Origin of the sequence: Streptomyces afghaniensis (assembly GCF_044327915.1) — a bacterium.
Taxonomy (GTDB): Bacteria; Actinomycetota; Actinomycetes; order Streptomycetales; family Streptomycetaceae; genus Streptomyces; species Streptomyces afghaniensis.
Map to the genome: position 1 here is coordinate 124751 of NZ_JBIRGJ010000013.1, position 57671 is coordinate 182421.

Below are 57671 nucleotides of genomic sequence, written 5' to 3' on the forward strand. Positions count from 1 at the left end.
CGGTCTCCAGCGCATCCCGCACGAGGTGTACGAGGCGGCCCGGATGGACGGCGCGAGCCGCGGCCAGATCTTCCGCTCGATCACCCTGCCGCTGCTGCGGCCCTCCCTCGCCCTGTGCCTGCTGCTGTGCGTGACCGGTTCGCTGCTCGCCTTCGACCAGTTCTTCATCCTCACCAAGGGCGGACCGGACAACAGCACCGTCACCGTCGTCCAGTTGATCTACCGGGAGGCCTTCCAGCGGCTGGACCTCGGTACCGCGGCCGCCCTGTCGATCGTCGTCCTGGCCGTGCTGCTCCTGCTGAACGCCCTGCAGTTCCGCGGCCTGCGCCACACCGACGACTCATGACCACCGCCGCACCCAGAAGGGACACCACGGTGCTCACCCGCGCCCTCGGCCGCACGCCCCACTACGTCGTCGCCACGAGCCTCGCCGTCATCTTCCTCTTCCCCCTGCTGTGGAACGCCTGGGCGTCGGTCAGCGGCCAGCCCGGCACCGGCCAGCAGTCCGGCTACGGCCTCGGCAACTACCGGACGCTGCTCGACTACGACGCGGGTCTGTGGCGGTACCTCCTCAACAGCACCATCGTCTCGGCACTGACCGTCGCCCTGACCCTCGGCGTGTCCCTGCTCGGCGGCTACGCCTTCGCCCGCTTCGACTTCCCCGGCAGGAACCTGCTGTTCCTGCTCACCCTGGCCATCCTCATGGTCCCGTACGCCACGCTCCTCATCCCCCTCTACGTCCTGCTGGGCAGGCTCCACCTGGAGAACTCGCTGATCGGGCTGAGCCTGGTCCTCGCCATGTTCCAACTGCCGTTCGCCACCTTCATGATGCGGATCTCCTTCGAGGCGGTGCCCCGCGAACTGGAGGAGTCGGCACTGGTCGACGGCTGCGGTACTGCGGGCGCGCTGCGCCGGGTCCTGCTCCCGGCGGTGCGGCCGGGGCTCATCACGGTGGGCCTCTTCGCTTTCCTCGCCGCCTGGAACGACTTCATCGCACCGCTGATCCTCATCTCCGACAGCGAGAAGGCACCGCTGCCCCTGGCCGTCGCCAACCTGCGGCAGCAGAGCATGGGCGCCGTCGACTACGGCGCGACCGAGGCGGGCGTGATGGTCCTCGCCATGCCCTGCCTGCTGCTGTTCCTGCTCCTGCAACGGCACTACATCAGGGGCTTCATGTCCGGCGCGCTCAAGGGCTGAAGCGCAGGGAATCCGACCATGACCGAAGGGACGTACCGAAGGCATGAACCGGTGAAGGGGAACACGGCACACTCGCCCGTCCTGCCCGTGGCACCGACCCGCGGCCGGCTGCGCCCGCTCGGCCTCGACGAGGTCAGAATCACCGGGGGTTTCTGGGCCCGGCGCCGCCACACCAACGCGACCGCGACGCTCGGGCACTGCCGGGACTGGATGGAACGCGAGGGCTGGACCGGCAACTTCCGCGCCGTCGCCGAGGGCCGGATCCAACGCGACCGGCGCGGGCGGGAGTTCGCCGACTCCGAGATCTACAAGCTGCTCGAAGCCATGGCGTGGGAGGGCGCCGCGTACGACGCGGATGTCACCGCCCTCACCGAGGTGATCGCCCCCGCCCAGGACCCGGACGGCTACCTGAACACCGCCTTCGGCCGCCCCGGACAGCAGCCCCGCTACAGCGACCTCGAATGGGGCCACGAACTTTACTGTCATGGGCACCTCATACAGGCGGGGGTCGCCCAGGCCCGTTCCCGGGGCGAGGGCGAGCTGACGAAGATCGCCCGCCGGGCCGCCGACCACGTCTGCGCCACCTTCGGCCCGGGCGGGAACCCGGGCATCTGCGGACACCCGGAGATCGAGACGTCCCTCGTGGAACTCGCCCGGCTGACAGGGGAGCAGCGCTACCTCGACCAGGCCGCACTCTTCATCGACCGGCGCGGCCACGGCACCCTCGCCGACATCGAGTTCGGCCGCGCCTACTACCAGGACGACATGCCCGTCCGCAGGGCCGGCGTCCTGCGCGGCCACGCCGTCCGCGCCCTCTACCTCGCGGCCGGCGCCGTCGACGTGGCCGTGGAGACGGGCGACGACGACCTGCTCGCCGCCGTCGTACGGCAGTGGGAGGCCACGGTCGCCCGGCGCACCCATCTGACCGGCGGAATGGGCTCGCACCACCGCGACGAGTCCTTCGGCGACGACTTCGTCCTGCCACCGGACCGCGCCTACTCCGAGACCTGCGCCGGCGTCGCCTCCGTGCTGCTCGCCTGGCGGCTGCTGCTCGCCACCGGCGAACCGCGCTTCGCGGACCTGGCCGAGCGGACCCTGTTCAACGTGGTCGCCACGTCCCCGTCCGAGGACGGCCGGGCCTTCTTCTACGCCAACACCCTGCACCGCCGCCACCGCGGCACCAGGCCCCCGACCGACCGCGTCAGCCCGCGCGCCGACTCCGGCCTGCGCGCCCCCTGGTTCGCCGTGTCGTGCTGCCCGACCAATGTGGCGCGCACCCTCGCCCAGCTGCCCGCGTACCTGGCGACCGCCGACGACGACGGTGTTCAGCTGCACCAGTACGCCGACGCGGAGCTCGCCACCACCCTGGCCCACGGGCAGGGCGTCGCGCTGCGGGTCCGTACTGACTACCCGTCCGGCGGGACCGTCGCCGTGCGGATCAGCCGCTCTCCGGCCCGCCCCTGGACCCTGTCCCTGCGCGTCCCCGCGTGGACGGCGGGCGCGACCGCCTGGCTGGTCGACCCGGACGGGCAACGCCGTACGGCCGCCCCGGGCACGGCGCGGCTCACCCGGATCTTCCGGCCCGGCGACGAGATACGCCTCGAACTGCCGGTCGCCCCGCGCTGGATCCGGTCCGACCCGCGTATCGACGCGATCCGCGGCACCCTGGCCGTCCAGCGCGGACCGCTCGTCTACTGCGCCGAGTCCACCGACCTGCCGGACGGACACGACGTGGACGCAGTCCGTGTGGACCCGTCCGCCGCACCGGAGGACGGGCCGGACGGCACGGTCCTCGCCCCCGGCGAACTCACCGCACCCGCCGACCCGCACGACACCGCATGGCCGTACCGCCCGCTCGGCCCATCCACCGCACCGACGGCCGACCGCACGGGGATCACGCTCGTCCCGTACCACTCCTGGGCGAACCGCGGCCCCTCGACCATGCGCGTGTGGCTGCCGACCACCCAGTCCCCGACCACGCCCCCGCCCCCGACGACGCCCACCCGGAGGTAGTCGTGCCCGCCCCGCGAAGACGGCACCACCGCGGCGCCCTGGCCGCAGCTCTGACCCTGGGCCTGCTGGCCCCGATCGCCGCGACCACCCCGGCAGCGGCGGACAATTCAGCGATCGGCTACCCGGTCTACTCGGGCACGGACGTCCCCGTGCCCGCCCTCCCGGCCGGCTTCACCGTCCACCGCACCCTGCGCGCCCAGTACGAGGCCGACCGGAAAGCCGGGGACGGCACCGACTTCTGGATGGACCGGATGCTGGCCCGCAAGGGCGAGGACCCGGCGGGCGACTGGCTGTTCACCCGGGGACGGGCCGTGTTCATGAAGGAACACGACCCCGCGAGGCTCGGTTTCGCGGGCAAGGTCGCCTACTGGGAGAGCATCGACAACCGCTCCGCGTACACGCTCACCCTGAACGCCGACGGCGAGAACCTCACTCTCCGGGAGGACACCGGCGCCCGCACCCAGACGCCCAGCTACTGGCGCAGCGAGTTCACGCACGAGGCCACCGGCCTGAAGGTGACGCAGACCAAGTTCATCACCGACGCCAACGTCGCCGTCACGAACGTGGCCCTCACCAACACGGGTCCGCAGCGCCGCGAGGTACGGCTGCGCGCCACGTCCCCGTACGCGACGACCGCCGAGGGCCGGGAGCTCACCGGCGCCGTGCCCGCGAAGAACAACCTCACGACCGTCTTCCCCCGCCTCAGTGGCGACGGCTTCACCCCCGCCGACGACGACTCCCTGACGCGCACCCTGACCCTGCCCGCGGGCCGGACCCTCACCACCAAGGTCCAACTCGGCTTCGTCACCGAGGAGATCACCGGCTCCCGGCCCGAGTACGACGCGGTGCGCACCGCCTCCCCGGCCACGGCCTTCCGCCGGCACGTGCAGACGTACAACCGCTGGTGGGCCGAGAACCTGCCCTACCTCGACCTCCCCGACGACAACATCGAGAAGACGCTGTACTACCGCTGGTGGCTGCTGCGCTACAACTACCTCGACGCCGACATCCCGGGCAACGACTACCAGTTCCCCACCTCCATGGAGGGCGTGCTCGGCTACAACAACGCGATCGCCCTGACGGTGGGCATGTTCGTCGACGACCTGAAGTACCTGCGCGACCCGGCCTACTCCTACGGACCGTGGGTGTCCGCCGGGGAGGTCTCGAAGAACGGCAAGTACACCGACAACCCCGGCGACCCGGAGAACTGGTCCAACAGCTACACCCAGTACATCTCCGAGGCGGCCTGGCGCTCCTACCAGATGCACGGCGGCCCGGACGGCATCGTGCGCAACCTCGCGCGCTACGCGGAGCAGGACGTCCGCGGCCAGTTGGAGAACTACGACGAGGACGGCAACGGCCTGATCGAGTACGACTGGGGCGCCATGACCGGCAACGACGCCGACGCGGTGTCGTTCGACTGGAAGCCCGGGAACCTGGACCGCGCCGAATCCGCGTACGTCCACAGCAACGCGACAGCGGCGGCCCGCGCGTACGAACTCCTCGGCGAGAAGGCGAAGGCCGACGAGATGCGCGCGACGGCGAACCGCGTGCGGAAGGCCGTCCTCGAACACCTCTGGGACCCGGAAGACAAGCTGCTCAAGCACCGGCACGTCGACAGCGACACCCTCGTGCCCTGGAAGGAGATCAACAACTACTACCCGTACAGCGTGGGCCTGATGCCCACCCCGGACGAAGACCCGCAGTACCTCGAAGCGCTGCGGCTGTGGGCGGACGCCGAGCAGTACCCGGTCTTCCCGTTCTTCACCGCCAACCAGGCCGACAAGGAGGAGGCGGCGGAGCAGGGGCACCCGGGGAGCAACAACTTCTCCGTCATCAACTCCACCGTGACCTTCCGGTTCCTCTCCTCGGTGCTGCGGAAGTACCCGAACAAGTACATCGACAGCACCTGGTACAAGAAACTGCTGTCCTGGAACGCCTGGGCCCACTACATCGACGGTGACAACCGGTGGCCCGACCAGAACGAGTTCTGGGCCGACGGCAGCGCCGACCCGCAGAAGATCGGCTACCGCTCCTGGATCCACCACACCATCCTCGGCACCACCAACTGGACGGTCATCGAGGACGCGATGGGCTTCCGGCCGCGCACCGACCGGCAGATCGAGCTGTGGCCGATCGACGTCGACTGGCCGCACTTCGCCGTCACCGACATCAACTACCGCGGCACCGACGTGGCCGTCCTGTGGGACGAACCGGGTGACGGGAAACGGCCGTACGGCCGCCAGGTCCCCGAGGGCTACTCCGTCTACCTCGACGGAAAGCTCGCCTTCACCGCCGACCGCCTCGCCCACCTCGTCTACGACCCCGCCACCCGCAAGGTCACCTTCCCCGACGGAGGAGGAGCCAAGGCGAAAACCACCGACCTGCGTACGACGGTCGCGAATCCACAGGACGTCACCTACAGCCCGAAGGACCGCGTCACCGACCTGTTCGCCAAGGCAGGCCGCGACCTCACCGGCAGAGCCGGGGACAACCTCGCCGCCGTCGCCACCGCCCGTGCCTCCCACAAGGCCGACGGCCACGGCGTGGCCGGTGCCGTCGACGGCTTCACCGTCAACGAGCCCTACTGGGGCGCCCGCGGCTCGGGCAACGCCGAGGACTGGTACGAGCTCGACTTCGGCCGCACACGCACGGTCGACGACGTCCGGCTCCACTTCTACAGCGACAAACGGCCCGGCGGATACGCCGAACCGGCCCTCTACACCGTGCAGTACCAGGACGGGAACGGCCACTGGCGCGACGTGACCGGCCCCGCCAAGTCACCGCCGTATCCGCGCGCCAACCTCAACGATGTGCGCTTCAAGCCGGTGACCACGGACAAGCTGCGGGTGCTGCTGCGCCACCGCGACGGCCACACCAGCGGCCTGAAGGAGATCCAGGCCTACGACACCGGCACGCGCCCGCCGGCGGCCCGCAACCGGCCTCCCTACGTCGAGGCCTGGCGGGACCCGACGTACACCCGCCCGGGTCAGGTGAGGCTCACCGGCATCGTCGAGGACGACGGACTGCCGCAGCGCACCCTCTCCGCCTCCTGGAAGGCGGCCGACGGCCCGGACGGCGCCGCCGTCATCTTCGACGACCCGCGCGCCCCCAGCACCGTCGCCCGGTTCACCGAGGCAGGCACGTACACCCTCGAACTCACCGCCGCCGACGGCGCGTCGACATCGACGAAGCGGGTCGTGGTGAAGGTCGAGAAACCCGGCGACGGCCAGGTGAACCTGGCACCGTCCGCGACCCCCACCGCGTCCTACACCTCCGGCTGGGAGTCGGTGAACGCGATCAACGACGGCCGTGAACCCGCCTCGTCATCCGACGCACCGCGCTGGGGCAGCTGGCCGCAGAAGGACACCCAGTGGGTGCAGTACACCTGGGACGACCCGGTCCGCGTGGCCGGCTCCGACCTGTACTTCTTCCGCGACGCGCAGCCCGGCGCGGCCGACGGCGTGGGCGTGCCCGCGTCCTGGGTCATCGAGTACCGCGACGGCGACACCTGGCGCGAGGTCCCCGGCCCCAGCGGCTACGGCACCGCCGAGGACCGCTACAACCGGACCACCTTCACGCCGGTCACCACGACCGCGCTGCGGGCGAAGCTCACCGGCCATCCGAACCTCGCCCTCGGCGTCCAGGAGTGGAAGGTCTACGCGGAGACACCGGAGTCGGTACGCGAGACCCACATCCCCACCCCGCGCGGCACCGTCCCCGACCTGCCCGGGCAGGTGACGCTGGTGTACGCCGACGGCTCCACGGCGCTCTCGCCCGTGGCCTGGCCGGCGCTGACCGAGGAACAGGTCGCCGAGGGCGGCACCAGCGTGACGATCACCGGCCTCGCCGACCGCACCGCGCAGCCGGTCACCGCCACCGTGTGGGTACGGCACACCGGCGCGGTGGAGATCACCAGCGTCGCCGAGGAACGCGTCACCACCCGCCCGGGCACGCCCCCCGCGCTTCCCGCCACGGTGGTCGCCACCTACAACGACGGCTCCAAGGACAGCCGGATCAAGGTGACCTGGGACCCGGTGGACCCGGACCAGTACGCCGGTCCCGGAACCTTCGGGGTCGGGGGAACCGTGCAGGACACCTCGCACCGCGCCACGGCCACGGTCACCGTGACCCCGCCCGCATGACCCGGAGGGCATCTCCCCGCCCGCTGACGACCGATGACGATCGGAGTGCGCCATGCCCCAGCCACCCACCCGGCGCCGCGTGCTGAGCCTGACCGCCGGCGCCGCGGCCACCCCGCTCATCGCCTCCGGGCCCCTGGCCCAGGCCGCCCACGCCGCCCCGGCCACCTCCACGGCCGAGGCCGCCGCAGGCGCCGAGGCCGCGGGGATCACCGGGGGAGCAGTGCCCGCCCGGCCTGCCTGGCCGGTGCGGCCCTTCGCCCTGCACGAGGTCAGCCTCGGCGCCGGGGTCTTCCGCGCCAAGCGCGACCTGATGCTCGACTACGCCCGGGCGTACCCGGCCGACCGCATCCTCGCGGTCTTCCGCGCCAACGCCGGGCTCGACACACGCGGCGCACGGCCACCGGGCGGCTGGGAGACGGCCGACGGCAACCTGCGCGGCCACTACGGCGGCCACTTCCTCACCCTCGTCTCCCAGGCGTACGCCGACACACGCGAGGCCGCGCTCAAAACCAAGCTCGACCACCTCGTCACGGCCCTCGGCGAATGCCAGCAGGCCCTCGCCGACCACGGCACCCCGAAGCCCAGCCACCCCGGCTACCTGGCGGCCTACCCGGAGACCCAGTTCATCCTCCTGGAGAGTTACACGACGTACCCCACCATCTGGGCGCCGTACTACACCTGCCACAAGATCATGCGCGGCCTCCTGGACGCCCACACCCTGGCCGGCAACGCACAGGCGCTGACCATCGCCGCGAAGATGGGCGACTGGGTGCACAGCCGGCTGGGCCACCTCCCCGAAGCCCAGCTGGAGCGCATGTGGTCGATCTACATCGCCGGTGAGTACGGCGGCATGAACGAGGTCATGACGGACCTGTACGCCCTCACCGGCCGGGAGGAACACCTCGCCGCCGCCCGCTGCTTCGACAACACCACGCTCCTGAAGGCCTGCGCCGAGGACCGCGACATCCTGGAGGGCAGACACGCCAACCAGCACATCCCGCAGTTCACCGGCTACCTCCGGCTGTTCGACCACACGGGGGAGGAGAGTTACGCCGCCGCGGCCCGCAACTTCTGGGGCATGGTCACGGGCCCCCGCACGTACGCCCTGGGCGGCACCGGACAGGGCGAGATGTTCCGCGCCCGCGGTGCCATCGCGGCCACCCTCGACGACAAGAACGCCGAGACCTGCGCGACGTACAACATGCTCAAGCTGAGCCGACAGCTCTTCTGCCACGACCCGGACCCCGCCTACATGGACTACTACGAGCGGGGCCTGACCAACCACATCCTCGCCTCCCGCCGGGACACCCCCAGTACCGACAGCCCCGAGGTCACCTACTTCGTGGGCATGGGCCCGGGCGTACACCGCCAGTTCGGCAACACCGGTACCTGCTGCGGCGGAACGGGCATGGAGAACCACACCAAGTACCAGGACTCCGTCTACTTCCGCTCCGCCGACGGCAACGCCCTCTACGTCAACCTGTACCTGGCTTCCACCCTGCGCTGGCCGGAACGCGGCCTGGTCATCGAGCAGACCAGCGACTACCCGGCCGAGGGCGTCCGCACCCTGACGTTCCGCGAGGGCGGCGGCCGGCTCGCCCTGAAACTCCGCATCCCGTCCTGGGCCACGGCAGGCGTCACCGTCACGGTCAACGGAGCCCCGCACCGGGCCGAAGCCGAACCCGGCACCTACCTCACCCTGAACAGGAACTGGCGCCGAGGCGACCGCGTCCGCATCTCGACGCCCTACCGCCTGCGCATCGAACGCGCCCTGGACGACCCGACCGTCCAGTCACTGTTCTACGGCCCGCTCCTGCTGACCGCCCAGAGCCCGGAACAGCAGTTCCGCACCTTCTCCTTCTACAAGGACTTCACCCTCCGCGGCGACCTGGCCGACGCGATCAAACCCACGGCCCGCCCCCTGCACTTCACCACGCACGACCTGACCCTCGCCCCCTTCCACATCGGCAACGACGCTCCCTACCACGCCTACTTCACCCGCTCCGAACCCGTGATCGTGTTCGGCACCTCGGACTCGGGCGTGCCCAACCGCGCCCGCCACGACGGCCGGACCTTCCTCGATGTCCTCTGGCAGCAAGCCCCCTTCCCCACCTCCGCGCATTTCGTACGCTCCGTACGTACCCTCGCGGGCCGCTGGCTGTCCGAGAACCTGTTCATCCGCTCCGAACACGACCGCGTCGTCGCGGCGGCGAACCAGGCGGACCTGCGACGCTGAGCGCCGGGCAACGGGTCAGGTCCGCTCCCGAGCGCTCCGAAATCGCCAAATCCGGACTGAAAGTCGTCTAGACCACTCTTGGAGTCTTGAACGCGCCAGTCCGGGTCTGCTTGGGTTGCGGACCAATGGCCGCCGGTGGGCGGCGTCTTGGGGGGCAAGGGGATACCGGTCGTACTCCAGTCACACCCTTCATGCAGACCAGGGGAAGGTGCATGAGGTACTTCCGTCTGCTCGTCCTGGGCAACGGCATCTCGGCGTACGGCAGTTACCTGAACATGGTGGCGCTGAACGTCTTCGTCTACGACGCCACCGGCAGCGCGCTGGCCGCCGGCCTCTTCATGGCCGTACGGCTGGCGACCAGTGTCGTGTCGGGCTGGGTGAGCGGGCGGCTCGTCTCGGTCCACGACCGCAAGCGGCTGATGGTCGGCGCCGACCTGTGCCAGGCCGTGGCCCTTCTGTCGCTGCTGCTCGCCCCCGAGGGCACGCGCCCCGGGCTGCTGTACGTCCTGGCCGTGGTCACGGGCGGCTGCTCGACACTGTCCCAGGTTGCCCTGCGCAGCAGCATCCCGGAGATCGTCGGCGCCGAGCACCGGGTCCGGGCCAACGGGCTGCTGGTGACGGGGCGTTCGCTCGCCATGATCGCCGGGTTCGCCTCCTCGGGCGTGGTCGTCGCGCAGCTCGGCTACTCCGCGGCGTTCGCGCTGGACGCCGCCACCTTCCTGGTCTCCGCGACCGTGCTGTCCCTGCTTCCCGTCCGCACCAGGGCGGCCACCGACGCGGCGGACGGTGCCTCCGGCTCCGGCTCCGGCTCGGCGAAGGGTTCCGGCGCCGCGTCCCGGACGGCCCGGATGCTGCTGGGCACCGCGCCGCTGCTGATGGCGATGATCGCCATCCGGGCGGTCGACGGGCTGGGTTCGTCCTCCCACAACGTCGCCCTCCCCATCTACTCCAGCGGCCTGGACCCGGAGCATCCGGCCACGTTCATCAGCCAGTTCTGGGCCACCTGGGCCATCGGAAACATCGTCGCCCAGCAGGTGATCGGCCGGATCACCAAGAAGACCGGGCGGACACCGGGAGAACGGGCGTTCGCGCTCGGCGCCTGTGTGATGTCGGCCGGGTTCATCGTCGTCTTCTGCGGCCTGCCGACCGTGCCCGCCGTCATCGCCGCGCTCGTCGCCGGAGCCGCCGACGGATTCACCGAGATCGTCTACGTGTCGAGGCTCCAGACCGCCCCCGACGACCAGCGCGGCCGCCTCTTCGGGCTCAGCGCCTCGGCCGAGAACACCGGCTTCGGACTGGGCATGCTCGTCAGCGGCGCCCTCCTGGAGACCTTCTCGCCGCTGAAGGTGGTGGCCGCCTTCCACGGACTCGCGATCGCCCTGTGCGCGGCCCTGCTCCTGTGGCTGGTCAGCCGGGGCGGGACACCATCCGCCCCGCCCGCGGAAGAACCCGCCCGCGATACACCGACCATGACGGAGGGACGCGGCTGATGAGCACCAGCGATCCGGACCCGCGGATGGCCGTCATCGGCATGGCCTTCCGGCTGCCGGGCGCCGACACGCCCGAGGACCTCTGGCGGATCGTCCGGGACGGGACCGACTGCATCACCCGCTTCACCGACGAGGAACTCGCCGCCGCCGGTGTCCCCGCCGAGGAGTACCAGGCGGAGGACTTCGTCGGCGCCTCCGGCCTGCTGGACGACATCGCCGGCTTCGACGCCCAGCACTTCGCGATGAGCCCCCGCGAGGCCCGGCTCACCGACCCCCAGCAACGCATGTTCCTGGAGTGCGCCCAGCACGCCCTGGAGAACGCCGGCTACCCGGACGAACGCGGCGGCACCCGCGTCGGCGTCTACGCCAGCTCCGGCTACCACCTGTACACCTTCCAGAACTACCTGCTCAACAACGTCCTGCCCAGCCATCCCACGTCCGACTGGGCACAGGGCATGCAGATGACCGTCGGCAACTACGCCGACTTCGCCGCCACCCGCGTCGCCTACCGGCTGGGCCTGACCGGCCCCGCCGTCAACCTCCAGACCGGCTGCTCCAGTTCCCTGGTCGGCGTGCTGACGGCAGCCCAGTCGCTGCTCATGGGCGACTGCGACATCGCCCTGGTCGGCGCCACCGCCGTCCACGTGCCGCAAGTCCTGGGCTACCGCTACGTCAAGGGCTCGATCCTGTCCAGGTCCGGCCGCCTGCGGGCCTTCGACGCCGGCGCCGACGGCACCGTGGGAGGCACCGGCGTCCTGGCCGTCGTACTGAAGCGGCTGGCCCGGGCGGTCGCCGACGGCGACACCATCCACGGCGTCATCCGCGGCTGGGGCATCAGCAACGACGGCGCGGACAAGTCGGCCTTCACCGCGCCCAGCGCACGGGGCCAGCACGCCGCCATACGCCAGGCGCTGCGGCGCGCAGACGTCGGCGCGGACACCATCGGCTACCTGGAGACGCACGGCACCGGAACGCTCAAGGGCGACCCGATCGAATTCGAAGGAGCGGCCGGCGCCTACCGTGAGGACACCGACCGCGACGGATACTGCGCCCTCGGCTCGGCCAAGGCCAACATCGGCCACCTCGACGCCGCCTCCGGGCTCGCCGGCCTCGTCAAGACCCTCCTGGTCCTGCGCCACGGCGTGATCCCGCCGATGGCGAACTTCAGCGAGCCCAACCCCCGCATCGACCTCGACCGCAGCCCCTTCTACATCCCCTGCACCGCCCGGCCCTGGCCGGAGAGCGACTTACCCCGCCGCGCGGGCCTGACCTCACTCGGCGTCGGCGGCACCAACGTCCACCTGATCCTGGAACAAGCCCCGGAATCCACGCCCAGGACCGGCTCGGCCGCGCCTGCCGACGTGCTGCTCGTCTCCGGAAGCAGCCCCCAGGCCCTCGCGGACAACGCCCGGGCCTTCCGCGACCGGTTACGGCAGCCACCGGCACCGCACCCGGCGGACCTCGTCACCACCGCCGCCCTCGGCCGCAGCCACGGCCGCCACCGCCTCGCGGCCCACGGCTCCACCCCGGCCGCCCTCGCCGACGCCCTCGACGCCTGGCTCGCCGGAACCACCGCAGCGGCGGTGACCACGGGGACTGCACCCGGGGAGGGAGCCCCGCGCGTGGCGTTCCAGTTCACCGGCCAGGGCAGCCACCACTCCGGCACGGCCACCGTCCTCTACGCGCGTTTCCCCGCGGTACGCGACGTGCTCGACGCCTGCGAACAGCACTACAGCGACCTCACCGGCGACTCCCTGCTCGCGGCACTGTGTACGGAGGACTCGGGGGAGGCACCACGCGGAGGCACGGACACCGGGCAACCCGCGCTGTTCGCCCTGCAGTGCGCCCTCGTGCGGCTGTGGCGCGACTGCGGTGTCGCACCGCACGCGGTGACCGGCCACAGCGCCGGAGAGTACGCCGCCCTGTACGCCGCCGGAGCCCTGTCACTGGAGGACGGTCTGCGCCTGACCACGGAACGCGGCCGGCTGATGCAGCAGCGCTGCGCGCCGGGCGCGATGGTGGCCGCACCGCTCGACCGGGCGACCGCGATCGCCCTGGCCGCCGAGGTCCCCGGACTGGAGCCGGCCGTGACCAACGGGGCCCGCGCCCAGGTGCTCGCCGGCCCCGTGGCGGCCGTCGAGCGGGCCTGCGCCCTGCTGGACGAGCGCGGCACACCGGGGCAGCGGATCCCGTTCGTCAGCGCCCTGGACGGTACGACCCGGCCGCCCGGCTGGATCCCCGGCACGGACCACTTCCTCCGGCACACCCGCGAGCCCGTCCGCTTCGACGAGGCGTTGCGCGCCATCGGCGCCGAGCAGCCCGACGTACTGCTGGAGATCGGGCCGCACACCATCCTCAGCGGCCTGGCGCGCCGTGCGCTGCCCGGCGTACGGGCGCTGCCGTCCCTGCGACGCGGCACCGGAATCGGCGCCCTCTGGGGTGCGGCAGCCGGGCTGCACTGCGCGGGAGCGGACGTCGCCTGGGAGACGCTCCTGGCCGGCAGCGGCGGCAGACGCATCCCGCTGCCCGGCTACCGATTCCAGCACCAGGACCACTGGACGGGGCCGGAGCCGACGGCCCTCAGCACGGGAACACCAGCGAGCAAGGGAGCCGAAGTGGTTCAGCAGGAAGCAGCGGTCGCACGGGTACTTCACAGCATCGTCGCGGCGACCGCCCGGCATCTCGGCGAGGATCCGTCGGTGATCGCCGGCGACGCGAACTTCTTCGACCTCGGCGCCGACTCGCTGCAGATGATCAGCGTGCTGCGGGAGCTGGAACAGGAGCACCAGGTCAAGGTGACGATGCGCCAGTTGCTGGAGGAGACGGGGACGCCGCGGCGGCTCGCGGAGTTCATCGTGGCCCGCATGCCGGAGGCCGTGGCGGGCTCCGCTGAAGGGGTAGTGGCTGCAGGGGCAGTGGGGGAGCGGCCCGCGGCGCCGGAGCCTGCCGCACCGCAACCACCCACCGCCACCGAGCCCGGCCCCGTGGTCGCCCCGGCCGCCGGAGCCCCGGCTCCCGAGTACGCGACCCGGCAGGAGCTGGAGGACCTGGCCGACAAGATCCAGCAGATGTCCCGGATACAGCTCCAGATGATGTCCCAGCTCTCCCAGCTGCTCGCGCTCCAGACCGCCTCGGTGACGGATCGGCTCAACGGCAAGGTGGCCAAGTGAGCGGGCTGAACGGCATATCCACCGCACTGGACCGTGACCTGGCGGCGATGGAGGAACTCTCCCAGCGGATCGCGGAGCAGATCGGCGCCGGCACCCCCGACCCGGAGCCGCGGTCCCCGGAACCGGCGCGCGTCCACGGCCCCCGGGTGTCGGTCGCGAGGAACTCCGGCATGGTGCGGGAGGCCTCCCCGTCCGCCCAGCAGGCGCACCTGGACGACCTCGTCCGGCGCTACACCGCCAGGACCCCCATCTCCAAGCAGCTTGCCCGGCGCTACCGCCGCGTCCTGGCCGACAGCCGTGCCGTGGTGGGCTTCCGCAGTGGCACCAAGGAGATGCTGTACCCGATCGCGGGCCGCCGGGCGAGCGGGGCGCGGCTGGAGGACGTCGACGGCAACGAGTACGTCGACATCACCATGGGCTTCGGAGTCCTTCTCTTCGGCCACGAGCCGGATTTCGTCACCGAGGCCGTGCGCGAGCACCTGTCCCGCGGCATCCAGCTCGGTCCCCGCACCGCCGAGACCGGCGAGGCGGCGGAACTCCTCGCCGAACTCACCGGGCTGGAACGGGTGGCCTTCGCCAACTCCGGCACCGAGGCGAACGCGGCGGCCATCCGCCTGGCCCGTGCCGCCACCGGCCGCGACAAGATCGTCACGTTCCTGGGCGCCTACCACGGCCATGCCGACAACGTCCTGGGCCGCGCCTCGGGCAGCGGCGCCGACCGGATCACCGTGCCCGTCTCCCGGGGCATCCCGCGGACCGCAGTCTCGGACCTGCTGGTCCTCGACTACGGCAGCGACACCGCCCTGGAGACGATCGCCCGGCACGCCGACGACATCGCCGCGGTCGTCGTGGAGCCCGTGCAGAGCAGACACCCCTCGCTGCGACCGGTCCAGTTCGTCCGCAGGTTGCGGGAGCTGACCCGCCGCCACGGCATCGTGCTGCTCTTCGACGAGATGCTGACCGGATTCCGACCCGCCCTGCGCGGCGCGCAGGACCTGTACGGCGTGACCCCGGACCTCGCCACGTACGGCAAGCTCCTCGGCGGCGGCTTCCCCGTCGGCGCCATCGCGGGCCGCGCCGACATCATGGACGGCGTCGACGGCGGCTACTGGTCCTACGGCGACGACAGTTACCCGCCCGCCGACACGACGTTCTTCGGTGGTACGTACATCCAGCACCCGGTGTCCATGGTCGCCGCCCGCGCCGTACTCACCCACCTCAAGGAGCACAGCCCACACCTCCAGGAGCGCCTCAACGCCCGCACCGCGGAACTGGCCGCGACGCTCAACGGCTTCTTCGAGGCCGAGGAGTACCCGCTGCGGATGACCCACTTCGGCTCCCAGTTCCGCTTCGAGCACCGCGCCGACATGGAGCTCCTCTACCACCACCTGATGCTGCGCGGCGTGCACGTCTGGGAGTGGCGCAACTTCTTCCTGTCGACGGCCCACTCGGACGGGGACATCGAGTTCGTGGCGGACGCCGTACGGGAATCGCTGCGCGAGCTGCGGTCGGCGGGATTCTTCCCGGGCGCGCGGCCGGCGCCGCCGAAGGCCGCGCCACCAAGACCGGCAGCCGCCGCGCCCGCACCCGTGCCCGCGCCACCGCAACGGGCCGCCGCGCTCTTGCCGCCGCAACCGGCAGCCGCCGCACCCTCGCCCGCGCTCGTGCCACCGCAACCGGTAGCCGCCGCGCCCGCGCCACCACCAACGGCGTCGCCCGCGCCCGCGTCACCGCGACCGCCACTGCCGGAACCGACGCCGACGCCGACGGCGACGCCCGCACCCGTGGCCTCGATGGCCTGGAACGCCGCAGCGGTCACCGCGCCCCGCACGACACCCGCCGCCAGGGAAGTCGCCCCGGCCACCACCGACTTCAGCGTCTACTTCTTCGGCGACTACCCGCAGGACCCCTCGGCATCCGGCCCCAGCCGGTACGAACTCCTCATGGAGATCACCCGGTTCGCCGACCGGCACGGTTTTCACGCGCTGTGGATGCCGGAACGCCACTTCCACTCCTTCGGCGGCCTGTTCCCCAACCCGGCGGTGCTCGCGGCCGCGCTGTCCCGTGAGACCGAACGCATCCGCCTCAACGCCGGTTCGGTCGTCCTGCCCCTCCACGACCCGATCCGGGTCGCCGAGGAGTGGTCGATGGTCGACAACCTCTCCGGCGGGCGCGTCGGCATCGGCGTCGCCAGTGGCTGGAGCTCCAAGGACTTCGCCTTCTTCCCCGACCGTTTCGGCCGGCACAAGGAGCTGATGTTCGAACAGCTGGAGGAGGTGCGGAGGTTCTGGCGCGGAGCCCCTGTCCGCCGCACCACCGGCGACGGCGAGGCCGACCTGAGACTCTTCCCGCGGCCGGTGCAGGACGCTCCACCCATGTATACGGCGGTGGTCGGCAACCCCGCCTCGTACGAACTGGCCGCCCGCCACGACCTGGGCATCGTCACCAACCTGATGACCCAGACCGTCGAACAGCTCCGGGAGAACATCGCCCGCTACCGGAGTGCACGGGCCCGGCACGGCCTGGACCCGGAGGCCGGCCGGGTCGCCGTCCTGTTGCACACCTACCTCGCGGAGGACCACGACACCGCGAGGACTCAGGCGTACGAGCCACTGTCCCGCTACATGCGCGCGTCCCTGTCCCTCTTCAGCGGCGTCACCAACAGCCTCGGGCACAGCGTCGATCTGGCCGCACTCAGCGAGGACGACCTGGAGACGGTGTTCCGCCGTGCCTACGGCCGTTACTGCGACCAGCGCGCCCTGATCGGCACGGTGGACACCGTCCGCCCGGTCGTGGACGCGGTGACCGAGGCCGGCGCCGACGAGATCGTCGCACTCGTCGACTTCGGTGTCGCCCCCGACGAGCTGCGCGCGGGCCTTCCCCGACTGGACGCCCTGCGCCGCCACTACCGCCGACCGGCGACCACCGACCCCACCTCCACCGACGCGCCCTTGCTGCCGGGGCAGGAGCGGATCTGGTTCCTGGAGCGTCTGCTGCCGGGGCGTACGGCCTACAACGAGGTCAAGGCCGTCCGTCTCGACGGCCCCCTCGACATACCCGCCCTGCGCGCGGCACTACGCGGCCTCGTCGCCCGGCACGAGGGGCTGCGCACCGTCTTCCGGGAGACCGGCGGTGAGCCGCGTCAGCTGGTGCGGGCATCCGCCGATCCCGACTTCGAGCTCGTGGACGCCACCGGCGGCAACGGAACCACGCTCCAGGACGTCCTGTCGGCCGAGAGCACACGCCGCTTCGACCTGGCGGAAGGCCCGCTGTTCGTCACCCGGCTGGTCAGGCTCGGTGAGGCGGAGCACGTTCTCGTCCTGTCCCTGCACCACATCGTGGTCGACGCGGCCTCCGCGACGGTCCTCGCCCGCGACCTGTCCGTCCTCTACCGGGCCGAGCGCGACGGCACCACCCCCGACCTCCCGGCCCTCACCTGGAGCTGCGCCGAGCACGCGCGGGAACAGGCGGCGTCCGCGCCCGGCCCCGCGGCCGACGAGGACCTGGCCTACTGGCGCCGCACCCTCGGCGGCGACCTGCCCGTCCTCGCCCTGCCCACCGACCGGCCGCGCCCCTCGCCGATGACGTCCAACGGCCGGGCGGTCTTCCACACACTCGACCCCGAACTCTCCCGCAGCCTGCGCGAGTTGAGCCGAACCCGCCGCAGCACCCTGTTCATGACGCTGCTCGCCGGGTACGCGGCGACGCTGCACAGAATCACGGGGCAGAGGGACATCATCGTCGGCACCCCGTTCTCGGACCGGCCCGAGCGGGCCGAGCACGTGCTCGGGTTCTTCGTGAACACACTTGCGCTGCGTTTCGACCTGTCCGGTGACCCGGCGTTCACCGCGCTGCTGGACCGGGTGCGCTCGGTGGCCCTCGATGCCTACGACCACGCCCGCGTGCCGTTCGAGAAGGTCGTGCGGGAGCTCGCCCCGGCCAGGGCGGTCGACCGGACGCCGGTGTTCCAGGCGTTCGCCGAGTTCCAGCGTGCCGAACCGTTCCGATTCGACCTGCCGGGCATCGAGGCCACACCGCTGGACGCGGGTCCCGACAAGTCGCTGACGGACCTCACCGTGTACTTCACCGACCAGCCGCAGGGCATCCGCTGCCATCTGGAGTACAACACCGACCTGTTCGACCCGGACACCGTCGAGGGGTTCTTCACCACCTTCCGGGACCTGCTCACCGCCGCGGTCGACGCTCCCGAGGCGCCCCTGTCACGGCTCGCCCAGGCCGCCGTCGAGACCGCCGTTGAAGGGGAGGCCGTACCGCGGTCCTGGGAGCAGGGCCCGACCCGCCCGCCCGCGGACACCACCGTCCACGCTCTGTTCGCCCGGCAGGCAGCCATCCGGCCGGACAGCACGGCGGTGATCAGCGGCACCGGTCGCCTCACCTACCGCGAACTGGACGAACGGTCCGAGCGGTTGGCCGCCCTCCTGCGCGAGCAGCACACCACTGCCGACGGCGTCGGCGACACGGTGGCCCTGTGGCTTCCGCGCTCCACGGACCTGGTCGTCGCGATGCTCGCAGCGCTCAAGGCAGGCTGCGCCTATGTGCCTCTCGACCCCGTGCTGGGCCGGGCACGCGCCGAGCAGGTCATCGCCGAGTGCGGGGCCCGGACGGTGGTGTCGACGCGGGAAGAGGCCGCCGCGCTGAACCTGCCCGCGCACGTGAGGGTCGTCCGGCCCGACACGACCGGCCGCACCACCCATCCGCCTGCCACCCTGTCCGCCCCCGATCCCCGGTCCGCCTGCTGCGTCCTGTACACCTCGGGCAGCACCGGCACCCCGAAGGGCGTGGAGCTGACGCACCGTGGCGTGGTCGACCTGTGCGAGTGGCAGCACCGGCGTTTTTCCTGCACCCCGGCCGACCGCAGCGCCGTCGTGTGCAGCCAGAGCTTCGACGCCTCGATCCTGGAGATCTGGCCGGCGCTGACCGCGGGAGCGTCGGTCACGATCGCCGGCGAGGACCTGCGCAGGGACCCGCTCGCCCTGGCCCGCTGGTACACCGAGCAGGGCGTCACCTTCTCCATCCTCCCCACCGCCCTCGGCGAACAGGTACTCCGCCTGCCCCCGGCGGACCAGCCGCCCCTGCGTCACCTGCTGCTCGGCGGCGACGTCCTGCGCACCCGCCCGCGGCCCGAGGCGCCGTACGAGACGGTGAACGTGTACGGGCCCACCGAGGTCACCGTCCTGTGCACCACGCAGACCGTGTCCCCGCAGGAAGCCGCAGCCGGGCAGGACCCCGCCCGTCCCATCGCGCTGGGTCGCCCGGTCGACAACGTGACGCTGAGCGTGCTCGACGCCGCCGGCAGCCCGGTGCCCGTGGGCGCGGTGGGGGAGTTGTACGTCGGCGGCCCCGGTGTCGCACTCGGCTATCTGCACCGCCCCGAACTCACCGAGGAACGTTTCCTGCCGGACTCCGGCGGCGGTCCGAACGCCCGCAGGTACCGCACCGGTGACCTGGTCCGCTGGAACGGCGGCGGGAGACTGGAGTTCTGCGGCCGGGCCGACGACCAGGTCAAGATCCGTGGCTTCCGTGTCGAGCCGGAGGAGGTCTCCCGCGTGCTCAACGCCCTGGACGGTGTGCGCGAGGCGGCTGTGCTGGCTCGCCGCAACGACCGGGGGGAGGCGTATCTGGCGGCCTTTGCCGTCCCCGCCGACCCGATCGGCGGCACGGCCGACGACCGGCAGGCGCTCGCCGACCTCCTGGCCGAGGAACTGGCCGCCCGGCTCCCGGAGTACCTGGTGCCGCGTGCCTGGCGGATCCCGGCCGCCCTGCCCCTGACGGCCAACGGCAAGCTGGACCGCGCCGCGCTGCCGGCGCCCGACCTCGTCACCACGGCACCGGGCCGCAGGCCCGGCGGCACCGGCGGGGACGAGCCGGCGTCCGGCCACCGCACTGACATCGGACAACGCCTGCGACGCCTGTGGGCCTCCGAGTTCGGCATCGACACCGACGCCGTCACGGCCGACACCTCGTTCTTCGACCTGGGCGGCCACTCGATCACCGCGATGCGGCTGGTCAACCGAGTCCGGGAGGAGTTCGGCACCGAGTACCCGATGCTGGGCTTCTACCAGGAGCCGACACTGCGGGCCATGACGACCCACCTGGCCGGAACGCTCGCGGCGGTGACGCCGAGCCCCGCGGCCGAGGGAGGCGACGGCCCCGGCACGGTGGAGCACAGGGCACCCGCCACAACGCAGCAGTCCCGCTTCGCCACGGTGCACGCCGAACACCCCCTCCCACAGGTCTTCAACGTCGCCCTGCGGATCACCCTCTCCGGAAACCTGGACATCGCGGCCCTGCGCTCCGCCCTGACCCGACTCGTCGAACGACACGAGGGGCTGCGGACCCGCCTGGCCCGCAGCGGCAACGGCTGGGAGCAGCAGGTACTGCGGCCCGGCCCGGTTCAGCTGCCCTTGGAGGACCTCACCGCACGCCCCGCGCACGAGCGGCAAGCAGCCCTGGACCAGGCGAGCACTCAGGCCGCCGAAACACCCATCGACCCTACACACGACACACCGATGTCCCTGCGCCTGCTGCGCACCGGCGAGCGCACCTGGGTGCTGCTCCTCGTCCTGCACCACTCCGCCTGCGACGGATGGTCCGTCAGCCTGCTGCTGAAGGAACTGGCCGCGCTCTACGGGCTCGCCCTGCGGGACGAACCCCACACTCTGCCGCCCGTGCGGTGCCAGCCCGCGCAGTACGCCGAATGGCAGCGGGAACAGGCCGACGAGGCCACCGACGAAGGGACGCTGGACTTCTGGCTGCGTGCCCTCGACGGGGTGCCGTTCACCGTCCGCCTGCCCCTGGACCGGCCCCGGCCCGAGCAGCCGAGCGGACGGGGCGGCGCCGTGATGTTCACCGTGCCCGCGGGGGTGCGCTCCGCCGTCGAGCGCCTGGCGCGGCAGCGGGGCACGACGCCGTTCGTGGTCACCGCGGCCGCCCTGGGCCGGCTCCTCGCAAGGAAGTCCGGGCAGGCCGACGTGGTGTTCAACATCTCCTACGCCAACCGTGAGCGCCGCGCGTTCGAATCCCTGCTGGCCTGTACGATCTCCGGTTTCGCGCTACCGGTGCGGGGCGGCGCGGCCGGTTCCTTCGCCGCCCTGACGGACCGCATCGCCCGTACGGCGGTGGAGTGCATGGACCGGGCCGTGCCGGTGCGCCGGATCGCCCCCGCGTTGCAGGAGCGCACGGGCGTCGAGGTGCCGGACCGCCTGGACGTCGGCTTCGCGTACCAGAGCTCCCTGGACGCCGAGGTGGAACTGCCCGGCGTGACCACGGCGGTGGAGGACCTGGCCCCCGCCGCGTCCCGCACGTCGCTCACCTTCGGCCTCGTCCCGGCCGGCGACGAACTGAAGGGCTTCGTCGAGTACTCGGCCGACCTGTGGGACCGCACCACGATCGAGGCCTGGGCCCGCGACTACGTCGAGCTCCTGCGCGAGGAGACCGGCCGGGCACTCGGGCACTGACGCTCCTGTCCGTGACGCCGCCCCGTGGCGGGGGGGCGTCACGGACAGGGAGGCCCGGCCCTCGGGACGCACAACTCGTCATCCGTACCGGCGCATTGACAGGTCCGGACCAACGCGGCACGCTCTGAGAGCGCTCTCACCCCTTCCCGGATCGGCCCCTCGTCGAACGGAGACAGAGCATGTTACGGACCCTCAGACGCAGCATCAGGACTGCCGGGCTGTCCCTCGCTACAGCCCTGACCGGCTCCCTCCTCGCCACCGGAGCGGGAACACCGGCCCACGCCGCCGTCCCGGCGACGATCCCCCTGAAGATCACCAACAACTCGGCCCGCGGCGAGCAGGTGTACATCTACAACCTCGGCACCGACCTGTCGACCGGACGGCAGGGCTGGGCCGACGCCAACGGCACGTTCCACCCCTGGCCGGCGGGCGGCAATCCACCGACTCCCGCCCCCGACGCATCGATCCCGGGCCCGACGGCGGGCCAGTCGACCACGATCCGCATGCCGAAGTTCTCCGGCCGCGTGTACTTCTCCTACGGCCAGAAACTGGTGTTCAGGCTCACGACCGGCGGCCTGGTCCAGCCCGCCGTACAGAACCCCTCCGACCCCAACCGGAACATCCTGTTCAACTGGTCGGAGTACACACTCAACGACGCGGGCCTGTGGATCAACAGCACACAGGTCGACATGTTCTCGGCACCGTACGCGGTAGGAGTGCAGCGAGCCGACGGAACCACCGCGAACACCGGACGCCTCAAGCCCGGCGGCTACAACGGCTTCTTCAACGCGCTCAGGGGACAGCCCGGAGGCTGGGCCAACCTGATCCAGACCCGTCCAGACGGCACCGTACTGCGCGCCCTGTCCCCGCTGTACGGCCTGGAGACCGGCGCCCTGCCGGCCACCGTCATGGACGACTACATCAACCGCGTCTGGCAGAAGTACTCCACCTCGACCCTGACGGTCACCCCCTTCGCCGACCAGCCGGGCACCAAGTACTACGGCCGGGTCTCCGGGGGCGTCATGAACTTCACCAACAGCGCCGGTGCCACCGTGACCAGCTTCCAGAAGCCGGACGCCTCCTCCGTCTTCGGCTGCCACAGAAGGCTCGACGCGCCGAACGACCAGGTCCGCGGCCCGATCTCACGCACCCTGTGCGCCGGCTTCAACCGCTCCACGCTGCTGGCCAACTCCCAGCAGCCCGACTCCGGTTCCGACGCCTTCTACAAGGACAACGTCACCAACCACTACGCCCGCAAGATCCACGCCCAGATGGCCGACGGCAAGGCGTACGCCTTCGCCTTCGACGACGTGGGCCACCACGAGTCCCTCGTTCACGACGGCAACCCGCGCCAGGCCTACCTCACCCTCGACCCCCTCAGCTGATCCACGCCCCACGCCCCAACTCCAGGCTGCAACCGCACTGTTGACCCTTCATCATTTCTGGAAATCAATTACAACTTTGCTTTTCCTTGGTGTAGATGAACTGCGGTTTACGTGAGCCTCATGGGCACCAGGCGGTGACTGAACACCCTCCTGTAACAGGGAGGGTGTGGTCGCTGTCCCCCCATGCAAGGGTGAGAGGCACCAACCATGACGAAGAACCGCACACTGCGCTACGGCAGCCGCACGCTGGCGCTGACGGCGACCGCGATCGGAGTGATAGCGACGGCCGTCCCCGCGGCAGCCGAGGAACAGCCCACCGCTGAGCAGATCATGGCCGACTGCGCATCCGGGGAGGGCAAGTGCACCTTCAACTCCCCGCAGATCGGCCGGGCTTACCTCGGTGAGCCACGGCAGGTCTCCGAACTCCTCTACAACTGCACCGACTCGCCCGCCTCCCAGTCGATGTCCTGGGCCGACACGGTGGGCTCCTCCCACTCGGTGGGCGGCTCGGTCACGGCGGGCGGAGGCATCGAGGGCATCATCACGGCCAGCGTGACCGTGACCTACAACTACACATGGCAGAGCTCGCACACCGAGACGAGTTCCTTCACCGTGAACGTGCAGCCCGGAGAAGTCGGCTGGATCTCCCGCGCCCAGGTGATGCAGCAGATCACCGGCACGTGGCAGACCCACTACGACGACCCCAAGTGGGGCCACTACTACTGGTTCGTCCCCGACGTGGTCACCGGCCCGGCCCCGAACGGCACGGACGGCAAGCACAGCGCGGTCGTGGTCAAGTCCCGCAAGATGACGCCCGAGGAAAAGAAGCTCTGCTCCACCGGCTCCACCAAGGACGAACTCTTCACCCGCAGCTGAACCTGAGCGCACGTCGGCCTCCGGCCGGTCCGGCCGGAGGTCACTGGGATTGACGGATTCACCTCGCCCCCCACCGGGCAGTGAGCCAGAGAATGTCATGAGCACGACTGCCTTCCCCCACAAGGAGGTCGATCATGTACGTCCGCACGCTGACCGGCGGCCTGGCCGCTGCCCTGGTGCTGTCCTTGTCCCTGACGGGTGGCCAGGCCGTGGCCGCTCCGCCCGAAGCGGAGGATGCCCCACTGGCCGCCCGCGTCCTCCTCTACGACGCCGGCGGCTCCGCGGAGTTCAGGAGCGCGGTCGACCGGGGCGCGGCGATCTGGAACGAGAGTGTCGAAGCCGTCGAGCTGCGGCCGGCCGCCGCGGGGCAACGCGCGAACATACGGGTCCTCGCGGACAACGGCTGGCCGCGCGCCCTGCCCACCACCCTGGGCAACGGAACCGTCTACATCGGGCGCCAGGCCGTCGACCAGGGCTACGACACGATCCGTATCTCCGCCCACGAACTCGGGCACATCCTGGGCCTGCCCGACCGCAAGCCCGGACCGTGCTCGAGCCTGATGTCCGGTTCCAGCGCGGGCACCGCGTGCGCGAACCCGTACCCGAACGCGGCCGAGAAGGCAGAGGTCGAGGAGAACTTCGGCGGCGTACTCGTCGGTCCGGCGCCGGCGGCGCGTTCAGACGTGATCGTGGACTGACACGGCAGACGCCGGCTCGTCGATCAGTACGAACACTGAGTCCTCTGCGGACGGCGCGGGCGCCAGGCTGAGGTCCTGACGCCCGCCCGGCCGGGTGTGCTCACCCGGCTGGACGGCGCTCCGGCAGGGCCGGTGCCGCGAGGGTTTCAGACTGGCCCGCGCGGCGCAGTGACGCGGCGACGAAGCCGTCGGTCTTGAGCTCCTCGACCAGCTCGCGCAGGAATCGTATGGTCTCGGGCCGCCGGGTGGTCGTTGTGCCGACGGCTTGGCGGATCTCCATGAACTCCTTCTCGATCAGCCGCACTTCGGAGTGTGCTTCGGCGTAGGCGGTCATCGGCTGCCGGATGCCCGCGCCCGCCTCCAGATGCTGCGCGGCGAAGGTCTCGATACCCTCGTCGCCGCGAACCAGGGTGGCGTGGCGCAGGGTTCGGGTGAGGTAGAGGTCGTAGGCGGATCCGGCCTTCACGCCGATGCGGATGCCCGGCGCGTCGACGTCCTCGGGCGTGTTCAGTTCGGAGCCGCGGGGAACGGCGTACACGCCCTCGATGAGCACGTACGGGGCGGTGAAGGCGACTTGCGTCTCCCGGGCGGGCTCGATCGCGAGGAAGCAGACGTCGGCCCGCCCGCCGGCCATCGCCTCGAACGAGGCGCGCGCGGCGTCGAAGCAGAGGAATTCCACGGGCACACCGAGCCGGTCAGCGATCTCCCGGGCGAGATCGACGGTGATGCCACTGGGCGCTTGCGGCGTGCCTTGGGCGAGGACGGGATTGCCGAGGTTGATGGAGGCACGCAGGACACCGGTGGGCGCGAGGTCGGCTGCGAGAGAGGGAGGGATCATGGCGCGAGTGTAGGTTCCGGGACCGTCTGAGCGCGCCGCATCGTCAGCTGTGCTGACCGGCCGGCTCAGCGGACCCGGTCGTAGACGAGGGCCAGCGTGCCGTGCTCGCCCGCGGCCTGGCTGACGAGCATCCACTGCCCCGCGGGCAGACCGTCGTCGAAGAGGCGGGGCCCGCCGCCGAGGAAGACCGGGAAGATCGTGAGCGCCAGCCGGTCGACCTCGTCGGCCGCCAGCAGCGCCTTGATGACGCTCGCGCTGGAGAGCACGAGAATGTCGCCGCCTTCGGTTGCTTTGAGGTCCCCGACCACCTCGGCTGCCGGCTTGTCGACGATCGTCGTCCGCTCCCACGGCGCCTTGTCGAGGGTCGAGGAGAGAACCACCTTGTCGGTGTCGACCAGCCACTTCGCGAAGCCCTCGTCGCGCGGGTCGGCGCCCTCCATGCCGATGACGGTGGGCCAGAAACCGAGGAACCCCTCGGCGTTGACCCGTCCGAGCAGGGCCGTCGTGGCCGGCTCCCAGAGGCTCGTCAAGTGGTCGCGGGCGACGTCCGAGACGGCATAGGGCATCACCCAGCTCATGTCCACGGGGTTGTCCGGCGCGGCGTAGCGGCCGTCGAGGGAGAGTGCCAGGTTGGTGACGACTCGGCGGCCGGCGCTCTGCTCTGTCATTTCATGCTCCTCGTGTCGGTGCTGCCGGTGTCGTGCGAGTCCGCGGCGAGGATCGCCGCGAGCTTGTCCAGGCTCTGCCCGAAGCCGATCTCGATGCCGGCGATGAAGTCAGCGGAGTCGATCGTGCTGTCGGTGATGCGCCAGTGGACGTCGAGATCCGTGCCCGTGTCGGTGGGCCCGAGGCCCATGTCGACGTGAGCGGTGAAGGCGGGGCGGCCGTCGGGAAGCAGCGAGGAGAGCCGGTAGGCGAGGCGCTCACCGGGGCGTACGTCGTCGACGACTCCCTCCGCGCGCCCGGCGATCGGGTGGGAACCGTCGGAGTCTTCCGCGTCGCGGTACTCCTGCACGATCCGCCCACCGGGTCGCGCCTCGAAGACGAGCTCGGAGACGCGGAGGTCCTCGGGAGTCCACCAGTGCGCGAGCAGGACGTCCTCGGTCAGGTGGCGCCAGACCCACTCGGGGCGTCCCGTCAGTGACCGGTGGAACGTGAACGAGCGGCCGTCGGCCCATCCCGACTCCTTCGCGGCGAACCGCTCCGCGTGGAGGCTGCGCTCGTAGCGGTCGTGCGTCGCGTGCGGGCCGCTGGCCCGTTCCGCGGTGTCGGCGATATGGCCGAGCGCGGTCGCCAAGTCCCGCAGAGGGCCGGGCCGGAGTGCGTAGATGCGGCGCTGACCGGCGCGCTGGGAGGTCACGACGCCGGCGCGTTCAAGGGTCTGCAGGTGCTTGGTCGTCTGCGGCTGGCGCGCCTCGGCGAGCTGGGCGAGGACGCCGACCGGGCGGGGCCGCTCGGCCAGCAGGTTTACGAGCCGCCACCGGGCCGGATCGGCCAGTGCGGCGAGGAGTGCGTCCATGGCTTCGAGTATTCCTGAAGACGAATATTCGCGTCAAGGAATATCCCCCCGCGTGCCGAGTTCGAAGCCGACGGTCGCGCTGAGGTAGTCCGCACGGGCGATGCCGCGCACCGCGCAGTGCACGCCGTCGCCGCGGAGCGATGAGTCCGGGCGGCGGATCGGGTCTGCACTCGTATGACTCGGATCATCGCTGACATCTCGATCTCCCTCGACGGCTTCGTCACCGGGCCCGACCCCGGCCCGGACAGCGGTCTCGGCACCGGCGGCGAGGCCCTGCACACCTGGGCGTTCTCCGACGACCCCGACGACCGCCGGGTCCTGCGCGAGGCGACCGCCCGCTCGGGCGCCGTCGTACTCGGCCGTCGGCTCTTCGACTTGGTCGACGGACCGAACGGCTGGGACGACACAACCGGCTACGGCGCCGGCGAGGTCGGCAAGCCCGCGTTCGTCGTCGTGACGAGCTCGCCGCCGGAGTCGGTGCGGCTCACGGACCTCGACTGGACGTTCGTCACCACCGGCCTGCCCGACGCCGTCACCGCCGCGCGCGAGCGAGCCGAGGCGGCGTCGTCGCACAGCGGCAAGGACCTCGACGTCGTCCTCATGGGCGGCGGCGCCACGATCGGCTCGGCGCTCGGCGCCGGGCTCGTCGACGTGCTGTCACTGCACCTCGCGCCCGTCGTGCTGGGCGCCGGGACGCCACTGTTCACCGGCGGAGCACCGCGCACGCTGGTGCAGCGGAGCGTGACCCCGACATCGACCGCGACGCACCTGACCTACGACGTCCTGTGACGACGTCGCTGCGGAGCGATCAAGAGACTGTTGCGGCCGGCGGGTTCCATCGGCGGGTGCGGGGCGCCGTGTTGGAGATGCCGTAGTCGTTCTTGAGCTGGTCGGGGATGGCGTAGTGCATGACGCGTCCGCGGGTCAGGGAGGACAGTTCGAGGATGGTGGTCAGGTGGCCGAGGCGGTCCAGGGCCCAGGCGCCGAGCGGCGAGCGGTCCTCGATGGTTTCGAGGATGCCGAGGAGGTGGGGTACGGCCTTGACGACGGTGTCCCACGGGGTCTGCGGCACGTGGAGCCAGTCGGCGCAGGTGTTGCCGACGAGGTGGCGGATGAGGGCGGAGACGATCGGGTCGAAGAAGGTGCCGGGCACGACCTCCTCGTAGAGGTCGATGAGCTGCCGGGTCAGGTGCCGGCCCTCCTCGGAGGGCCCCATGTGCCGGATCATGTACAGGTCGAGGAAGGCGCGGGCCTCCTCCAGGGTCTCGGGGACGGCGTCCTGGTCGACGCCGAGCATGGCGCCGACGACGCGCCAGGCGTAGTAGTAGGCTTCGGCGCCTTCCTGCGACATGTGGATGCCGAGGCGGTGGAGGCTGTCCAGGACGAGCAGGGAGAAGAACATCTGCCCGCCGATCATGTCCTCCTGGCAGATCGGCGTTCCCAGCGCCGTGGTGTCCCACCGGCTCTCCCGCTCGAGATGGTGGCGGATGGAGGCGTGCAGCAGGCGCACCTTCTGGGCGGCGGGGACGAAGCGGCCGCCGGCCTCGAAGGCGTCCGGCTGCATCAGGTAGACGGTGAACTGGCCCGTCTCCGCCATCCGTTTGGAGGGGTACTCCAGCCCGTGGGTGGCCGACAACAGCTTCGCCACGTGTGGGACGACGTAGCAGGCGGGCATGGAGGCGAAGGACAGCGCGGTGGAGATGTGCACGTTGTTGTCGATGAAGAACAGCCGGGCCTTCTCCATCTCGGCCCAGTCCACCCAGGACGGCGGGACACGGGTGGCTTCCAGGTACTCCCGGGCGACATCGGGCAGCCCGTCGGGCAGGGGAGCGCCTGCGGTGGAGACGTAGCGCATCAGCGTGTTGAACGTGCCTGTCTGACCGCGCTCGAAGAGTGCGGCGACGGTGGCGTCGGCGAGTTCGTCGCCGACGTGCCGCAGGGCGTCCATGGCTGACTCGGTGTAGGTCACGGCGGGCTCCTTGTCTCTTCAGGACCGGCGACGGCCGACGGGCGGGCCGAGGGCCGGACATGGCGTGTGCCTGTGCCGACGGGGCCGGCAGAAGCTCAGGACAGACGGTCCGATGCGGACTGCGCCAGTGCGGTCAAAGCGCTCGAGGCGTGCGCTGGTACATCCAGTTCGTGGAGAGCGCCGAGTGCCTCCCGGACGCGTGCGCCGATCATGTCCTCGATGCGATCGGGCGCCTTCAGCCGGCGCATCACCTCGCGCACCGTGCCCAGGGCATCCGCGTCCGGGCGACGCCGGCCCAGCAGGCCACGCAGCTGTTCGCGGTCTTCGTGGTCGGCAAGACGCCAGGTTTCTGCCAGCAGGGCCGTGGGCCGGTGGCCGCGCACGTCGTCGGTGTCGGCCTTGCCGGTGCGTTCCGGATCTCCGAACAAGCCGAGCAGGTCGTCCCGCAGCTGGAATGCCTCGCCCAACGGCAGTCCGTACGCGGAATAGCCCTCGCGCAGCCGCGTGCCCGCCCCGGCCAGAGCGCCGCCGATCAACAGGGGCTGCTCGACGGTGTACTTGGCGGTCTTGTAGCGGATCACCTTCAGTGACGCGGTGGTGTCCGGACCGGCTCCGGTGCGCAGGATCTCCAGGCACTCTCCCGCGATCAGTTCCCGGGCCATCACCGACCACAAGGGCCGGGCCTGGGCGAGGTAGGCGGCGGGCAGACCGCTGGTGGCGAACAACTGCCCCGCCAGCGCCATGAGCAGGTCGCCGACCAGCATCGCCAGCGACCTGGCGGCGGCCTCGGCGCGCGGACGCCGCCGCACGGCACCGCGCAGGGCGATGTGCGCGGTGGGGCGACCGTGCCGCAGCGGGCTGTCGTCGATCAGATCGTCGTGCACGACCGCGGCGGCGTGCACCAGCTCCATGGAGGCCGCGGCCCGCACCAGTGCGTCGCTGTCCGGCTGTCCCACCGCGCGCCAGCCCCAGTAGCAGAACGCCGCTCGCAGCCGTTTGCCGTCCGCGACGGTTGTCTCCAGCTGCTCGGCCACCGGGCCCAGGAGCGGATCGATCGCGGCGAACTGGTCGGCCTCCTGCGCGACGAACCGATGCAGCACCTCGTCGACGCGGGTCTTGAACGCGGCCGGCTCCCACCGGTCAGACGCCATCGGCGGCCTTCCGTGCCTGGGCGTGCCGGGCGAGGATCTCCAGGTGGGCCGGGGGTGCGGCCGCGTACCGGTCCAGCGCCAGGCGCCCACGCGCCATCAGCTCGGTCTCGGCCTGCGTCGCCAACGCCGCGGTGTCCGAGCGGCGCAGCAACCCCCGCAGCGTCCCCACGGCCGAACTCAGCGTACTCACCGTCAGATCGGCCAGCCCGGCCACCAACAGCACCGCCTGCTCGTCCAAGCCGTCGCGCCGTCCCGCTTCTCGCGTCATGCTCTTCCCCCCACCCACACAACATCCGGGCGGCGCCGGTCACGCGCCGTTCTTCCGAGCATTGGCCAGACCGGGCCCGAGAGCTCAAGAACTCACGATCGAGTGATCACATCGCTCGACTGTGCGAATTCGCGGCTGCGGTAGCGCGCACTGGGACAGAACAGCCGCTCCGAGCCCAAGTCGCCACGCCGTGCTACGCCTCGGTGGGCGCGGCGAACGCGACCGTGCGCCACACCCAGCCGCTTCACCGGCGGAGCCGGGGGGCGAGCACCGTGCGCACGACCTTGGCCACCTTGCTTGCGGCGGATCCGTCCTCGTCTTCGGGTTCCGGTTCCAGCATCTGCTGGATCCGCAGCAGCAGTTGGTTGGTCGACCGCCAGAGCGGGACGAACATGCCGGCGACCGGACCGACGCCCTGGATCGGGCCGTCGGACAGTTCGGTGACCTTCTTGGCGAGCGTGACCGTTGCCGGATCCCGCAGGATCACGTGCACCTCATCGTCGACCAGCCTGATTTCCATTCTGCGCGCGGCGGCCTCCTCCGGGTTCGCGTCCGTGGTCGTCTCCGGATCCAGTTCGTCGATCTTGGCGGCGACCACGTCCGGGTCGACCCCGAGTTCGCGCAGCACCTTGGCCGCCATGCTGTTCTCCGCCCGCAGCATCGCCTCCAGCAGGTGATGGCTGCCCACCGGTGCGCCACCGGCCAGCGCGCTGGCGGCGGACACGGTGTCCTCGGTGGCAGGTGTGCCGGCCGGCCAGGGGCCGGCCGTGACGTCGTGTGATCCGTCCAACGAGGCCAGCACCGCGGCACGGATCTTGCTGATCGGATTGATCCGCTCGGCAAGGACCTTCGCGCCGACGCCCGCACCTTCCCTGACCAGGGCGAGCAGGATGTGTTCTGTACCGATGTAGTTGTGGTGCAGCTGCTGCGCCTCGCGCAGGGCCAGTTCCAGCGTCTTCTTCGCGCGCGGCGCGAACGGGATGTGGCCGGTCAGCTCCTCCGTGCCGGGCTTGACCACCGCGGAGACATCGGCCTGCGCCGTGTCCTTGTCGTACCCGAGCTCGTGCAGAACTTTGGCCGCCGTGCTGTCCGGCACGTCGAGCAGTCCCAACAGGAGGTGCTCCGTGCCGATGTGATGGTGCTTGAGCAGCCTCGCCTGCTCCTGGGCCGTGACGACCACCCGGCGGGCTTTCACTGTGAACCTTTCAAATGTCATGGTTCCATGGTCCCAACCCTGTCAATACACTGTTACTGACAGGGTGACCGTGCCGAAGGGAGGGTCTGATGGAGAAACCGTCGGACTGGGAGGACCGGCTCGCGCGCTGGCAGAATGAGCTGGAGTTGTTCGAGCAGCTGGACGAGACACCCTGGGTCACGCTGGCCAAGGCGGAAGCCGAGACGGGGGTTTCCCGCTCGGCCCTGCGGTCCTGGTACCGCAACGGCGAGATCGAGTCCCGGCTGGTGGACGGCCCGAACGGGCCACAGCGCCTGGTCCAGCTGGACGCGGTGATCGAGCGCGCCGCCGCGTCACCACGCATTCAGCGCAGGGCGGAACGCGAAGTCAGCCTGGAAGCACAGGTCACACTGCTACGGCACCGGGTTGACCAGCTCGAGCTGCGACTGGCCGCGCTGGAGCGGAAGTGACCGGCGCGAGCGGCCCGGTGCCCTCGGGCCCGGAACGGTCGGCAGGCGCCACCGTGGCCCGGCCGGGGGAAGGGCGTACCGGGCCACGGGAGTCTGGATCAGTAGCCGTAGATCATCTTGTAGGCGACCTCGGGGAGGAACTGCCCGGCCGAGGAGCCGCCTCCGACGCCGCAGTTGCCGTCGGACTCGCCCGGAACCTTGATCCACAAGAGCATCTCGGCGCCTCCGCCCAGCTGGGTGGGGGTGCCGATGCGGCGGCCTGAGGGGTTGCACCACTGGCCGTTGGAGCCGTTGCCATTGCGGCTGGTGTCCACGACGAACGGCTTGGTGTAGCCGTAGCGGGAGCTCAGTTCACGGTTGACGGCGTTGCCGTAGGCGGTGTTCTCGGCGGTGGTGATGTAGTTGGAGATGTTGAGCGAGAAGCCGTGGGCCTGTCGGAGGCCGGCTTCGTGGAGGCGCCGGGCCATGGTCGCCGCGTCGGCCCAGCGCGGATTGCCGGCGTCCATGTAGACCCAGGTGTTGGGGGCCTGCCGGCTGAACCGGGCGAGGGCGCCGGTGAGCATGGCCTCGCGTTCGTCGATCTGCGCCTGCGTCATGCAGCCGTAGTCCCCGAGGGAGTCCGGTTCGAGGATGACGACGGCAGGGCGGTTGGCGATCCCGCCGGCGAACTGGTCGATCCAGTCGGCGTAGGCGGACGGCGACGCGGCTCCGCCCGCGGAGTGCCCGCCGCAGTAGTCGCGGTTGTAGATGTTGTAGGCGACGAGGAGGGGGAGCTTGTCGACGCGGTCCGCCGCTCCCACGTACCCGCCCGTGGCGGTGCCGATGCTGCCGCTCCAGGAGCCGAACCAGCGGGCCATCGGGGTGTTGGCGATGTTCGCGTTGATGGCGGCGGCTCGGCCGTCGCCCGGATTGGCGGCGGCCCACCTCTTCGCGCTGGAGTCGGGGTCCACATAGAACCCACTGGTCATGGTGGTGGGGTCGGCCGCGTGGGCGGACGGTGCGACAGCGAACGCCAGCGGCAGAGCGAGGAGCGCTGTGGCCAAGGCGCGGAGTCTGCGGCGCATGACTGAACCTCGATTCCTGGCAGGGGTGCGTCGCACGCTCTGGTCCCGAGCGTGCGACCTAGCAAGAGCGGTGTTGCGACCTGATCTTGGGAGCGCTCCCACTGGAAGCGATCCCAACAGCACGGGAAAATCGTTGCGGTGTGCTCGGTATGGTGTTGCGGGGTAGTTGAGGTGTCAAGAGCCGACGCACACCGCGATTTCGTATGGCGAGAACAAGCCCCAATGGGCAACAACTGGAAGCGGTCCCAGACTTGCAGGGTGGCAGGGCTATGGTCCGGGGTGAGACGCTTCCCGTCCGGTCGTGAGGGAGGGGCTCGTGGTTCATGAATTTGCGCCGCGTCGGCAGCCGACGCTCGACGAGGTGGCCGAACATGCCGGTGTCTCCCGTTCCGTGGCCTCCCGTGCCCTCAACAACGCTCCGCATGTCAGCCGAGCCAAACGGGAGGCAGTTGAACGGGCTGTCCGGCAACTCGGTTATGTGCCCAATCCGACCGCCCGTGCTCTGGCCACCCGTCAGACGGGAGCGGCTGCACTGGTCGTCTCGGGAGAGGATCCGTCGATCTTCGCGGATCCGTTCTACGCCCAGGTGATCGTAGGGGCGTCGACCGCTTTGGAAGAGGCCGATCTGCACCTGATGCTGTGTCTGGCCGCTTCCGACCGGGGCCGCAAGCGGGTTGAGGAACTCTTCCGGTCCAAAGGTGCCGACGGCGTCATGCTGATGGCGCTGCGCGAGGACGATCCGCTGGCCGGTATGGCCGAGGAGGCGGAGATGCCTGTCGTGTTCGGAGGGCGCCCCGTCGGTTCGGCTCCCCGGTGGTACGTGGACGTCGACAATGTCGGGGGAGCGCGCGAGGCGACCGAGTACCTGGTTTCGCGCGGCCGGACTCGCGTGGCTGCGATCTGCGGCCGTCTGGACACCGAGGCCGGGCGCGCCCGGTACCGTGGCTACCGCGACGCCTTGCTGGCGGCCGGCCTCGATCCCTTGCCGCCGCAGGAGGGGGACTTCACCGAGCCCAGCGGAGCCGCCGCCATGGTTGCCCTGCTGGCGCACCACCCCGACGTGGACGGGGTGTTCGCTGCCAACGACAACATGGCGGCGGGGGCGTTGCGCACGTTGCGTGCGGCCGGCCGGGCGGTCCCCGCCGACATCGCCGTGGTGGGCTTCGACGACCTGACCGTCGCCCAGGTCGCCGATCCGCCCCTCACCACCGTCCATCAGCCCATAACGGCTCTCGGGCGGGAGATGGCGCGCATGCTCGTCACGGTCATCAACGGACACGACCCCACCCCTTTGATCCTGCCCACACGCCTGGTCATCCGCTCAAGCGCCTGACGGGCGTCAGCGGGGCGGGGAGGCGTTGCCCCAGTTGGCCCCCCCCGTGGACGAGATCTTGGCGATCAGTCCGGATTTCGCGCCCCGTACGCTCGTCCGTCAAGAGGCCCACGAAGACGGAGAGAGCGCATGGCGACGGACAGGGACACACGAGGGCTCGCGGCAGGGACCGGCCGAGTGGCCCGGCCGGCCGAGACCGCTCCTCCTGGACGCCGTACGGGCCCGATGCACTGGTTTCTGTTCAACAGCGCGTGCGTAGCGGCCTCGGTGGCCCTGATGTGGTTCGCGCCGGTGGCGCCCCTGCCGGCCTTCCTGCGCGGCCCGGCCTTCGTCACCTCCGCGCTGGTGATACCCCTGGCACTCGTCCTGGTGCCCGGCGTCTTGCTCCGCCACGTGACGCACAAGAAGGCGCCGAAACTGGCCATCGGGGCGCTCACCGTTGCGCTCCCTGCAGCGATCGTGCTGGCGATCATCACCCGAGAGGCAGGCGACGAACGAGGGCTGGAGAAGCGGGGGCGGTGGACCGAGGCCGTCGTAGTCGACGTCGACAACGGCAAGACCGACGAGTGCACGCTCCGCACCCGCGACGGCCGGGAGATCTCACCTGCGATGACGGACGGCTGCGACCCGGAAAGGGTTGAGCCAGGCGACAAGCTTCGTGTGCTGTACGACCCCAAGGGCGCAGCTGGTCCGTTGGAGGACGAGGACACGGCAGTGGACCTGGACCCCGGCGGGTACAAGGGGATGATCGGCGGCCTGGCAGCGCTGATCGTCGTGACAGGCACGTGGGGCTGCATAGGGGTGAGCCGGGGGGAGAAATAGACCCAAGGACCTGTCTGGCAAACGATCTCGGAGGGGTTCGTGAAGCCACAGAAGACCACTCCTTCGCAGCACGCTACTTCCTCGCACCACGGAAGACCCGTCGGCTGCTGAAGTCGAGTACCCATGTGGGTAAGTACGCGTACTCAAGCGGCATGTGCGGTGGTGACCGGAGACTCTGCACATGACACACATCCGTGCCTCCATCAGCGCATTCGCCCATCACCGGCGCGGCCTCGCGGTTGCCGCTCTCGCCTCTTTGGCACTCACCGGCTGCGGCAGCGAGCTGAGGGGCAGTGGCCCACAGAGGGAGCCGGCCGGCAGCGTCGCCTCCAAGGCGAGACCCACACAGCCGTCCCCCGAGCAGAAGGCGTTCGCGGCGATGCTGGATAAGTACGCGCAGGCATGTCCCCCGTCCGACGGGATCCCGCCGACACCGCCGGGAAAGTCGACCAGTCCGGAGCCGGTGATGAGTCTCGCCCCTGGGGAAACGCCCCCGACCGACCCGATCGAGCCCGGCCCTCCCACCGGGCCTGCGGCAGAGTTGGACCGGCACGATTGGTGCACGAGCGTCCACCACGAACAGCGCATCGTCGAGGCGCTGCAAAGGGTCGCGGAGCCCACCCCCGCCAAGGTCCGGAAAACCCTGAACAGCCTCGGCTACATCGACGAACGCATTCACGGCCTCAAGCAGGTCGGCAAGACCACGCGCTTCTACCTCGACCTCCGCGAGAATGGCGGCCAGCTGTGCGAGGCGGGTCTGGCGTCGGGCGAGACAACGGAAGTCACCGCGTGCGTAGCCCTCGCCACCGGACCGTTCACCGTCAAGACAGAAGAGCAACCATAACGGTGGTCCATTCCTGGGGGGACAACGTTGCAGTGTGGCCACGCCCGCCACCACGCCAGGTGCCGCTCGCAGGAGTGCTTGACCGGCGCAACGGCACGGCCGGCCTCGTCTCCGTCGGAGCCCTCGCGCTCGCCAACCCGGACCTGCCGGACCTGGTCGAGCGGCTACGCTCTGACGCGCCGCTGAACACCCCCGACCCGGCGACCTTCTACGGCGGGGGAGTGGCCCGCTACACGGACTACCCCACCCACACCGTCTGAGGAACCGAACCATGCCCGCCCCCACACCCCGCATCCCCACCACGGCCAGCGAGGGGCCGATGAGCTACGCGATCTTCCAGCTCGCCCGTGCTCACCGTGCCCGCGCCGCCGCCATGCTCCGCGAGATGGACCTGCATCCCGGCCAGGAACTGCTGCTGATGCAACTCCTGGACCGGGACGGCCAGACCCAGTCCGAACTGCTCGACAGCGTCGGCCTGGACCACTCCACCGTCTCCAAGTCCCTGCGCCGCATGCAGGACGCCGGCCTGCTCGTCCGCGAGCCGGCCGCACACGACCGGCGGGTCATGGTCGTCCACCTCACCGACAAGGGCCGTGCCATGCGCGAGCCCCTGGCAGCCATGTGGCGGGCCCTGGAGGAGACCTCCGCACGGAACCTCTCGGCGCAGCAGGCAGAGTCCTTCGTCCGCACCGCCTACGCCATCGCCGACGCGATCAACAGCCGTGCTCTTCCGCAGGAAGAATCCAAGTAACTCTCGCCGTTTGCACCCCGGTTCGGCACGGGGGTGCACATCGGTCCCGGCGTTCTTGCGCGTCGCCCGGAGGCGTTGGAGGATCTGTATGACGCCGTGGTCTCTGTCGATGACGATCCCGAGCAGCGCCTCCGCGCGGTGAGCCATGCATGTATGTCCCGGCAGTCACGCGGGAGCCGACCGGAATCGTCCAGTGGTACTCAACGGAGAACTCGTGGCGTCCGGCGACGTCGAACCCGGCACGGGACAGTACTTGATGGTCAGGGTCCTGCTGCCGTTCTCGGTCCCAACCGGGCGGGACGCGACCGGACGCGCCGAGGGTGTTCTGCCACGAGCGCAGCAGCCTGTCGAGCGCCTGCTGCCAGTCCCAGGGCCCGGCCCAGGGCGAGGTTGACCAGCACAACGCGAGGCAGCCGCCGGGCTTGAGCCAGGTGTAGGCGCGCTGGGCCACCTGCAAGCGGTTCAGCCGGTGAAATGCATTGCCGATGACGATCAGCTCGAAGCTGCCCGGCTCGGCATCCAGGTCTTCGGTGCGGGCGGTGACCGCCCGGACGTGGGCTGCGCCGACGGCGTCTGCCTTGGCGCGGACCACCTCGGTCATGCCAGGTTCGGCGTCTACGGCCCAAACGTCCGTGAACCAATCGCGCAGGGGGAAGGCGAGTTGGCCGGTGCCACAGGCCAGATCCAGCAGGCGTCCGCGCCCTGAGGGGGCGGCTCGGCGTGCGAGGTCGCCGATCATCGCGTCGGGGCAGGGGAGCCGAAACTGCTTCGGGGCCCCATCGCGGCCCGGTCGACCTCCGCGAACGCCCGCCGGGCGGGAAACGGCCCGGGCCGGCGAGTCAATGCCGTCACTTTCCGGTAGCACTCGGACAACAACACGCCCAACGACACCGCCCAGCCGGTCGAGGCGGCTGGCGGGGATGAACGTGGCGGGCGCGGTGCGTCGCAGCGTGAGCGGCCCCGGTCACTGCGAGGTGGATGCGGGCTATAGTCGCGGGGTCGCGAAAAACGATGTCCCGCGGGTCCACCCGCCGGGCATCGCTCGTACATCGATGCAGATGGTTCTGATCGGTGAGCGTCTCCTTGCCGGGACCGGACATTCCGTCCGCTCCCGGCGCTGACCGTCGCCGACGCGTGTCGGCGCTACAGAGGAGCGCAGCATGCAGAAGACCATCGCCATCGTCGGAGCGGGACTGGGCGGGCTGACGCTCGCCCGGGTACTTCAGGCTCACGGCGTCGCCGCGACGATCTACGAGGGTGAGGCTTCGGCGACGACCCGCACGCAGGGCGGCCTGCTTGACATCCACGAAGAGACCGGACAGGTCGCGCTTCGCGCAGCTGGTCTGTACGACGAGTTCCTCACTCTGGTCCGACCGGGCGAGGACGCCAAGCGCGTGGTCGACCGCCACGGCACGATCCTTTTCGACATGCCTGCGGACCCCGGTTCGGCCCGTCCAGAGGTGGATCGTGGCGAACTCAGGCGCCTGCTCATCGACTCGCTCGCGCCCGGGACGATCAGGTGGGGTCACAAGCTCGCCTCGATCCGGCACCGTCCGGAGGGCGGCTATGTCCTCACCTTCGCGGAAGGTTCCGCCACGCGCGCCGACATCGTCATCGGCGCGGACGGTGCCTGGTCGAAGGTGCGTCCGCTGCTCACCCCCGCCGAGCCCCTCTACAGCGGAACCTGCTTCCTCGAGACCGCCCTCACCTCGGGCGGCCGGAACCATCCGGCGAGCGTGGCCGCGATCGGCAGCGGCACGTTGATGGCGGTCGCGCCGGGCAAAGGCATTATCGCCCATCGCTACGCCGAGGGGCACGTGCGCGGATACGTGGCGCTGAACAAGCCCGAGACGTGGATGAGGTCGATCGACTTCGGCGACCCGTCCGCCGGCCTCCGTCAAGTCGCCGACGAGTTCGACGGCTGGTCGCCGCTGCTCACCGCCTTCGTGACAGAGAGCGACGCGGAACCGTGGCTCCAACCCATCTACGCCCTTCCTGTCGGGCTTGAATGGGACAGGGTGCCCGGCGTCACGCTCGTCGGCGACGCCGCGCACCTGATGTCGCCCTTTGCCGGCGAAGGCGCAAACCTCGCCATGTACGACGGCGCCGACCTGGCGAGCGAGCTGGTTGAGCAACTCGACATCGAGGCCGCGCTCACCGCCTACGAAGAGCGGCTGTTCCTGCGTAGTGGCGACGCCGCCGACCGCTCGGCGCGGAATCTGGAGGTCTTCTTCGGCCGGGAGGCACCGCAAAGCGTAGTCACGCTGTTCGATCGCTCCTAAGTGCCTGTTCCTGAACCGGGCGGATGGAAAGCCTGGGGAGGTGGTGGCTGCCGGAGCAGCAGGAATGGTGCGGCTCCCGCAGCTCACGATGACGCTTAGACGGTGTCCTATGTGGTGAGGCGGATCAGTCGCTTGTAGCAGCACAGGGTGGCGGCGAGGCCGAGAAAGGCCAGGTAGTTGCGGGAGTGGCGTTCGTGGCGGGGGCTGAGTCGGCGGTAGCCGGACAGCCAGGAGATGGTCCGTTCGCTGGACTCGATGCCGGGCGATGCGCACTCCGATGTGCTTGCCTCGTAACCATTTCCGCAGGTGGGGAATGTCGTAGGCCTTGTCGGCGTGCAGGCGTTGGGGCTTGAAATAGCGGCCGCGGTGGGGGTCGGGTCTCGTTTGATGACCCTCGACCATGGGCTTCAGCGCTTCGCTGTCGTGGGTGTTGGCGGCCGAGACGCCGACGAGAAGGGGCAGTCCGTTCGCGTCCGACAGGACGTGCATCTTGGAACCCGGCTTACCCGGTCCACGGGGCTCGGACCTGTGAGTTCGCCCCCTTCTCCGCCCGCACGTGAGCGGAGTCGAGGACCACGCGCGAGACATCGATGAGGCCGGCGTCATCGAGTCGGTGCTGCACCGCCTCATGCAGACGGCCCAACACCCCGGCCCGCGACCAGATCAGGAACCGGCGGTGCGCGGTCGACTTCGATATCCCGAAACACGGCGGCAGAGCCCGCCAGGCACAACCGCTGACCAGCACATAGATGATCGCCGCGAACAGCGTCTCATCAGGCGTGTCCTGCGTTCCGCCGCCCTGTGGCCGCACCTTCGACGGTGGGATCAGCGGCTCGGCGATCTCCCACAGCTCGTCCGGAACAATCCAACTCCACGTACCCCGCCCCATACAGGGCCCAACCCGTGATCAGCACATAGGACACCGTCTTATCAGGTGTTACGTGGGCCACCTCGGCATGCGGGACGGCGGTGGTGTCGACGGGGCAGCAGGCACGGTAGTGTCTGGGAAGCGTCGCGTGCCGGTGGCAGACCGTGTCAGGCATGGAGGCGCCGAATCGAAGGAGGCCGACGATGCACGCGTCGCACCCTTCGCTCTCGCGTGACTGAGCGCGAGACGACCAGGCTCGTCGCTTGGAGCCAAGAACTCCGTCGGGTGCACCACCGACTACGGGAAGCGCTGTCAGTGACCCGCGCCTCCCTCGCAGGCGGCACCCCCGGTCAGGCGGCCACCCGTGAACTTCTGCTGTATTGCCATGGCTTCTGCACGGCTCTCGACGGCCACCACCAAGGCGAAGACCGCACCCTGTTTCCGGCCATCGCAGCTGCGCATCCGGAGCTGCGCCCGGTGCTGCGCTCGCTCGAGCAGGATCACTCGATGATTGCCCACCTGATCGGCAGCCTCCGCGCCGCGGTCGACCGGGCCGCGCCGCCTGAGGAGCTAGACCAACACCTCGAAGGCATCGCCGCGATAATGGAGAACCACTTCCGATACGAGGAGCGGCAACTGCTCACTGTGCTTGAAACCCTTGAGCTGGCAGCCGTACCCCGAGAGGTGCTGGGCCCGATATGACTCCAGATCGGATAGGTGGTAGCGGTGGTGACCGCCGGCTTCGGAATGATCAGTTTGAGCGCGGTCACGCTGCGGCGTCCTGCGGATACCAGCGGAGTTCCACGGTGTTGCCGTCCGGGTCCTGGACGTAGACCGACGTGGCGGTGCCCCGTGCGCCGAAGCGGTCGACGGGACCTTCGAGGACGGTGAAGGCTCCCGAAGTGATGAACTCCTCCCAGTCCAGCGGTTCCACGGTGAGACAGATGTGGTCGACGTTGCGCTCTCCCCGAGGGCGACTGACCAGGTCGATGATGGTCTCCGGGGTAATTCGCACCGATGGGAACGGGATCTCGCCAACTCGCCACTCGGCAACGCGTACCGGTTCCAGGCCGAGGAGCCCGGCGTAGAAGTCCAGGGACCGCTCGACATCCTCGACGTTGAGGACCAGATGGTCGAATGCCTTCACGCGCAGCGAGGGCAACCCGGGTTGGTCGCCGAGGCTTTGTGCGGGGTGGCCGTGCTCCCGCAGGGGCTCGTCGGTCCGGGCCGGGCAGGTGGTGATGTCCGAGACGTTCATGAGTGCTTCCTTCGATGGTGGAGTCCAGGTGGGCGCCGTCAACGATCCGCTGGAGGGAGTCCGCCATCAAGGCAGGATCAGAAGACGATCGTAGAGCCTGATTCAACGAATGGGGGGATCGTGCTGGAACGGGTGGAGATCGAGACTTTCCTGACGCTTGCCGAGCAGCTGCACTTCGGCCGTACCGCCGAGCGCCTGCGCGTCACGACTGGGCGGGTCAGTCAGGTGATCAAGAAACTTGAACGGCGGATCGGCGGCATGCTGTTCGAGCGGACCAGCAGAACGGTTCGACTCACGCCGATCGGGCGGCAGTTGGCCGATGACCTGGTCCCCTTGGTCACCGGGATGGAGGAGGCGCTCCGAAGGGCCACCAATGCCAGTCGCGGTGTCACGGGAGAACTGCGGGTCGCCTTCCTCGGCGAGTGGACGGCACCTGCACTCCTGAAGGTGGTGAGTCTGTTCAGCGAGCGCCACCCCGATTGCAAGGTCGATGTACGGGAGGTTCAGCTGTCCAACTCCCGTGCGAGCCTGCTTGACGGCTCGATAGACGTCCTCATTGCTTCGTACCCGTTCGACGGAATGGCCTGTGGGCCAGTACTGCTGACGGAGAAACGAGTGCTCGCCGCTGCGGCCGGGCATCCGCTCGCCGGCGAGGAGTCGGTGTCGCTCGAAGTGCTCGCGGAACACCCCGTGGTGCAGTACCCGGAGGTGACCTCAGCGGGGTTCAAGCGGGATCGCACGCCGGACTACACCCCGTCGGGCAGGCCAGTTCTGAAGGGGCCGACGGGAGGATCGTTCTCCGAGATGCTCACGCTGGTAGCGATGGGGAGGGGCGTCCTGCCGGTCGGAGAACATTCCCGGCGTTACTACCCTCGACCGGACGTGGCCTATGTGCCTCTGCACGACGCACAGCCGATCGAGCGGGGACCGGTCCGGCTGGAAGGGAACACCTCAGAGCGCGTCCGCGAGTTCGTACGGGCTGCGGCGGATATTGCCAAGAAGTCGCCGATTGCATGAGCGTGCTGGCGGAAGTCTCAGCTTCGCGTCCTCGCCCCGGACGACGTCCTGGGCCTGATCGTGCGCGCGACGGCCGACCGGCACGACGCCCCCGGCGGGACCCGGCAGGCCGTCTGATGTGATCACCCACTGCTGCGAGCTTTCGGCCTCAGCCGTTCACCGCAGCCCCCGCACACCCTCTCTCCGGCTTGCCCGGCACCCTCAGACACCCCGCAAGGGTAGGGCCCGAGTTCTACTCAGAAAGCCGGTTCAGAAACAGGCACTAAGCAGGGCGCAGTTTTCGGAGAGGGCTGCTTGTGTGTGCCCCTTGGCATGCGGGACACAGTCGTGGCGACCGCCGCGCGTGACGATGGTGCCCGACCCCAGGCAGCGATCACAGTCGCGGGCCTGGACAGATCCGGGTGAGGGGGTGCTCTTCGAACGCCGGCTCGGCGAGAGACTGGAGGACCTCGTGCCCGGCATCCGCTCGGAGACTGAACACCGGGCCCCTGGTGGGAGTTTCAGAGCCGGTCGACCCAGGTGATGACGACCTGAAGTACAGGCTGGGCCAGTACGTCGATCACTCCTGTGGCGATGCCCGACAGGATCGCTTCAAGCACGTAGCGCTCCTTCTTCGGCCTGGTGGGGGAGGAGGGCTGTTCGGGCATGTCGTGCGAGGTTGTGTTCGTCATGGCGATGAGATTGCGGATCGGCTGAGCATGCTGCGCCATCGCATATCGAGATATAGGGCAAAGCTGCAGGCGAGGGCCGATATGGTCGGATATCCGGAGCGGATCCGGACCGGAGAAGACCGGAGGTGGGGGTTGTCGCGGAACCAGGAACTGACATCGGCCCGGGCGCAGTTCGCCAAACGGGTCCAGGACCTGATCACGGCATCAGGCTTGACGCGTGAGGAGTTCGCGAATCGCGCCACACAAGTTGAGCGGACACTGCCCCACCCGCCGAGAAGGGCGCCGGTCTTCAACGAGAAGAGGCTTGGGGAATGGTGCGCCGGCAAGCACGTACCCAAGCAGCGGGTGGTGGACACACTCGTTCACACGGCCGAGAGGGCGCGCAGGGAGCAGGGGCTTTCTCCACTGCAGGTCGGGCCGCACGTCCTGTCGATCGACCGGTGCCGCGAGTTGCGCCAGAAGGCCGAGGAGGAAAGGGCCACGGTGGCCTCGGCTCCGTCCCTGACACCAGAGGTGGTGCCCGCCAGGTTGGGATTGCCACTCGACCAGCTCGACCCGGTTCAGCATCTGCAAGTGCACCAGGCCATTGAGGTTGATCGCCGTACGCCGTCCACCGATGGGCCTGAGCAGCTGCCGCGGTACGTACGACGGGCTCATGACGGCCGGCTTCAATACGAAGTGGCTCAGGCGGTGGCCGGCCAGAGCCGTCTGGTGGTGTTGGTGGGCGACTCATCGACCGGCAAGTCCCGCGCCTTGTGGGAAGCCGTCACTCGATTGCCGGCGGGGTGGCTGGTCTGGCGGCCGAGTGACCGTGCCGACCTCCTGCAGGGGCTACGGAGTCAGCATCAGCTGTCCCACACCGTGCTCTGGCTCAATGAACTCGAGCGCTACCTTCTCCCCCACGGCCAACCGGACCCCGGCGGACGGGCAGCCAGTGCCTTGATGTCGTTGATGCACGAGGCCGACCGGGGACCCGTACTGGTCCTGGGCACGCTGTGGCACAGGCACCACACCACTCTCGCTCAGCGTCCCAGCGACTCCCAGCAGCACGACCCCCACCAGCAAGCACGCACGTTGCTCGACGGTTCCACCCTCACCGTGGCTGAATGCTTCACCCCCGAGGACTTGAGCACGCTGCAGGGCCTCGCCGCGGACGATCCTCGACTGGCCGAGGCCTTGGCCAACGGCGGCAGCAGGATTACGCAATACCTCGCCGGAGCCCGCGAGCTGGTAGACCGGTACGAACAGGCATCACCGGAGGTCCGCGCTGTACTTGACGCCGCAGCCGACGCCCGCCGCCTGGGACACGGCGAGTTGCTTCCGGAAGTCTTTCTCCGCGCGGCAGCCAGCTCGTACCTCCATCTCGACTACTGGCGGACCCAGACCTCGCAGTGGCGGCAGACGTGGTTCGAACGCGCCGTGCACGTCACCGATCAGGCATGCCGGGGAATCCCGGGCCCTCTCACACAGGAAGTGGCTCCCCCCGGTCAGCCGAACTGCGTCGAGCCTCTGTACCGGCTGGCTGACTACCTGCAGGCTCACACCGCGCACACGAGGCGCGGTGATTGCCCGCCGACCGGCTTCTGGGGAGCCGCGGCTGAGCACCTTACGGAGCCGGCTGTTCTCATGTCGCTTGCCCGTGCCGCCCATCAACGTCAGCGACTGCAGATCGCAGACCGCCTCTATCAAGCGGCGGTGCAGTACTACGGGCACAACGATGCGCTGTACGACTTGGCTCTGTTGCGGGAGGAGGTTGGCGACCAGGACTGTGCGGATGGTTATGCTCTGCGAACTGTTCGTCATGGCAGTGGACGAGCCGTGTCCGAAGTGGCTGAGATGCGGGAGGACACTGATGACTGGAGAGGGGCCGAGCGGCTCTACGTGAAGGCCGCTCAGGTCGGTGACACGTGGGCTCTGTGCCGTCTGGCCCAGTTGCGACGGGAAGCAGGAGACTGGGCCGAGGCTGAGCACTATGCCCAGCAGGCCGCCGCGCTGGGCGACACCCGCGCATTACGCGAACTCGTCACGCTGACCGATGACCTGGGCAGCGCTGAACGCTTCGCGTTGATGGCCGCCGACCAGGGGGACACACTCGCCCTGAGAACGCTCGCCCGACAGCACGAGGCGACAGATCCGAAAGAGGCAGAGCGACTGTACCGGTCTGCTGGGGACCGCGCAGATGGCGAGGCTCTGCGCCGCCTTGCCACGATGCGTCAGCAGAGCGGGGACGGAAGCGGTGCCCAGAGGCTGTATCACGAAGCTGCCGATCTCGGCGATACCGAGGCCATGCAAAAGCTCGCACTGAGGTACAACGAGGCCGGTGACGTGCAGGCCGCGGATCGAATGTACCGCCGGGCAGCCGAGCACGGGGACATGCTGGCTCTGGGGATTCTGGCCTTGAGGCGGGAGAGGGCCGGGGACCGGGAAGGCGCCGAACGGTGCGCCCGGGAAGCCGCCAGCCAGGGGGCCAAGGATGCTGTGTGGCTCTTCGTGCAGGAGCGGGCGATGGGCGGCGATCCCCGCGGTGCCGAGGACTATGCCGAACGTTGCGCGCGCGAGGGCGATGCCACGGTTCTGTGGTACCTCATCCAACGACGTGAGTGGATGGGGGACCGGGACGGCGCCGAACGTTTGTACCGCTGGCTCGTCAAACGGGGAGAGCCCAGCGGAGTGCTGGGCCTGCTGCGACTGCGTGAATGGGACGGGGATCGCGAGGGTGCCGAGACCTACGCCCACCAAGCCGCCCGCCAAGGTCACCCCGAGGCCTTGCGACTTCTCTTCGAGCTGCGACAAGCGGCGGGTGCCGAGAAGGATGCAGAGCGGCTGGCGCACGAGGCAGCCGATCGAGGCGACACGGCTCCCTTGCTGAGCACAGCGAGTCAGCGTGAAAAGAGCGGGGATGGAAAAGGCGCTGAGCGGCTCTACCGGATAGCTGCGGATCGAGGCGACGCCAAGGCTCTCCTGGCCTTGGGCCGACTGCGTGAGGCGGTCGGGGACCAGGATGCAGCCGACGAACTGTACTGCCAGGCGGCGGAAGATGGCTGCCGGTGGGACGTACATCTCCTTGCTCTGGGCCGTGAGGGTGACGGGGACCGGGAAGGCGCTCTGCGTCTGTACCGTAGGCTCCTCGACGATGGAGACCCCTGGCCTCTGGGGTGCCTGGCGCGGATTCAGGAGGCAGACGGAGACAGTGAGGGAGCCGAGCGTCTTTATCGCCGAGCGGCTGACTACGGGATTGTGCCGTACGAAACAGCGCGACAGCGCTGGCCGTTCGGACTGGATGCGAGCGGCAAACCTGTTCAGCGATGGTGGTGAAGTCTGCCCTCAGGGCGCCACCTGTCGCGCAACGCCGTAGACCCCACCAGGGCTGCCAACTGGGCGCCGTCCTGCGCCGGAGCCCAGGCAAGCCGGTTCCATGCCCGGGCAAGGCCTGTTTGGTAAGCGTGGTCATGCGTTTCCATCAGTCCTCCCCCCTCATGCATGACGACTGCGCCCGTCGCCGCGCGTCACGTCACGCGAGTGCCCTCGCGGTCTTCGAGAGCGCTGATGGCGGTGGCGGTGAGGCTGTGGGTGATGTGGCCTCGCATCAGCTGGGCGGCTTCGGCGGCGCGGCCGTCCACGATGAGGGAGACAAGTTGGTGGTGTTCCTCCAGGTCCCGGGTGCGGGGTTCGTCACCGGGCGGGAGTTCGAGTCCGAGGCGCCGGTAGCGGTCGGACTTGTCCCACAGGTCGTCCAGGAGACGGATGAGGACGTCGTTGTGCGAGGCCCGGTACACCGCCTGGTGGAAGGCGCGGTGGGCCGTGAGTGCCTCTTCCCCCCATTGGCGGGTGACGGGGAGGAGCTCGTCGACGGCGGCCCGCATCGTGGCGATGTCGTCGTCGGTCCGTCGCTGGGCGGCGAGTTCGGCGGCGGTCGGGTCCAGGGACAGGCGGACTTCGAAAAGCTGGCGGGCCTCGTTCGAGTTCATGACGGAGACCCGGACGTCGCGGTGGGTGTCGACGGTGACGAGTCCCTCGCTGCTGAGGCGGCGGATGGCCTCGCGCAGGGGCGTGATGCTCATGTTGAGGGACTCGGCGAGCTCGTACTGGGCGAGCCGTGACCCGGCAGGAAGAGTGCCGAAGAGGATCCGATCGCGGAGTTCCGCGTAGGCGAGGTCGCTCTTGCTGAAGAACAGGTTCTGCCCTGCCATGGCCCCCTGACCGTTCCCTTCCGGAGGTTCCCCACCCCTTGACACCCTGCATCGGACCGGCCCAGTCTAACAGCCGTCGCATCTTATAAGATATGAGAAAGGCTCCCGCCGTGAAGATCACCAACGTCTACGAGGGCGTCGTTCCGATCAGCTCCTCGATCCGTAACGCCTGGATCGACTTCAGCTCCATGGACTGTTCGATCGTGGCGATCGAGAGCGACGTCATCCGGGACGGCAAGCCCGTGGTGGGCTACGGCTTCAACTCCAACGGCCGCTACAGCGCCGGGGAGATCCTGCGCCGCCGGGTGCTGCCCCGCCTCCTCGATGCCGAGCCCGGCAGCCTGCTCGACGAGCAGGGCGGCCTGGACCACGCCAAGGCGTGGGACGTGATGATGACCAACGAGAAGCCCGGCGGGCACGGCGAGCGCTCGGTGGCGGTCGGTGTGGTGGACATGGCCCTGTTCGACCTGGCCTCCAAGATCGAGGGCAAGCCGCTGTACCGGTACCTGTCCGAGCGCTACGGCGACGGGCAGCCCGACGACTCCGTCTTCGTCTACGCCGCCGGCGGCTACTACGCCCCCGGCCAGACCCTCACCGACCTTCAGGACGAGATGCGCGGCTTCCTCGACCTGGGCTACGACGTCGTCAAGATGAAGATCGGCGGCGCCGACCTGGCGGAGGACCTGCGCCGTATCGAGGCCGTCATCGACGTCCTGGACGGCGACGGCTCCCGGCTGGCCGTCGACGTCAACGGCCGCTTCGACCTCAACACGGCCCTGGAGTACGGGCGGGCCATCGAGCCCTACGGGCTGTTCTGGTACGAGGAGGTCGGCGACCCGCTCGACTACCACCTCAACGCCACCGTCGCCGAGCACTACACCGGCTCCATCGCCACCGGCGAGAATCTCTTCTCGCTCCAGGACGCCCGCAACCTGATCCGCTACGGCGGCCTGCGCCCCGACCGCGACACCATCCAGGTCGACCCCGCGCTCTCCTACGGTCTGGTGGAGTACCTGCGCATCCAGGACATGCTCCGTCAGCACGGCTGGTCATCGAGGCGCTGCATCCCGCACGGCGGGCACCAGTTCTCCCTGCACATCGCGGCCGCCCTCAAACTCGGCGGCAACGAGTCCTACCCGGGCGAGTTCCAGCCCACCGGCGGCTTCGCCGACGACGCCGTCGTCGAGAAGAGCCGCGTCGGCCTGACCGACACCCCCGGCATCGGCTTCGAGAGCAAGGCCGCCTTCTACAAGGTGCTGCGCGCCCTGCACAGCTGACCGCCACCCCACCGCGGACGCGCCCGCCATCGGGCGGGCGCCGTCGGTCGGCACCGCCGGACACGGCGCCACACACGAGACAGGCGCCACACACGAGATCGGGGCGCGCGAGCCGCGTCGCGTCCCCCCTCCGCACCCCCCCACAGGACAGGGCTACACACGATCGTCGTGCAAGGGAGCACCAACGATGACAAGCACCACCACCGGCCGCCCTCAGCGGTCACGGCTGAGCCGTCTCCTACGTGAGCTGTGGCTCCAGGTCGTAGCGGCCGCCGTCCTCGGCATCGCCGTCGGCATCCTCGCGCCCGGCCTGGGTGAGGACCTGAAGCCGCTCAACGACTGGTTCATCGCGCTGGTCAAGATGATCGTGATCCCGGTCGTCTTCTGCGTGGTCACCACCGGCATCGCCTCCATGGACAACCTGCGCAAGGCGGGCCGGATCGGTGTGAAGGCGATCGGCTACTTCCTGGTGCTGTCCCTGGCGTCCATGCTGATCGGACTGGTCGTCGCCAACATCTTCCAGCCCGGCTCCGGCCTGCACGTCGACCCCTCGTCACTGAACGCCGACGACGTGCCCGAGACCGCCACCGAGCACGCCACCTTCACCGGCTTCGTCTCCTCCCTCATCCCCGCCTCCCTGCTGGGCGCGATCACCGGGGATGCGATCCTGGCCGCGCTGATGGTCTCGATCGTCTTCGGTGTGGCCCTGAACATGGCCGGCGAGGAAGGGGCACCGCTGACCCGCGGCATCAAGGCGCTGTCGGACGTCGTTTTCCGCATCGTGGGCTGGGTGATGCGGCTCGCGCCCCTGGGCACCTTCGGAGCCCTGGCCACCGTGGTCGCCACCTACGGCGCCGAGAGCCTCAAACAACTCGGCTATCTCATCATCCTGTTCACCGGGACGTGCATCGTCTACGTCCTGGTAGTCCTCGGCGCCATCATGCGGGCCTGCCGCCTGAGCCTGTTCGGCCTCATCCGCTTCCTCAAAGCCGAACTGCTCGTGCCCTCAGCACCTGTTCCAGCGAGGCCGTCCTGCCCCAGCTGGTACGCAAACTGGAGATCCTGGGCATCGGCCGGCCCGTGGTCGGCATCGTCATCCCCTCCGGGTTCTCGTTCAACCTGGACGGCTCCGCGGTCTACCTCACGACGGCCTCCCTCTTCCTGGCCCAGGCCATGGGCATCGACCTGTCCTGGCAGCAGCAGTTGGTCATGGTCGGCGTCATGATGCTCACCAGCAAGGGCACCGCCGGGATAGCGGGCGGCGCGTTCATCGTCCTCGCCAGCACCGTCACCGCGGTCGGCCACATCCCGCTCGCCGCCCTCTCCCTGATCGTCGGCATCGACCGCATCCTCAACGAGGGCCGCGTCTTCATCAACGTACTCGGCAACGCCGTCGCCACCATCGTGATCGGCAAGTGGGAGAACGACTTCGACACCGAACAGGCCCGCAAGGTCCTGCACTCCCGCACCACACCGCCGCAGGCCGGGTCGGACACCACCAAGGTCGGTGCCGACAAGTAGCCGTCCCCGCCGAGTTCCGTCACCCCTCAACGGCTCATACCTCACCCATCGGCGTCATGCTGCGGTAATTGACAGGGTACGAACGTACCTCTTAACGTACCCGCAATCCTGACAACGCCGCCGCGGCTCGACGAGGAGCACCGATGCAGCACCTTTACGACATAGATGTCCAGGTTCCGATGCGTGACGGCGTGGCCCTCGCCGCCAACGTGTGGCATCCGGCCGACGGGGAGGCCCCGACGCTGCTCGTGCGCCTGCCGTACGGCAAGGACGTGATGGGCTTCGGCCAATCGGCCATCCCCGACCTCCTGGCTCTGGTGGAGGCGGGCTACGCGGTGGTGGTGCAGGACTGCCGGGGCACCCACCGCTCGGAGGGCGAGTTCGTTCCCCATATGGCCGACCGGGCCGACGGCGAGGACACCGTCGCCTGGATCGCCGAGCAGCCGTGGTCGGACGGCACGGTGGGCATGTACGGGCCGTCCTACCTGGGCATGGTCCAGTGGGAGACCGCCGTAACCGGCGCCCCCGCCCTCAAGGCGATCGCGCCGGCCTTCACCTCGATCGACAACTACGAGGCGCCCTGGTACTCCCCGGGCGGTGCGCTTTCACTGAGCCTGGTCACGATGTGGAACGCCATGATGTACGCGGCCGACGCGCAGCGGTCCCTGGCGGCCGGCAGCGACAGCCTGGCCCAGCTGCAGCAGCTCGGCCAGGCGGCGCTGTTTCCCGAGCCGCTCAACGATGTGCTGCCGACGGCCGAGGTTCCGGTCCTGGCGGCGTACGGGAAGTGGTGGGACGACTGGATGGCCCACCCCTCCCACGACGGGTACTGGGACGCCATGGAGCTCACGCCCGAGCTCAAGAACGTCACCGTCCCGGCGCTCAACATCGGCGGCTGGTACGACCTCTACATCGGCCAGACCGTCCGCACCTACACCACCGCCCGCCGGCAGGCGGGCAGTGCGCAGGCGCGCGAGGGCCAACGGCTGATCATCGGCCCGTGGGATCACCTGTCCGCGAGTGGTGTCTATCCCGACCGATCCTTCGGCCCGCTGGCCAGTGCCCAGATGATGGGCCTGACCGGCCTGCATGTGAAGTTCTTCGACCGCTGGCTCCGCGGCGACACGACCGCTCTGGACGACGTGGCGCCCGTGAAGATCTTCGTCATGGGCATCGACCAGTGGCGCGACGAGCAGGAGTGGCCGCTGCCCGACACGAGGTGGACCGACTTCGACCTCACCAGCGCCGGCCACGCCAACACGGCGGACGGCGACGGCGTGTTGACGACTGAGCCGCCGGCCGGCGCCGGGCACGACACCTACCTCTACGACCCGCGCCGCCCGGTTCCCACGGCCGGCGGGGCGTCCATGCCGGTGACACCGGGATTCTGCGGCCCGGTCGACCAGCGCACCGTAGCCGGCCGCGAGGACGTCCTGTGTTTCACGGGCCCTGTGCTGGAGGAGCCAGTCGAGGTCACCGGTCCCGTCAGCCTCACGTTGTTCGTCTCCTCTTCGGCGGTGGACACCGACTTCACCGCCAAGCTCGTCGACGTCTTCCCCGATGGCAAGGCGATCAACCTGTGCGACGGGATCCTGCGCGCCCGCTACCGCAAGGGCCTCGCCACGGAAGAGCTGATGGAGCCCGGCACGGTCTGCGAGATCACCATCGACATGACGGCCACCTCCAATGTGTTCCTTCCCGGTCACCGCATCCGCGTGGACGTCTCCAGCAGCAACTTCCCGCGCTACGACCGCAACACGAACACCGGCGGCGTCATCGCCCGCGAGAGCGAGGAGCAGATGATCCCCGCGGTCAACCACATCCATCACGGCCCGGACCATCCCAGCCGTCTGGTGCTGCCGGTCATCGACCGCAAGGACCAGTCGTGAGCGCCGCCAACCGGGTCGCCGAACTGACCGCGACCTTCACGGCTCCTTCCCTGAACGTGGCCCACCTGCTGTGCGACCGGCACCCCGCCGACCGCGTCGCATTCACCATCGTCGATGGCGACGGGAAGGCTTCCGCGCTCTCATACGGCGAGCTCGCCGCGGACTCGCACCGGTACGCCCGGGCGCTGCAGCGGCTTGGCGTCGGTCCGGGTGACAGGGTGGCGACCCTGATGGGCAAGAGCACCGACCTGGTCACCGTCATCCTCGCGATCTGGCGGCTCGGCGCGGTGTACGTCCCGCTGTTCACCGCGTTCGCGCCCCAGGCCATCGCCCTTCGTCTGGAGGGCGCCGGTGCGCACGTCGTGGTCGTCGACCCGGACCAGCGCCACAAACTCGACCCGGGCCCCGACATGCCGGACGACCCTCAGCGCCGCGTCGTCGTCACCGGAACCTCCGCCTCACGCAGTGACGCGTCGCTCGCCGACCTCGTCGCGGCCGCGTCACCGGAGCCGGTTCCCGCCATCACCACCAGCGGGGACGGACCCCTGGTCCACATGTTCACCTCCGGCACCACCGGCAAGCCCAAGGGCGTCATCCACCCCGTCTCCTACATCGCCGGATGGCAGGTCTACCTGGAGTACGGCCTTGGCGTCACCCAGGACAGCCGTTACTGGTGCGCCGCCGACCCCGGCTGGGCCTACGGGCTCTACGCCGCCATCGTCGCTCCGATGGCCGTCGGCATCCCCAGCCTGCTGCTGTCCGGCGGGTTCTCCGCCGAGACGACCTGGCGCACCCTCGTCGACCACCAGGTCACGGACTTCACCGCCGCCCCGACCGTGTACCGGGGACTGCGCTCCTCATCGGTACCGGTGCCACAGGGCCTGCGCCTGCAACGGGCCTCCAGCGCGGGGGAGCCCCTGACCCCCGAGGTCAACGAGTGGGCCCGTTCGGCGCTCGGCCTCGCGGTACACGACCACTTCGGCCAGACCGAGGTCGGGATGCCGTTGGCCAACCACCACCACCCCGAACTCGAACGTCCCCTCAAGGCCGGGTCGATGGGCCGGCCGGTGCCCGGCTGGAGCCTGACCGTCCTGGCCGACGAGAAGGACGAGCCCGCCGAACCGGGCGTGCTCGGCCGGGTCGCGATCGATGTCGCAGGGAGCCCGCTGATGACCTTCCGCGGCTACCAGATCCGAGGGCAGAGCGACGCCAAGTTCACCGCCGACGGCCGCTGGTACCTCACGGGCGACGCCGGGCGCGTCGACGCCGACGGCGACTTCTTCTTCTCCTCCCGCGACGACGACGTCATCATCATGGCCGGTTACCGGATCGGGCCGTTCGAGATCGAGAGCGTGCTCGCCCAGCATCCCGCGGTCGCCGAGTGCAGTGTCATCGGCGCACCCGACGACGTCCGCGGCGAAGTCATCGAGGCGTACGTCGTCCTGCGCGACGGCGGCGACGGCTCGCCGGAACTGGCCACCGAACTGCAGCAGTTGGTCAAGACCCGCTACGCCGCCCACGCCTACCCGCGCACGATCCACTTCATCGACGCCCTGCCCAAAACGCCCAGCGGCAAGACCCAGCGCTACCTGCTGCGCAACCGCCGACGCGCCGAACTCGCCACCCCGGAGCCACGTTGACCGAGACGACCGAACCTCTGCTCGTCGAGCAACGCGGCACCGTCCGATGGCTGCTGCTCAACCGCCCCGAGCGGCGCAACGCCCTCGACATCACCCTCATCGAAGCCCTGGACAAGCAGATCACCAGCGCCGAGGCCGACCCCGGCACAGCGGTCATCGCCGTGGCAGGCAGAGGGCCGAGCTTCTGTGCGGGCGGGGACTTCCACCAGTTCCTGGAGCTGCACGAGCGGGGCGACAACCCGGTCGACTTCCTGGCCGACGTGTCGGCCTGCTTCAGCCGCATCGCGGCCAGCCCGAAACCCTGGGTCGCCGTGCTGCACGGTCACGCCGTCGCCGGGGGCCTCGAACTCGCGCTGGCCTGCGACGTAGTCGTCGCCGCCGACACCACGCTCATCGGCGACGGCCACCTGCAGAGGCGCCTGGTACCGGCCGGCGGGTCAAGCGTCCGGCTTCCCGGCGCGGTCGGACGCGGATTGTCGCGCTGGCTCCTGCTCACCGGCGAACTGCTGCCCGCGACCGCCTTCGCGAACACCGGCTGGATCCAGGCGATCGTGCCCGAGGCCGACCTCGACGCCACTGCCACCCGCATCTGCCACCAGTTGGCCGACCGCCACAGCCCCGCTCAGCAACGCCTCAAGACGCTGCTGCACCGGATCGACGGCATGGCCTCCGAACAGGCACTTCGCGAGGAACTGGCCGTCTTCGCCGACAACTGGTCGGCGAGCTCGGTGGCCGACGCCCTGCGGACCTTCCTCACTCCCCCCACCACGAAAGCGGACAACAAGTGAATCGCTACCAGGGACGGGTCGTCGCCATCACCGGGGCCGCACAAGGTCTCGGCCTCGCCATGGCGACACGGTTCGCCGCCGAGGGCGCCACGGTCGCGCTGGCCGACGTCAACGAACAAGCCCTCACCGACGCCGCCGGAACCCTCACCGACGCCCACGACGCGAAACTCCGCACCGACGTGGTGGACGTGACCGACTCCGCCCAGGTCAACGCCTGGATCACCGGCGTCACCGCCGATGTCGGCCGCCTCGACGTGCTGGTCAACAACGCCGGCATCATCCGCGACAACCGCGTCGAGGACATCACCGACGACGACTGGCACGCGGTCATCGACGTCAGCCTCACCGGCGGCTTCCACTGCGCCCGGGCCGCCTTCGGCCCCATGAAGCGCCAGGGCTACGGACGCATCGTCAGCTTCTCCTCCATGTCCTGGCGCGGGAACTTCGGCCAGACCAACTACGTGGCCGCCAAGGCCGGCATCGTCGGCATGACCCGCACCCTCGCCCTCGAGGGCGCCCGCCACGGCATCACCGCCAACGCCATCGCGCCCGGCCTCATCGACACACCCATGCTCGCCTCCATGAACGGCCCCGCACGAGACAAACTCACCAACAAGATCCCCATGCGCCACACCGGCCGACCCGAGGACATCGCCGAAGCCGCAGCCTTCCTCGCCAGCGAAGCCGCCGGCTACATCACCGGCATCGTCCTCGATGTGGACGGCGGCATCTCCATCGGATCCTCCATCCGGTAACGCCGCTTCGACGGTCACCCGGCGGACGAGCAAGTGATCAGCCACCCCAGCCTGCTCCGTGCGAGGTGATCGTCGAGAATCAGTCACACAGCCGACCCGGTCAGCACCGTTGCCTGAACGTCGCTCAGCGCACGGGGCCACCCCACGCGGGTACGTCAAACGGTACGCTAGTACCCATTTGCTAGGGTTGGCCGTCCAGCCCGGACGGCCACCCGCCGCTTCAGGCGGAGACGCTCATGGGAGACTGCTGCGGTGACGGCCCAAACAGACTCGCGTGACCGACGCCCGCGCCGAACGGCGCGCAGGCGGGTCGTCGACACTCGTCGGCGGGACGAACTGCTGCGCCAGGCCGAGGCGATCATCCTGACCGAAGGCTTCACCGCGGTGACGATGGATGACCTCGCCCAGCGACTGGAGTGCTCCAAGGCGACGCTGTACAGTCTCGCCTCCACGAAGGAGCAGCTGGTCCTGGCGGTCACCCGCGCCTTCTTCAGGGAGGCGACAGCCGAGATCGAGCAGGCGGTCCAGGCCGAGCCCGACCCCCGGCAGCGCATCCGCGTCTATCTCGCCGGCGTCGGCACGGCCATGCGCCGGCATTCCCACGCCTTCTACGACGACATGGTCGGCTACGAACCGACCGCGCAGATCTACCGCAAGAACTCCGCCGCCGCGGCGCGCCGGGTCCACGAACTGATCGAGGAGGGCGTACAGGCCGGCGCTTTCCGCGCGCTCAACGGGCACTTCGCCGCCCAGGTCGTGGCGGTCACCATCGACGCGGTCCAGTCGGGGGTCCTCCTGGAGAGGACCGGCCTGACCGCCGGCGACGCCTTCTCCGAGCTCGGTGACCTTCTGCTGGACGGGCTCAGTTCGGGGCAGGGCGCAGGACGTCTCTGACAGGCACCACCCCCTGTCCGGAACCACGTCCGCTGTCACTGCCTTCCGATCCGAGGGCAGTACCCGGGGGCACGAAATGGCCGTTGACATGCAGTCGTTCTGGGAGCCGCCGACGCGAGCCATACCCGATCCGCTGGGTGGGACCACTTCGCCAGGCAGAGACCGCCGATCCATGGATAAACCTTCCTCTCCCGCCCTTGCGGGGGCGCCCCTACGGTCGAGGCTGCGGGCGCTCGACGGCCCGCCGTAACGAAGGAGCGAGACCCCCATGAAGATGACCGGCAACACGATCCTGATCACCGGCGGAACCTCGGGCATCGGGCTCGGCCTGGCCCTGCGCCTGCACGAAGCCGGCAACAAGGTGATCGTCGCCGGCCGGCGCAAGGAACTCCTCGACGAGATCACCGCCGAGCACCCGGGCCTCGACGCGCTCGTCCTCGACGTCGCGGACCCCGACTCGATCGCCCGGGCCCGAGAGACCGTGGCGGCGAGCCACCCGGGGCTGAACGTCCTGGTCAACAACGCCGGCATCATGCTGCGGGAGAACCTCCTCGACCCGGCCCAACTCCCGGCCGCCGAGGATCACGTCGCGACCAATCTGCTCGGCACGATCCGGATGACGTACGCCTTCCTGCCCCTGCTCGCCGGCAAGGACGACGCGGTCGTCATGAACGTCACCTCCGCGCTGGCGTTCGTCCCGTACCCGAGCACCCCGACGTACAGCGCGACCAAGGCCGCGCTGCACTCCTTCTCCGAGAGCCTGCGCATCCAACTCGCCGGCGCTGACGCCGGCGTCCAGGTGATCGAGGTGGTCCCGCCGGGCGTGCGCACGACCCTGCTGGGCCAGCAGGACGACGACCATGCCATGCCGCTGGACGACTTCCTCACCGAGACCCTCGACCTGCTGCGCGAGAACCCGGATGCGAAGGAGCTGGTCGTCGAGCGCGCCAGGTTCATCCGCGACGCGCAGGCCAACGACTCCTACGACAACGTGCTCGCCATGATCACCAGCAGCTGACCGACCTGTGGTGACCGACGCGGAACGGTGAGGAAGCGCCTTCGGCTTCGTCCTGGTCGTCGTCCTGCTGGCCCAGGGGCATGCAGGTCAGGTGACCATCGGGTCGTCTCGCTGCGAGCGCCCTCGGCGTCGGCCGTGCGGGGCGGCTTCGCCGGGGGGAGAAGAGGGCTCAGCCATGGATCGGCGGTCTCTGGATAGCCCGGCGGGATGAGGCAAGGATGGGTGCATGGACAAGAAGGGACTGGCGGAATTCCTGCGCCACCGGCGTGAGACGCTGCGCCCCCGCGACGTCGGGCTGGTCGAGGGGCCGCGCAGGCGTACGCAGGGGCTGCGCCGCGAGGAGGTCGCGCAGCTCGCCGGCATGTCCACCGACTACTACGCCCGGCTGGAACAGCAGCGTGCTCCGCAGCCCTCCGTCCAGATCACCACGGCCCTCGCCCGGGCGCTGCGGCTGACCCTGGACGAACGCGACCACCTCTTCGTCCTCATCGGCCACAACGCCCCGGCCCGCTTCCACCGCTCCGAGCATGTCAGCCCCACGCTGATGCGGGTCCTGGACCGCCTGGACGACTCCCCGGCCCTGGTGCAGACCGACCTGGTCGACACCCTCGCGATGAACCAGTTGGCCGTCGCACTGCTCGGCGACCAGACCCGCCACACCGGTCTGGCCCGCAGCGGCTACTACCGCTGGTTCATGGACCCGGCCGAGCGT

At 69.8% G+C, this 57671-nt stretch carries 42 protein-coding genes and 5 pseudogenes (2 of these 47 running past the window's edge); 32 read left to right on the forward strand and 15 right to left on the reverse strand.

The window, feature by feature from the left end; all coding sequences use genetic code 11:
- The 11 genes from ACH4G3_RS40545 to ACH4G3_RS40595 form a co-directional block, all read left to right on the forward strand.
- Positions 1-346: the end of a carbohydrate ABC transporter permease gene (locus tag ACH4G3_RS40545; RefSeq protein ID WP_397629168.1), read on the forward strand. It extends 611 nt beyond the left edge of the window; 346 of the gene's 957 nt are visible here — the last part of the coding sequence; the start codon falls outside the window, past its left edge; the stop codon is at positions 344-346.
- 29 nt (positions 347-375) lie between these two features.
- On the forward strand, positions 376-1197 hold the full coding sequence (locus ACH4G3_RS40550; protein ID WP_397629276.1) for a carbohydrate ABC transporter permease: 822 nt from the start codon (positions 376-378) through the stop codon (positions 1195-1197).
- Between the two features lie 18 nt (positions 1198-1215).
- Entirely contained in the window at positions 1216-3210 is a 1995-nt protein-coding gene (locus ACH4G3_RS40555) for a glycoside hydrolase family 127 protein (protein ID WP_397629169.1), read from the forward strand.
- Positions 3147-7355, forward strand: a complete 4209-nt coding sequence (locus ACH4G3_RS40560; protein WP_397629170.1) for an Ig-like domain-containing protein — start codon at positions 3147-3149, stop codon at positions 7353-7355. The genes ACH4G3_RS40555 and ACH4G3_RS40560 overlap by 64 nt, the downstream gene beginning before the upstream one ends.
- A 52-nt stretch (positions 7356-7407) precedes the next feature.
- Positions 7408-9591, forward strand: coding sequence for a glycoside hydrolase family 127 protein (locus ACH4G3_RS40565; protein ID WP_397629171.1), 2184 nt, complete (start codon positions 7408-7410; stop codon positions 9589-9591).
- A gap of 212 nt (positions 9592-9803) precedes the next feature.
- Entirely contained in the window at positions 9804-11081 is a 1278-nt protein-coding gene (locus ACH4G3_RS40570; RefSeq protein ID WP_397629172.1) for an MFS transporter, read from the forward strand.
- Entirely contained in the window at positions 11081-14251 is a 3171-nt protein-coding gene (locus tag ACH4G3_RS40575; protein WP_397629173.1) for a type I polyketide synthase, read from the forward strand. Before ACH4G3_RS40570 ends, ACH4G3_RS40575 begins: the two co-directional genes overlap by 1 nt.
- Positions 14248-21729, forward strand: a complete 7482-nt coding sequence (locus ACH4G3_RS40580; protein ID WP_397629174.1) for a MupA/Atu3671 family FMN-dependent luciferase-like monooxygenase — start codon at positions 14248-14250, stop codon at positions 21727-21729. Before ACH4G3_RS40575 ends, ACH4G3_RS40580 begins: the two co-directional genes overlap by 4 nt.
- A gap of 179 nt (positions 21730-21908) precedes the next feature.
- Positions 21909-23114: a glycoside hydrolase family 64 protein gene (locus tag ACH4G3_RS40585; protein ID WP_397629175.1), complete on the forward strand. Its 1206-nt coding sequence runs from the start codon at positions 21909-21911 to the stop codon at positions 23112-23114.
- Between the two features lie 207 nt (positions 23115-23321).
- A complete protein-coding gene (locus tag ACH4G3_RS40590; RefSeq protein WP_397629176.1) occupies positions 23322-23990 on the forward strand; it encodes a hypothetical protein in 669 nt (222 codons plus the stop codon).
- Positions 23991-24124: 134 nt separating this feature from the next.
- On the forward strand, positions 24125-24688 hold the full coding sequence (locus ACH4G3_RS40595; protein ID WP_397629177.1) for a snapalysin family zinc-dependent metalloprotease: 564 nt from the start codon (positions 24125-24127) through the stop codon (positions 24686-24688).
- A gap of 100 nt (positions 24689-24788) precedes the next feature.
- Here the strand turns inward: ACH4G3_RS40595 and ACH4G3_RS40600 are convergent, their stop codons facing one another.
- The 3 genes from ACH4G3_RS40600 to ACH4G3_RS40610 all read right to left on the reverse strand — a co-directional run bounded on the left by ACH4G3_RS40600 (position 24789) and on the right by ACH4G3_RS40610 (position 27045).
- Positions 24789-25526 (reverse strand): transporter substrate-binding domain-containing protein, encoded by a 738-nt coding sequence (locus ACH4G3_RS40600; RefSeq protein WP_397629179.1) that lies wholly within the window; start codon positions 25524-25526, stop codon positions 24789-24791.
- Positions 25527-25591: 65 nt separating this feature from the next.
- Complete coding sequence (locus tag ACH4G3_RS40605) at positions 25592-26194, reverse strand: dihydrofolate reductase family protein (protein ID WP_397629180.1); 603 nt, start codon at positions 26192-26194, stop codon at positions 25592-25594.
- Positions 26191-27045 carry a metalloregulator ArsR/SmtB family transcription factor gene (locus ACH4G3_RS40610; RefSeq protein WP_397629181.1) on the reverse strand — a complete coding sequence of 285 codons (855 nt, stop codon included), beginning with the start codon at positions 27043-27045 and terminating at the stop codon, positions 26191-26193. Before ACH4G3_RS40610 ends, ACH4G3_RS40605 begins: the two co-directional genes overlap by 4 nt.
- 174 nt (positions 27046-27219) lie before the next feature.
- On the opposite strand from ACH4G3_RS40610, the gene ACH4G3_RS40615 reads away from it, so the two are divergent.
- Positions 27220-27834 (forward strand): dihydrofolate reductase family protein, encoded by a 615-nt coding sequence (locus ACH4G3_RS40615; RefSeq protein WP_397629182.1) that lies wholly within the window; start codon positions 27220-27222, stop codon positions 27832-27834.
- A gap of 19 nt (positions 27835-27853) precedes the next feature.
- On the opposite strand, the gene ACH4G3_RS40620 is transcribed toward ACH4G3_RS40615, so the two are convergent.
- From ACH4G3_RS40620 to ACH4G3_RS40645, 6 genes and pseudogenes are all read right to left on the reverse strand, one after another.
- Positions 27854-29014 (reverse strand): oxygenase MpaB family protein, encoded by a 1161-nt coding sequence (locus ACH4G3_RS40620; protein ID WP_397629183.1) that lies wholly within the window; start codon positions 29012-29014, stop codon positions 27854-27856.
- Between the two features lie 95 nt (positions 29015-29109).
- The gene (locus ACH4G3_RS40625) at positions 29110-30165 is read right to left on the reverse strand and encodes a polyprenyl synthetase family protein (RefSeq protein ID WP_397629184.1); all 1056 of its coding nucleotides are present in this window, start codon (positions 30163-30165) and stop codon (positions 29110-29112) included.
- The gene (locus tag ACH4G3_RS40630; RefSeq protein ID WP_397629185.1) at positions 30155-30433 is read right to left on the reverse strand and encodes a polyprenyl synthetase; all 279 of its coding nucleotides are present in this window, start codon (positions 30431-30433) and stop codon (positions 30155-30157) included. Before ACH4G3_RS40630 ends, ACH4G3_RS40625 begins: the two co-directional genes overlap by 11 nt.
- A gap of 244 nt (positions 30434-30677) precedes the next feature.
- Positions 30678-31235, reverse strand: coding sequence for a Clp protease N-terminal domain-containing protein (locus ACH4G3_RS40635; protein WP_397629277.1), 558 nt, complete (start codon positions 31233-31235; stop codon positions 30678-30680).
- A gap of 38 nt (positions 31236-31273) precedes the next feature.
- A pseudogene (locus ACH4G3_RS40640) lies at positions 31274-31424 on the reverse strand (Clp protease N-terminal domain-containing protein); the annotation flags it as partial.
- A gap of 62 nt (positions 31425-31486) precedes the next feature.
- Positions 31487-31649 (reverse strand): annotated as a pseudogene (locus ACH4G3_RS40645) (Clp protease N-terminal domain-containing protein); the annotation flags it as partial.
- Between the two features lie 68 nt (positions 31650-31717).
- Between ACH4G3_RS40645 and ACH4G3_RS40650 the strand changes: the two are divergent.
- The gene (locus ACH4G3_RS40650) at positions 31718-32077 is read left to right on the forward strand and encodes an excisionase (protein WP_354746902.1); all 360 of its coding nucleotides are present in this window, start codon (positions 31718-31720) and stop codon (positions 32075-32077) included.
- A gap of 98 nt (positions 32078-32175) precedes the next feature.
- Here the strand turns inward: ACH4G3_RS40650 and ACH4G3_RS40655 are convergent, their stop codons facing one another.
- Complete coding sequence (locus ACH4G3_RS40655; RefSeq protein ID WP_397629186.1) at positions 32176-33141, reverse strand: glycoside hydrolase family 6 protein; 966 nt, start codon at positions 33139-33141, stop codon at positions 32176-32178.
- 361 nt (positions 33142-33502) lie between these two features.
- On the opposite strand from ACH4G3_RS40655, the gene ACH4G3_RS40660 reads away from it, so the two are divergent.
- From ACH4G3_RS40660 to ACH4G3_RS40680, 5 genes and pseudogenes are all read left to right on the forward strand, one after another.
- Complete coding sequence (locus ACH4G3_RS40660; protein ID WP_397629278.1) at positions 33503-34474, forward strand: LacI family DNA-binding transcriptional regulator; 972 nt, start codon at positions 33503-33505, stop codon at positions 34472-34474.
- Between the two features lie 129 nt (positions 34475-34603).
- Positions 34604-35296: a hypothetical protein gene (locus tag ACH4G3_RS40665; RefSeq protein ID WP_397629187.1), complete on the forward strand. Its 693-nt coding sequence runs from the start codon at positions 34604-34606 to the stop codon at positions 35294-35296.
- Positions 35297-35477: 181 nt separating this feature from the next.
- The gene (locus tag ACH4G3_RS40670; RefSeq protein WP_397629188.1) at positions 35478-36140 is read left to right on the forward strand and encodes a hypothetical protein; all 663 of its coding nucleotides are present in this window, start codon (positions 35478-35480) and stop codon (positions 36138-36140) included.
- Positions 36141-36220: 80 nt separating this feature from the next.
- A pseudogene (locus ACH4G3_RS40675) lies at positions 36221-36400 on the forward strand (alkene reductase); the annotation flags it as partial.
- Positions 36401-36411: 11 nt separating this feature from the next.
- Complete coding sequence (locus ACH4G3_RS40680; RefSeq protein WP_397629189.1) at positions 36412-36891, forward strand: MarR family winged helix-turn-helix transcriptional regulator; 480 nt, start codon at positions 36412-36414, stop codon at positions 36889-36891.
- On the opposite strand, the gene ACH4G3_RS40685 is transcribed toward ACH4G3_RS40680, so the two are convergent.
- Positions 36854-37630, reverse strand: a complete 777-nt coding sequence (locus ACH4G3_RS40685; protein WP_397629190.1) for a class I SAM-dependent methyltransferase — start codon at positions 37628-37630, stop codon at positions 36854-36856. The two genes, ACH4G3_RS40680 and ACH4G3_RS40685, sit on opposite strands and share 38 nt — an antisense overlap.
- Positions 37631-38051: 421 nt before the next feature.
- Here ACH4G3_RS40685 and ACH4G3_RS40690 point away from each other — a divergent pair, with 421 nt between their 5' ends.
- Positions 38052-39173, forward strand: a complete 1122-nt coding sequence (locus ACH4G3_RS40690) for an FAD-dependent oxidoreductase (protein WP_397629191.1) — start codon at positions 38052-38054, stop codon at positions 39171-39173.
- A 107-nt stretch (positions 39174-39280) separates the two neighbouring features.
- On the opposite strand, the pseudogene ACH4G3_RS40695 reads toward ACH4G3_RS40690, so the two are convergent.
- Positions 39281-40062 (reverse strand): annotated as a pseudogene (locus ACH4G3_RS40695) (IS5 family transposase).
- A 264-nt stretch (positions 40063-40326) separates the two neighbouring features.
- On the opposite strand from ACH4G3_RS40695, the gene ACH4G3_RS40700 reads away from it, so the two are divergent.
- Positions 40327-40743 carry a hemerythrin domain-containing protein gene (locus tag ACH4G3_RS40700; RefSeq protein ID WP_397629279.1) on the forward strand — a complete coding sequence of 139 codons (417 nt, stop codon included), beginning with the start codon at positions 40327-40329 and terminating at the stop codon, positions 40741-40743.
- Between the two features lie 64 nt (positions 40744-40807).
- Here the strand turns inward: ACH4G3_RS40700 and ACH4G3_RS40705 are convergent, their stop codons facing one another.
- Positions 40808-41194: a VOC family protein gene (locus tag ACH4G3_RS40705; RefSeq protein WP_397629280.1), complete on the reverse strand. Its 387-nt coding sequence runs from the start codon at positions 41192-41194 to the stop codon at positions 40808-40810.
- 225 nt (positions 41195-41419) lie between these two features.
- On the opposite strand from ACH4G3_RS40705, the gene ACH4G3_RS40710 reads away from it, so the two are divergent.
- Positions 41420-42316, forward strand: coding sequence for a LysR family transcriptional regulator (locus ACH4G3_RS40710; protein WP_397629192.1), 897 nt, complete (start codon positions 41420-41422; stop codon positions 42314-42316).
- 500 nt (positions 42317-42816) lie between these two features.
- Here the strand turns inward: ACH4G3_RS40710 and ACH4G3_RS40715 are convergent, their stop codons facing one another.
- Positions 42817-42987 (reverse strand): hypothetical protein, encoded by a 171-nt coding sequence (locus ACH4G3_RS40715; protein WP_397629193.1) that lies wholly within the window; start codon positions 42985-42987, stop codon positions 42817-42819.
- Positions 42988-43119: 132 nt separating this feature from the next.
- Between ACH4G3_RS40715 and ACH4G3_RS40720 the strand changes: the two genes are divergently transcribed.
- Positions 43120-46302: a hypothetical protein gene (locus tag ACH4G3_RS40720; protein WP_397629194.1), complete on the forward strand. Its 3183-nt coding sequence runs from the start codon at positions 43120-43122 to the stop codon at positions 46300-46302.
- A 191-nt stretch (positions 46303-46493) separates the two neighbouring features.
- On the opposite strand, the gene ACH4G3_RS40725 is transcribed toward ACH4G3_RS40720, so the two are convergent.
- A complete protein-coding gene (locus tag ACH4G3_RS40725) occupies positions 46494-47177 on the reverse strand; it encodes a GntR family transcriptional regulator (RefSeq protein ID WP_397629195.1) in 684 nt (227 codons plus the stop codon).
- A gap of 92 nt (positions 47178-47269) precedes the next feature.
- Between ACH4G3_RS40725 and ACH4G3_RS40730 the strand changes: the two genes are divergently transcribed.
- The 10 genes and pseudogenes from ACH4G3_RS40730 to ACH4G3_RS40775 all read left to right on the forward strand — a co-directional run.
- Positions 47270-48454, forward strand: coding sequence for a mandelate racemase/muconate lactonizing enzyme family protein (locus ACH4G3_RS40730; RefSeq protein ID WP_397629196.1), 1185 nt, complete (start codon positions 47270-47272; stop codon positions 48452-48454).
- A gap of 187 nt (positions 48455-48641) precedes the next feature.
- Positions 48642-49442: pseudogene (locus ACH4G3_RS40735) on the forward strand (cation:dicarboxylate symporter family transporter); the annotation flags it as partial.
- The gene (locus tag ACH4G3_RS40740; RefSeq protein WP_397629197.1) at positions 49358-49975 is read left to right on the forward strand and encodes a cation:dicarboxylate symporter family transporter; all 618 of its coding nucleotides are present in this window, start codon (positions 49358-49360) and stop codon (positions 49973-49975) included. The pseudogene ACH4G3_RS40735 and the gene ACH4G3_RS40740, both read left to right, overlap by 85 nt.
- A gap of 143 nt (positions 49976-50118) precedes the next feature.
- On the forward strand, positions 50119-51864 hold the full coding sequence (locus tag ACH4G3_RS40745; protein WP_397629198.1) for a CocE/NonD family hydrolase: 1746 nt from the start codon (positions 50119-50121) through the stop codon (positions 51862-51864).
- Complete coding sequence (locus ACH4G3_RS40750) at positions 51861-53504, forward strand: AMP-binding protein (protein ID WP_397629199.1); 1644 nt, start codon at positions 51861-51863, stop codon at positions 53502-53504. Before ACH4G3_RS40745 ends, ACH4G3_RS40750 begins: the two co-directional genes overlap by 4 nt.
- Complete coding sequence (locus ACH4G3_RS40755; protein ID WP_397629200.1) at positions 53501-54292, forward strand: enoyl-CoA hydratase/isomerase family protein; 792 nt, start codon at positions 53501-53503, stop codon at positions 54290-54292. The genes ACH4G3_RS40750 and ACH4G3_RS40755 overlap by 4 nt, the downstream gene beginning before the upstream one ends.
- Positions 54289-55047 (forward strand): SDR family oxidoreductase, encoded by a 759-nt coding sequence (locus tag ACH4G3_RS40760; RefSeq protein WP_397629201.1) that lies wholly within the window; start codon positions 54289-54291, stop codon positions 55045-55047. The genes ACH4G3_RS40755 and ACH4G3_RS40760 overlap by 4 nt, the downstream gene beginning before the upstream one ends.
- Positions 55048-55299: 252 nt before the next feature.
- On the forward strand, positions 55300-55941 hold the full coding sequence (locus ACH4G3_RS40765) for a TetR/AcrR family transcriptional regulator (RefSeq protein ID WP_397629202.1): 642 nt from the start codon (positions 55300-55302) through the stop codon (positions 55939-55941).
- A 268-nt stretch (positions 55942-56209) separates the two neighbouring features.
- Complete coding sequence (locus ACH4G3_RS40770) at positions 56210-56959, forward strand: SDR family oxidoreductase (RefSeq protein ID WP_397629203.1); 750 nt, start codon at positions 56210-56212, stop codon at positions 56957-56959.
- Between the two features lie 226 nt (positions 56960-57185).
- Positions 57186-57671: the 5' portion of a helix-turn-helix transcriptional regulator gene (locus ACH4G3_RS40775; protein WP_397629204.1), read on the forward strand. The gene runs 354 nt beyond the window's last position; the window shows 486 of its 840 coding nt (coding positions 1-486); its start codon is at positions 57186-57188; the stop codon falls past the right edge of the window.

Bases quoted from the DNA above. Each gene is read 5' to 3' on its own strand.
- ACH4G3_RS40590 (WP_397629176.1), top strand. From the start codon at position 23,322: ATGACGAAGAACCGCACACTGCGCTACGGCAGCCGCACGCTGGCGCTG.
- ACH4G3_RS40600 (WP_397629179.1), bottom strand. From the start codon at position 25,526: ATGATCCCTCCCTCTCTCGCAGCCGACCTCGCGCCCACCGGTGTCCTG.
- ACH4G3_RS40730 (WP_397629196.1), top strand. From the start codon at position 47,270: ATGAGAAAGGCTCCCGCCGTGAAGATCACCAACGTCTACGAGGGCGTC.
- ACH4G3_RS40615 (WP_397629182.1), top strand. From the start codon at position 27,220: ATGACTCGGATCATCGCTGACATCTCGATCTCCCTCGACGGCTTCGTC.
- ACH4G3_RS40655 (WP_397629186.1), bottom strand. From the start codon at position 33,141: ATGCGCCGCAGACTCCGCGCCTTGGCCACAGCGCTCCTCGCTCTGCCG.
- ACH4G3_RS40585 (WP_397629175.1), top strand. From the start codon at position 21,909: ATGTTACGGACCCTCAGACGCAGCATCAGGACTGCCGGGCTGTCCCTC.
- ACH4G3_RS40715 (WP_397629193.1), bottom strand. From the start codon at position 42,987: ATGACGAACACAACCTCGCACGACATGCCCGAACAGCCCTCCTCCCCC.
- ACH4G3_RS40575 (WP_397629173.1), top strand. From the start codon at position 11,081: ATGAGCACCAGCGATCCGGACCCGCGGATGGCCGTCATCGGCATGGCC.
- ACH4G3_RS40690 (WP_397629191.1), top strand. From the start codon at position 38,052: ATGCAGAAGACCATCGCCATCGTCGGAGCGGGACTGGGCGGGCTGACG.
- ACH4G3_RS40685 (WP_397629190.1), bottom strand. From the start codon at position 37,630: ATGATCGGCGACCTCGCACGCCGAGCCGCCCCCTCAGGGCGCGGACGC.
- ACH4G3_RS40625 (WP_397629184.1), bottom strand. From the start codon at position 30,165: ATGGCGTCTGACCGGTGGGAGCCGGCCGCGTTCAAGACCCGCGTCGAC.
- ACH4G3_RS40555 (WP_397629169.1), top strand. From the start codon at position 1,216: ATGACCGAAGGGACGTACCGAAGGCATGAACCGGTGAAGGGGAACACG.
- ACH4G3_RS40770 (WP_397629203.1), top strand. From the start codon at position 56,210: ATGAAGATGACCGGCAACACGATCCTGATCACCGGCGGAACCTCGGGC.
- ACH4G3_RS40595 (WP_397629177.1), top strand. From the start codon at position 24,125: ATGTACGTCCGCACGCTGACCGGCGGCCTGGCCGCTGCCCTGGTGCTG.
- ACH4G3_RS40570 (WP_397629172.1), top strand. From the start codon at position 9,804: ATGAGGTACTTCCGTCTGCTCGTCCTGGGCAACGGCATCTCGGCGTAC.
- ACH4G3_RS40745 (WP_397629198.1), top strand. From the start codon at position 50,119: ATGCAGCACCTTTACGACATAGATGTCCAGGTTCCGATGCGTGACGGC.
- ACH4G3_RS40665 (WP_397629187.1), top strand. From the start codon at position 34,604: ATGGCGACGGACAGGGACACACGAGGGCTCGCGGCAGGGACCGGCCGA.
- ACH4G3_RS40650 (WP_354746902.1), top strand. From the start codon at position 31,718: ATGGAGAAACCGTCGGACTGGGAGGACCGGCTCGCGCGCTGGCAGAAT.
- ACH4G3_RS40630 (WP_397629185.1), bottom strand. From the start codon at position 30,433: ATGACGCGAGAAGCGGGACGGCGCGACGGCTTGGACGAGCAGGCGGTG.
- ACH4G3_RS40670 (WP_397629188.1), top strand. From the start codon at position 35,478: ATGACACACATCCGTGCCTCCATCAGCGCATTCGCCCATCACCGGCGC.
- ACH4G3_RS40565 (WP_397629171.1), top strand. From the start codon at position 7,408: ATGCCCCAGCCACCCACCCGGCGCCGCGTGCTGAGCCTGACCGCCGGC.
- ACH4G3_RS40610 (WP_397629181.1), bottom strand. From the start codon at position 27,045: ATGGACGCACTCCTCGCCGCACTGGCCGATCCGGCCCGGTGGCGGCTC.
- ACH4G3_RS40725 (WP_397629195.1), bottom strand. From the start codon at position 47,177: ATGGCAGGGCAGAACCTGTTCTTCAGCAAGAGCGACCTCGCCTACGCG.
- ACH4G3_RS40680 (WP_397629189.1), top strand. From the start codon at position 36,412: ATGCCCGCCCCCACACCCCGCATCCCCACCACGGCCAGCGAGGGGCCG.
- ACH4G3_RS40605 (WP_397629180.1), bottom strand. From the start codon at position 26,194: ATGACAGAGCAGAGCGCCGGCCGCCGAGTCGTCACCAACCTGGCACTC.